This window comes from Pseudomonas sp. FW300-N1A1, assembly GCF_058789115.1.
The window spans coordinates 1-57671 of the sequence record NZ_JBYTBK010000033.1 but is presented as its reverse complement, the minus strand read 5'-3'; the positions used below and the strand labels follow the sequence as shown (position 1 = coordinate 57671).

Genomic DNA, 57671 nt, shown 5'->3' with positions numbered 1-57671 from the left:
ACGGGGCACTTCGGCCATCCGATTAAAAGCCTTTTGATATTATTAAAACTTAGACCCCCCTCCCAGAGTTCTTTACGCCTGTTCTTCTGTCCGTCATCTTCTGCCCACACTAAAACAGCCTTGGCAACTATCAGTTCTGATCGTAGCGGAAAAATTTTTAGCAACCCAAACTGAGGACTCCTACCAAAGTAAGGGAGTACAACATGACAATGAAAAAACTCGCGGCAATTACGGTGATACTTTCGGCCCTTGCGGGCAACGCCTTCGCGGATATCGCAATGTGCCCGCAAAAGTCCAGTATCAAACAGCAGAAAGAAGCTGAAGGGTGGAGCTACAGTGCAATCGGGCCGAATGGCCGTCTCTGGGTGGGCGAAAACCCCTATGCGGAAGAGGAGCATCTTGAAACGTTCAAGTTCACCGGAGCGCTGTACCGGGATGTCAGCTCTGAAGGTAATACAGACGTGGTCTCCTGTGATTATGAGGGCGATGACTGGTTCGCGTTTGCGCGGCTGACGTTGTACTCCTTTAAAGACTGGGCGTCCGTGCCGGGGACAAAGTGGAAGTCCCAGTCAAATAACGTAAAGGACGGTACCCACAAAAAAGCCAAGACCATTGAAACCTGCGAATCACTTTCCCAGGAAGAATGTGCATTCAACTACAGCTCACTGGTCAAGCCACAGGGCAAAGCAACCGCAGATAATTGACAGTTCCAACACTAAAAAAGGGCGACTGAAGTCGCCCTTTCCCCCGCCAGCTCCAGGCGTCAGGCCGCACTAAACAACTTATGCGGATCAATCACAAACTTCTTCGGCACACCCGCATCAAACTCGCCATAGCCACGTGGCGCATCATCCAGACTGATCACCTCAACACCCACAATGTCGGCAATCTTGATCCGATCTCACATGATCGCCTGCATCAACTGGCGGTTGTACTTCATGACCGGGGTCTGGCCGGTGTGGAAGCTGTGGGATTTGGCCCAGCCCAAGCCAAAGCGGATGCTCAGGCTGCCCATTTTCGCGGCGGCGTCGACGGCGCCCGGGTCTTCGGTAACGTACAGGCTCAGAATACCGATCTTGATCATTCCCCAGCCCCAGCCCCAGCGTGAGAATGCCGCCCGTGACGCTCTGCGTCACCTCCCACCATCAACCCTAGCAACTCTGCTAGTAGGCAACCCCGATCGATTGAGCCACAGTAAACCCTGAATTGCCGCGCCTTCCAGGGAGCCCCGACCATGCCAACCCACCGCGAGACCCTACTCTGCCGCTACCGCTACGACCCTCTGGACCGCCTGGCCGATTGCACCCCAACGGCACAGGCCAGCACCCAACGCTTCTACCTCAATGACCGCCTGACCACCGAGATTCAAGGCACGATACAGCGCTCGATCATCCAGCACGAAGATCAACTGCTGGCGCAGCAACAACGCCAGAACGGCACGCGGGAAACCCGCTTGCTCGCCACCGATCAGCAACGCTCGGTGCTGACCATCCTCGACGCCACACGCCCTCATCACCTCGCCTACACACCTTATGGTCATCGCATTCCAGAGAACGGCCTGCTCAGCCTGCTCGGCTTCAACGGCGAACGGCCAGACCCGATGACCGGGCACTATTTGTTGGGCAATGGTTATCGGGCGTTTAACCCGGTGTTGATGCGGTTCAACAGCCCGGACAGTTGGAGTCCGTTTGGAGAGGGGGGGGTGAATGCTTATTCATATGCGGTGGGGAATCCAAGCAAATACTCTGACCCAACAGGTCATGGCCCCTTTGACTTCATTTCAACATTTTTTTCTAGAACACCGAAGCCAACGAAGCCAGACTCATTCAATATTTTTCAATATGGAGGCTCTAACCGCCAGGCGACAACACGTTGGGGTGAAAGGCGGGTTCCGGAAACCGTTTCATATAAAAGGTCAAAAAAACGCCACTCTCTTCCGGAGCGTGAAATGACGTCAGCGGAACACGATTTAATCGGATACCACGGAACCGATGACACTTCAGCCAACCGCTTACTGAATGAAGGTGTTAACCAAACATTTTTCAAGAGCACAAGTTTTGGTTCTGGATTTTATGTCTCCCCGAATTTAGAGGTCGCACAGAAATATGCAGGACTGAGCAATAATAGTCGTGGCCAGGTTGTCGAGGTCTATATGAGCAATTTCTCAGGCATGAAGCCAGGCATAGACTATGACTTCAAACACCATGACGTAAACCCCACGCTGACAATGGAGATGGTTATTAAACCCCACCGAATAAAATCTATCTCGATCAGAACGCTCGATTCCAACTCTGGTAAGAAAAAAAGTACCCCCAGGGCGCTGGAGGCTCATTTTTGATGATTTATCGGTTGCATCAAACCAACGAACAGACGCGATCAAATTTTCATTGTAAAAAAACGGCGACCCATAGATCGCCGTTTCCTTGCTTTCAACACTTACGCCGCACTAAACAACTTATGCGGATCAATCACAAACTTCTTCGGCACACCCGCATCGAACTCGCCATAGCCACGTGGCGCGTCATCCAGGCTGATCACCTCAACACCCACGATGTCGGCAATCTTGATCCGGTCCCACATGATCGCCTGCATCAGCTGGCGGTTGTACTTCATGACTGGGGTCTGGCCGGTGTGGAAGCTGTGGGATTTGGCCCAGCCCAAGCCGAAGCGGATGCTCAGGCTGCCCATTTTCGCGGCGGCGTCGACGGCGCCCGGGTCTTCGGTCACGTAGAGGCCCGGGATACCGATCTTGCCGGCGACACGGACCACGCCCATCAGGGAGTTGAGCACGGTGGCCGGGGCTTCGTGTTTCACACCGGCATGGCCGTGGCCACGGGCTTCGAAGCCAACGGCGTCGACGGCGCAATCCACTTCGGGCTCGCCCAGCAAGGCAGCGATCTGTTCGTGCAGCGGGGTGTCCAGGGACAGGTCGGCGATTTCGAAACCCTGGGCCTTGGCATGGGCCAGGCGGATCGGGTTGACGTCACCGATGATCACCACTGCAGCGCCCAGCAAGCGCGCCGAAGCGGCAGCCGCCAGGCCCACCGGGCCGGCGCCGGCAACGTACACGGTGCTGCCCGGGCCAACGCCGGCGGTGACGGCGCCGTGGTAGCCGGTGGGCAGGATGTCCGAGAGGCAGGTCAGGTCACGGATTTTCTCCATGGCCCGGTCGCGATCCGGCAGTTTCAACAGGTTGAAGTCGGCATAGGGCACCATGGCGTATTCGGCCTGGCCACCGGTCCAGTCGCCCATGTCGACATAACCGTAGGCACCACCGGGACGGGCCGGGTTGACGCTCAGGCAGACACCGGTGTGCATTTCCTTGCAAGAACGGCAGCGCCCGCAAGCCACGTTGAACGGTACCGACACCAGGTCGCCGATTTTCAGGTTCTCGACGTCGCTGCCCTTCTCGATCACTTCACCGGTGATCTCGTGCCCCAGCACCAGGCCGGTTTGCGCGGTGGTACGACCGCGCACCATGTGCTGGTCGGAACCACAGATATTGGTGGAGACCACGCGCAGGATCACACCGTGTTCGATCTTCCTGCCACGCGGGTCCTGCATTTTCGGATAGTCGATTTTCTGCACTTCGACCTTGCCCGCGCCGAGATACACCACACCACGATTGCCAGACATGCTTTCACCTCGCTGTTGTTTTTATGTAGCGGTCGCGTCGCCAGAGATCGGCGGCGCGTTGATTGCTCGGGTTATTGCCTGTGTGTCTTGTGTTGTCTGTTATGGCCTCTTCGCGGGCAAGCCCGCTCCCACATTGGATTTGGGGTGTATCCGAGATCAACGTACCAACAATGACCTCTGTGAGAGCGGGCTTGCCCGCGATAGCGATCTAGAGAACGACCGTGCGATTGGCGTTCAAGAACACCCGTCGCTCGATGTGATAACCCACGGCCCGGGCCAGGGTCAGGCCTTCGATATCCCGGCCCTTGGCGATCAGGTCTTCGGGGTAGTGGCTGTGATCCACCGCCTCCACGCCCTGGGCAATGATCGGGCCTTCGTCGAGGTCGTTGTTGATGTAGTGCGCCGTGGCACCCACCAGTTTCACGCCCTTGTTGTAGGCCTGGTGATAAGGCTTGGCGCCCTTGAAGCCGGGCAGCAGGGAGTGATGAATGTTGATCGCCTTGCCGTCGAGCTTGCGACACAGCTCCGGCGACAGCACTTGCATGTAGCGGGCAAGGATCACCAGTTCGGCGCCGGACGCCTCGATCACCTGCCACACCTGACGCTCCTGGGACGGCTTGTCGTTGGGGTCGAGGGGGAAGTGGTAGTAGGGAATGTCGTGCCAGTCGGCCAGGGGCTTGAGGTCTGGGTGGTTGGAGACCACGGCGACGACGTCCATCGACAACTGGCCGATGCGCTGGCGATAGAGCAAGTCATTGAGGCAGTGATCGGCCTTGGAGACCATGATCACCACTTTGGGTCGATGATGCGGTGGTGTCAGTTCGAAGATCATGCCGAAGGCTTCAGCCCGTTCAGCCAGGCCTGCGCGGAATGACTGTTCGTCGAAACCGTCGGGTTGACGGAATTCCACGCGAATGAAGAATCGGCCCGAGAGCCGGTCGTCGAAGGAGTGGTGTTCGGTGACGTAGCAACCCTGTTCGAACAGAAAGCGGGTCACCGCGTCTACCGTGCCGAGCACGCTGGGGCAGTCGGCGGTCAGAATCCATGTGTCTGGGGCGCGGCTCATAGTGCGGTGACTCCTGTTCGAAAATACCTACGCGACTGCGCAGACCTGTGGCGAGGGAGCTTGCTCCCGCTGGGTTGCGAAGCGACCCCAAAATCAGCAACCGCATTCTTTCAAGAAGAATGCGGACTCAGGTTTTACGACTGCTTCGCCCGGGCGCGGATCGGCCGACGGGAGCAAGCTCCCTCGCCACAAAAGCAGTCATGGCACGACACTGAGTTACGCCTGAACGCTCAGGCCGTACTCGGCAGAAGCATCCTGCAACCACAGCCACCAGTAATCGGAGAAGCTGCGACGGATCAGCAGTTCCCAGGTGTCTTCAGCGGTATGGCGAATCATCAGCTGGGACTTGGCGAACACCGTGCCCACCGCCTTGCCCACCGGGAAGTTGTTGGGGTGCACGTCATAGCTGGTGGACTTCATCAGCACTTCACGCACATTCGGGCCGCTCAGCTCGAGTAGCTGCTGACCGCCGCTGACGTTGACGATGGCGATGTGCAGGTCACCCAGCGCGGCGCGCAGCTTTTGCTCGGCGGCGAACTCTTCGCCGGTCGGCACGATCAGCAGCCACTCGTCCGGTCCCATCCATTGCAGGCTGGTTTCACCTTTGCCGACCACGGTCAGGGCCACAGGCAGTTCCAGGCCCAGGGCCTTGTGCACACCGGCAGCGAATGCCGGGTCATGGCCATCGCCGCGAAGGGTCAGGTGGCCCAGCAGTTTTTTCTCGCGCACGGTGACACCGGCGCTCTTGCGGCCCTTGCCCACCAGGCTGGCGAGGTCGGCATGATGCAGCGACGACTCGGCCTTGGCCCCGGTGGTTGGGCGTTGTTGATACACATTGGCTGCGGTCATAAAACACCTTTCCTCAATTCTGTTGGTTCCGGCCCTGTGGTGGCTGTACTGCCGCCTTCGCGAGCAAGCCCGCTCCCACATCCGACCGCGTTCTCCTGTGGGAGCGGGCTTGCTCGCGAATCGATCAAACGACTCGGCGCAGCTGGCACCCCACAGGACCCGAAGCCCTTACACGTTCTGGCGATCGCCTTTCGGATCGAAGAACACCGAAGAAACGATTTCCGCTTCGATCACGCTGCCGTCGGCCAGCGGTGCGAACACTCGCTCACCGAGGCGCTTCAGACCGCCTTTGACCACACCCATGGCAAACGAGTAGCCCAGGGAGTTGTGGGCGTAGCTGGAGGTCACGTGACCGACCATGGTCATCGGGATCGCTTGCTTGGTGTTGAACACCAGCTGCGCACCCTCCGGCAGCCATTTGGTCGGATCGATCGGCTTGAGGCCGACCAGCTGTTTACGCTGATCACGCACGCAGTCTTCGCGATTCATGCCACGCCAGCCGATCCACGAGAACGGTTTGGTGCGACCCACGCACCAGCCCATGTTCAAGTCGTCCGGGGTCATCGAGCTGTCGGTGTCCTGGCCGACGATGATGAAGCCCTTCTCGGCCCGCAGTACGTGCATGGTTTCAGTGCCATACGGCGTCAGGTTGTATTTCTTGCCGGCCTCGACGATTTTCTCGAGCACGCCCATGGCGTAGTCGGCCTGCACGTTGACTTCGTACGACAGCTCACCGGTAAACGAAATCCGGAACACCCGCGCTGGCACACCACCGACCAGGCCTTCTTTCCAGGTCATGAACGGGAAGCCGTCCTTGTCCAGGTCGATGTCGGTGACTTCGCTGAGCAGCTTGCGGCTGTTCGGCCCGGACAGGGTCATGGTCGCCCAGTGGTCGGTGACCGAAGTGAAGTACACCTTCAGGTCCGGCCATTCGGTCTGGTGGTACAGCTCCAGCCATTGCAGCACACGCGCAGCGCCGCCCGTGGTGGTGGTCATCACGAAGTGGTTGTCGGCCAGGCAGGCGGTGACGCCGTCGTCGAAGACCATGCCGTCTTCTTTGCACATCAGGCCGTAGCGCGCCTTACCCACATCCAGCTTGGTCCAGGCGTTGGTGTAGACGCGGTTGAGGAACTCCCGCGCATCCGGCCCCTGGATGTCGATCTTGCCCAGTGTCGAGGCATCGAGCAGGCCGACGCTTTCACGCACCGCCAGGCATTCGCGCTTGACTGCGGCATGCAGGTCTTCGCCGTTGCGCGGGAAGTACCAAGGGCGCTTCCACTGCCCGACGTCTTCAAACTCGGCACCGTTCTTCACGTGCCAGTGATGCAGCGCGGTGTAGCGCACCGGCTCGAAGATATGCCCACAGTGACGACCGGCCACCGCGCCGAAGGTGACCGGCGTGTAGTTCGGGCGGAACATGGTGGTGCCCATCTGCGGGATGGTCACGTTCAGTGAACGGGCGGCGATGGCCAGGCCGTTGACGTTACCCAACTTGCCCTGGTCGGTACCGAAGCCCAATGCGGTGTAGCGCTTGACGTGCTCGACCGATTCGAAGCCTTCGCGGGTCGCCAGTTCGATGGCGGCGGCGGTGACGTCGTTTTGCAGGTCGACGAATTGCTTCGGCGCCCGTGCGGTGCTCTTTTCATGGGGGACCTGGAACAACGCCAGGGTCGATTCCTCATGACGGCTCAGGGCTTTGGGCAGCACGCCTTCGACCGTTTTGAAACCGGCTTCGGCGGCGGCGCGGGCGCCCCCCTCAAAACCATCGGCCAGCGAGTCACCGAGGCTATAGACGCCGTTGATGCCACCGACGCATACGCGTTTCTGCGGGGCTTCGCCCGGTACAAAACCGAGGATGTCTTCACGCCAGATCGGCTTGCCACCCAGGTGCGAGGCCAGGTGAACCACCGGGCTGTAACCGCCGGAGCTGGCGACAATGTCGCACTCCAGCCATTCACCCGGACTGGTCACGGTGTGGGCTTTGACATCGATGGCCGCCACGCGGGCAGCGGTCACGTGCTTGCTGCCACGGGCTTCGATCACCGCGCTGCCAGTCAGGATACGGATACCTTTGGCCCGCGCTTCCTCCACCAGCGCACCACGCGGGTTGCTGCGGGCATCGGCGATGGCAACCACTTGCAGGCTGGCGTCGAGCCAGTCCAGGGCCACGCGGTAGGCGTGATCGTTGTTGGTGGACAGCACCAGTTTTTTACCCGGCGCCACGCCGTAGCGACGCACGTAAGTCGAGACGGCACCGGCCAGCATGTTGCCCGGCACGTCGTTATTGCCGTAGACCAGTGGACGCTCATGGGTCCCGGTGGCCAGCACCACGCGCGTGGCGCGAACCCGGTGGATGCGCTGGCGCACCTGACCGATCGGCGCACGGTCGCCGAGGTGATCGGTGAGGCGCTCGTGAATGGTCAGGAAGTTGTGGTCGTGGTAGCCATTGACGGTCGCCCGTGGAAGCAACAGCACATCTGGAGTGGCCTTCAGCTCGGCGATCACGTTGGCGACCCACTCGGTGGCTGGCTTGCCATCCAGACTTTCGCGGGTATCGAGCAGGCTGCCGCCGAACTCTTCCTGCTCATCGGCCAGGATCACCCGGGCGCCGCTGCGCGCAGCGGCCAGGGCGGCTGCCAGGCCGGCGGGACCGGCGCCGACGATCAGCACGTCGCAATGCTGGTTCATGTAGTCGTAGGTGTCCGGATCATTCTCGGTCGGCGAGCGACCCAGGCCGGCAGCCTTGCGGATGTACTTCTCGTAAGTCATCCAGAACGATTGCGGGTACATGAAGGTTTTGTAGTAGAAGCCCGGCGGCATCAGCTTGCCGCCGACCTTGCCGAGAATCCCCATCATGTCGTTGTTCACGCTCGGCCAGCCGTTGGTGCTGGTGGCGACCAGGCCTTGGTACAACGCCTGTTGCGTGGCCCGGACGTTGGGGATCTGGGTGGCTTCGGTGGCGCCGATCTGCAGCACGGCGTTTGGCTCCTCGGAGCCTGCGGCGAAGATCCCGCGCGGACGGGAATACTTGAAGCTGCGACCGATGATGTCGACACCGTTAGCCAGCAGTGCAGCGGCCAGGGAGTCGCCTTCAAAGCCTTTGTAGACCTGGCCGTTGAAGGTGAAGGTCAGGACTTTGTTGCGGTCGATCCGTCCACCGTTGGACAGGCGATTGATCTGGCTCATACCTTCGCTCCCAGAGCCTGCGCGGCCGCTTTCGGACTTTCAGTCTTGTCGGTGAACTGCGGCTTGCTGCCGATCTTGTAGGTCTCGAGAATCTCGTAGGTCACGGTGTCGCGGGTGACGTTGAAGTACTGGCGGCAACCGGCGACGTGATCCCACAGCTCGTGGTGCAAACCGCGCGGGTTGTCACGGAAGAACAGGTAGTCGCCCCACTCCTCGTCGGTGCAGGTGTTCGGATCCAGTGGACGCGGGATGTGCGCCTGGCCGGATGCGTGGAATTCCTCTTCGGAGCGCAGTTCGCCGCAGTGAGGACAGAAGATATGCAACATAGGAAATTTCTCCTGTTAGTGGGCGACGGCAGCAGCGCCGTGTTCATCGATCAACGCACCGTTGTGGAAACGGTCGATGGAGAAAGGTGCGGCCAACGGGTGCATTTCACCCTTGGCCAGGCTCGCGGCAAACACGTTGCCCGAGCCGGGTGTGGCCTTGAAGCCGCCGGTGCCCCAACCGCAGTTGAAGAACATGTTCGGCACCGGGGTTTTCGAGATGATCGGGCAGGCATCCGGGGTGGTGTCGACGATGCCGCCCCACTGGCGGTTCATGCGCACGCGGGACAACACCGGGAACATCTCGACGATGGCCTGAATGGTGTGTTCGATCACCGGGTACGAGCCACGCTGGCCATAGCCGTTGTAGCCGTCGATACCGGCACCGATCACCAGGTCGCCCTTGTCGGACTGGCTGATGTAACCGTGTACGGCGTTGGACATGATCACGCTGTCGATAATCGGCTTGATCGGCTCGGACACCAGCGCTTGCAGCGGGTGGGATTCGATCGGCAGGCGGAAACCGGCCAGCTTGGCCATGTGCCCGGAGTTACCGGCAGTGACCACACCAACGCGCTTGGCACCGATGAAGCCTTTGTTGGTTTCCACGCCGATGCACACACCGTTTTCCTTGCGAAAACCGATCACTTCGGTCTGCTGGATCAGGTCCACGCCCAGGGCGTCGGCGGCACGGGCAAAGCCCCAGGCCACGGCATCGTGGCGAGCCACGCCGCCACGACGCTGGACGGTGGCGCCCATCACCGGGTAGCGGGTGTTCTTCAAGCAGTCGAGGTACGGAATCTCGTCGGCCACTTGCTGGGCGTTGAGCAGTTCGCCATCGACGCCGTTGAGGCGGTTGGCGCTGACCCGACGCTCGGAATCACGAATGTCCTGCAGGGTGTGGCACAGGTTGTAGACCCCACGCTGGGAGAACATCACGTTGTAGTTCAGGTCCTGGGACAGGCCTTCCCAGAGTTTCATGGCGTGTTCGTAGAGGTGCGCCGACTCATCCCACAGGTAGTTGGAACGCACGATGGTGGTGTTGCGCGCGGTGTTACCGCCGCCCAGCCAGCCTTTCTCGACCACGGCCACGTTGGTGATGCCGTGCTCCTTGGCCAGGTAGTAGGCAGTCGCCAGACCATGCCCGCCGCCGCCGACGATGACCACGTCGTAGACCTTTTTCGGGGTCGGCGTGCGCCACATCCGCTGCCAGTTTTCGTGGTGGCTGAGGGAGTGTTTGAAGAGGCCGAAGCCTGAGTAGCGTTGCATAGTCATTTACTCCAAAACCGCGCTCAGCGATAAACCGGGAAGTCCGCGCACAGGGCCGCGACGTTCTTCGCCACATCGGCTTCAACGTCGGCGTCGCCGAGGTTGTCGAGGATGTCGCAGATCCAGCCGGCCAGTTCCGTGCACTGGGTGACCTTGAAGCCACGCGAGGTCACGGCCGGGGTGCCGATGCGCAGGCCCGAGGTGACGAACGGCGACTGCGGGTCGTTCGGTACGGCGTTCTTGTTCACGGTGATGTGGGCGCGACCCAGGGCGGCGTCGGCTTCTTTACCGGTCAGGCCCTGGCGGATCAGGCTCACCAGGAACAGGTGGTTGTCGGTGCCACCGGACACTACATCGTAGCCACGTTTGATAAAGATGCCGGCCATGGCCTGGGCGTTGTCGATCACTTGCTGTTGATACACCTTGAAGCCGGGCTCCAGCGCTTCCTTGAAGCACACGGCCTTGGCGGCGATCACGTGCATCAGCGGGCCACCCTGGCCACCGGGGAATACGGCGGCGTTGAGTTTCTTTTCCAGCTCTTCGTTGGCGCGGGCCAGGATCAGGCCGCCCCGTGGACCGCGCAGGGTCTTGTGGGTGGTGGTGGTGACCACGTCGGCGAACGGAATCGGGTTCGGGTACAGGCCGGCAGCGACCAGACCGGCAACGTGGGCCATATCAACAAAAAGATAAGCACCGACTTTGTCAGCGATCTGACGGAAACGCGGGAAATCCAGAGTCTTGGAATAAGCCGAGAAGCCGGCGATGATCATTTTCGGCTGGTGTTCGACCGCCAGGCGCTCGACTTCGTCGTAGTCGATCAGGCCGGTGTCGGTGTCGATGCCGTATTGCACCGCATTGTAGAGCTTGCCGGAGAAGCTGACCTTGGCGCCGTGGGTCAGGTGCCCGCCATGAGCCAGGCTCATGCCCAGCACGGTGTCGCCGGCTTGCAGCAGGGCCAGATAGACCGCCGCGTTGGCCTGGCTGCCGGAGTGCGGCTGGACGTTGGCATAGTCGGCGCCGAACAGCTGCTTGGCGCGCTCGATGGCCAGCGCCTCGACCTTGTCGACGTGCTCACAACCGCCGTAGTAACGCTTGCCCGGATAACCTTCGGCGTATTTGTTGGTCAGGCCGCTGCCCTGGGCTTCCATGACGCGCTTGCTGGTGTAGTTCTCTGACGCGATCAGCTCGATGTGATCTTCCTGGCGCAGCTCCTCGGCATTCATCGCCGCCAGCAGTGCATCGTCGTAACCCTGGATCTGGTCTTGCTTGCTGAACATCGCGTCTCTCCCAGCGGCGGCGGTGCGCCATTCGTCTCGGTGAGGCACCTGCCTTTGCGCAGTGCCCTTTGGATGCGATGGTATGGCCGGCTTCGAGTGGTCAAATGCCTATGGACGCCACGCAAAGGTGCGTTTACGACATGGGTCGATATGGCACGAAAAATGTGGATGACTCTTGTGGCGAGGGAGCTTGCTCCCGCTGGGCTGCGTAGCGGCCCCAAAAACAGCGAACGGGATTTCCGCGAGGGCATTGACGAGATCAGCGCGGGCTTCGCCCACGAGCGGGAGCAAGCTCCCTCGCCACGGGGATGGGGTCAGGTGAAGATTTGGCGCACGGCCAACAGCACGAGGAAATGCACGGGATAGAGCGCGTACGCCCAGCGCCGCATCGGCGGTGGCGAGCACTGGCGCACACCGCGCAACAGCAACAGACCGCCCAGCGGTGCGATCAGGCAGACGCCAAAAGCGACCTCGGCGAGCGTGTTGCCGTGGCGACTGGCGGCAATCAGCGCCTCCCACTCATTGGCCGCCAGACAGACCAGCCCCGGCAACACGGCGAAGTACCACGGCTTGCGGATCACCAGCAGCGTCGCCAGGGGCAACAGGACACCGAACATACCGAACATCAGTCGCTCACTGAACAGGGCCCCCAGCAGCAGCGCCACCAGCCCCAGCCCGCGCGCCTGAAGCTCCGGTTGTTGCCAGCCACGTGCAACCAGCAACCCCAGCGCCAGTGTGGGCAACACGTTTAAAACGCCGGGATCAGGGATATACAACCGGTAGGGTATTTCGCTCAACAGACTGAACAGCAGCAACCAGCCCAGGTAACGCCACTGACGTCCGCGATCGTGGGGCAGCGCGGCCGGCCGCGCCAGGTTGGCCGCCATCGCCAGGCAAAACCACGGGAACGCCAGACGCCCCGGCACATACAGCAGGTCCAGGGGCAACCCGATGTAACGCAGGTGATCGAGCACCATGCTCAGCAGCGCCAGCCACTTGAGCAGATCGAGTGCCCCGTCACGTTGAGTCACGTGCATAATCGCCCATCGACTGTGTAGTTTTCTGACAGATACATCACGTGTGCTCCCCGGACGATCTTCGGTAAAGTGCGCACCCTCATTGACCAACGAACTCTTCACCCAAGAGTCTCGACCACGGAAGCGGGCCATGACCGATAAGAGCCAACAATTCGCCAGCGACAACTATTCCGGCATCTGCCCTGAAGCCTGGGCCGCCATGGAACAGGCCAACCAGGGCCACCAGCGCGCCTACGGCGACGATGAGTGGACTGCCCGCGCCTCGGACGACTTCCGCAAACTGTTTGAAACCGACTGCGAAGTGTTCTTCGCCTTCAACGGCACCGCCGCCAACTCACTGGCCCTGTCGTCGCTGTGCCAGAGTTACCACAGTGTGATCTGCTCGGAAACCGCCCACGTCGAAACCGACGAATGCGGCGCGCCGGAATTCTTCTCCAACGGCTCAAAATTGCTGATCGCCGGCACCGAGAATGGCAAGCTGACGCCGGCCTCGATCCGCGAAATCGCCCTCAAGCGCCAGGACATCCACTACCCGAAACCACGGGTCGTGACCCTGACCCAGGCCACCGAAGTCGGCAGCGTCTACACCCCGGACGAAATCCGCGCCATCAGCGCCACCTGCAAAGAACTGGGCCTGAACCTGCACATGGACGGTGCACGCTTCTCCAACGCCTGCGCCTTCCTCGGCTGCTCGCCCGCCGACCTGACCTGGAAGGCCGGCGTCGACGTGCTGTGCTTTGGCGGTACGAAAAACGGCATGGCGGTCGGCGAGGCGATTCTGTTCTTCAACCAGAAACTGGCCGAAGACTTCGACTACCGCTGCAAACAGGCCGGTCAACTGGCGTCGAAAATGCGCTTTCTCTCAGCCCCTTGGGTCGGCATTCTCGAAAACAACGCCTGGCTCAAATACGCCCGCCACGCCAACCACTGCGCGCAGCTGCTGGCCGAACTGGTCAGCGATATTCCCGGCGTTGAACTGATGTTCCCGGTACAGGCCAATGGTGTGTTCCTGCAGCTGTCGGAGTCGGCCGTCGCGGCACTGACCGAGAAAAACTGGCGTTTCTACACCTTCATCGGCAAAGGCGGCGCCCGCTTCATGTGCTCATGGGATACCGACGAAGAGCGCGTGCGGGAACTGGCGGCGGATATCCGCGAAGTCATGTCCCACTAAGTCCTTCGAGCAGCAACCCGATCCCCGGTGGCGAGGGAGCTTGCTCCCGCTGGGGCGCGAAGCGGCCCTGAAACCTGAGCACGCGGTCTGCCTGACAGACCGTGTTCTAAGGGTTTGGGTCTGCTTCGCAGCCCAGCGGGAGCAAGCTCCCTCGCCACAAAAGCTCATTCGCCACTCTATTCCTCCCACCACAGCGTCTTGGTCTACATTGTCCTGCGAGCCACTCGATCCGCATCGATAACAACAAGCAGGAGCGAACGTATGTCACTACAAGGCAAAACCCTGTTCATCACTGGCGCAAGCCGTGGCATCGGCCGTGAGATTGCGCTGCGCGCCGCGCGGGACGGGGCCAATATCGTGATCGCCGCCAAAAGTTCGGAGCCTCACCCCAAGCTGCCCGGGACTATCCATAGCGTGGCCCTGGAAGTTGAGGCGGCAGGAGGCAAGGCGCTGGCCCTGCAGGTCGATGTTCGCGACGAAGTCGCGGTGCAGGCGGCACTGGCCCAGGCCAGCGAACATTTCGGCGGTATTGACGCGCTGGTCAACAATGCCGGGGCAATCAAGCTGACCGGGGTTGCGCACATCGAACTCAAGCGCTTCGACCTGATGCACCAGATCAACACCCGCGCCGTGCTGCTGTGCAGCCAGGCCGCCCTGCCCTATCTGAAAAAAACCGGCGGACACATCCTCAACCTGTCGCCACCGCTGAACCTGGCCAGCAAATGGTTCGCCCAGTACAGCCCCTACACCGTGACCAAATACGGCATGAGCATGCTGACCCTGGGCATGAGCGAGGAATTTGCAGCCTATGGCATCAGCGTCAACTCGCTGTGGCCGCAGACCATGATCGCCACGGCTGCCATCGAGTTTCAGCTGGGCTCGCGGGAGTCGTTCAAGCACGCCCGCACACCCGCCATCATGGCCGATGCCGCCCACGCCATTCTCTGCAGCGCCAATCGCAGCCTGACCGGACGATTGTTGATCGATGAGGAAATACTTCGGGAACAGGGGGTCACCGAGTTCGATCACTATCGCTTCGCGCCGGGTACCACCGACAAGCTGATGACCGACCTGTTTATCGATTGAGGCGCCGCCGATCCCGCCCTGGCGGGCGGGATCGTTTCGACTAGAACTCGATGCGCACGTCGCCTTTCGGCACGCTGCAGCACGACAGGATGAACCCATCGGCTTCGTCCTCCTCGGTGATCCCGCCGTTGTGCTCCATCTCCACTTCGCCCCCTAGCTTCAACACCTTGCAGGTGCCGCAAATGCCCATGCCGCAGGCTTTCGGGATCATCAGGCCGACCTTGGCCGCCGCCGCATGCACGGTCTCGCCCGGGGCCACGCGGATGCTCTTGCCGGAGGCGGTGAACTCCACTTGATGCAGGTCCGCCGCGTCGACTTCCGGCGCGTCGGCTGCCTGCTCGGCTTGCTCCACCGCATCGGCGCGGGCTTCCGGTGGCGTGGCGCCGAAGGATTCCTCGTGATAACGCTTCATGTCGAAGCCGGCGTTTTCCAGCAGGCGCTTGACCGCGTTCATGTACGGCGTCGGGCCGCAGCAGAACACTTCGCGCTCTAGGAAGTCCGGCACCATCAAGTCCAGCATCTTGTGGTTCAGGTAGCCGCGATAACCGGCCCAAGGCTCGCCCAGGCCATGTTTCTCGCAAATCAGGTGCAGGCTGAAGTTGTCGATCCGCGACGCCATATGCTCCAGCTCGCGGTGATAGATGATGTCTTTGGGCGAGCGGGCACTGTGGATAAACGTCATGTCGACGTTGCCGTTGGTGTCGTAGAACCAGCGCGCCATGGACATGCACGGGGTGATCCCCACCCCGCCGCTGAGGTACAACACTTTCGGGCTGGGGAAATCGATGGCGTTGAACAACCCCACCGGCCCGTGCACCGCCAGCTCCTGACCCTCGTGCAGGGTGTCGTGCAGCCAGTTGGAGACCTTGCCGCCCGGCACGCGCTTGATGGTCACCGAGAAACTGTAGGGCACCGACGGCGAGCTGGAAATGGTGTAAGACCGCATGATCGGCTGGCCTTCGATCTCCAACTCCAGGGTGACGAACTGCCCCGGCTTGAAGAAGAACATGATCGGCTGATCGGCCATGAAGCAGAAGGTGCGCACGTCCCAGGTTTCCTGGATGACTTTGACGCAACGGACAATGTGTCGGCCATTGGCCCAGGTCTGGGTGGTTACCGGGTTCAGGAAGCTGTTGGACATGCTGATCTCCACGGCCGACTGTCGGCCTCATATTGGCGATTCTGCTCAAGGCGCGAGGCGACCACTTACCTATCTACGACATTCACGTACTTATCGCGACCAGCCCCTGTATACCGGGGGTTGCGCGTCGGGAACAGATTGCATCATGTCGCCCATGGATAAGGTTCTGACCAGCGCCGGCCCCACACTCGCCTCAACAGATAAACGCTGTTTTTGTCTTGCGTAGCAACCGTATCAGCCACTATTCGCCGGCCACACCGAATGGCCATGAGGACTAAATCGATGGACGTCACCACTACCCTGAGCCTGGGCGATCCACTGGAACCCGCACGCAAGGCCACCGCACAGATGCTGCAAGAACGCGAACGCACGTTCTCGCTGCCACAACCGTTCTACTCCGATGACCGCCTGTTCGATATCGACATGCAGGAAATCTTTCAGAAAGAGTGGTTGATCGCCGGCATGACCTGCGAGATCCCGACCAAGGGCAACTACCTGACCCTGCAGATCGGCAAGAACCCGATCATCGTGATCCGCGGCGCCGAAGGCGTGGTGCATGCCTTCCACAACGTCTGCCGCCACCGTGGCTCGCGCCTGTGCACCAGCGACAAGGGCAAGGTCGCCAAGCTGGTCTGCCACTACCACCAGTGGACCTACGAGCTCGACGGTCGCCTGCTGTTCGCCGGCACCGAGATGGGCGACGACTTCGACATGAAACAGTACGGCCTCAAGCCGGTGAACGTGAAAACCGCCGGCGGCTACATTTTCATCAGCCTGGCGGAAAACCCGCCAGCCATCGATGACTTCCTGTCGACGCTGAACCATTACATGGAACCGTACGACATGGAGAACACCAAGGTGGCGATCACCACCACCTTGATGGAAAAGGCCAACTGGAAGCTGGTGCTGGAAAACAACCGCGAGTGCTACCACTGCAACGCGTCGCACCCGGAACTGCTGAAAACCCTGCTCGAGTGGGACGACGTCACCGACCCGCGCGCCGACCAGGCGTTCAAGGACCACGTGGCCAATTCCGCCGCTGCCTGGGAAGCCGAGAAGATCCCTTACGCCCACGCCAGCTTCGGCCTGCGTAACCGCATCGTGCGCATGCCCCTGCTCAAGGGCACCGTGTCCATGACCCTGGACGGCAAGCAAGGCTGCAAGAAGCTCATGGGCCGCATCCAGAACCCAGACCTGGGCTCGATGCGCATCCTGCACCTGCCGCACTCCTGGAACCACTGCATGGGCGACCACATCATCGTCTTCACTGTGTGGCCAATCAGCGCCCAGGAAACCATGGTCACCACCAAGTGGCTGGTGCACAAGGACGCCGTCGAAGGCGTGGACTACGACGTGGAGCGCATGCGCCAGGTCTGGGACGCCACCAACGACCAGGACCGCCGCCTGGCCGAAGAGAACCAGCGCGGGATCAACTCCACCGCGTACCAACCTGGGCCGTACTCCAAGACTTACGAGTTTGGCGTGGTGAACTTTGTGGACTGGTACAGCGAGCGCCTGCTGAACAACCTGGGTGCAGAGCCTGCGCCATACCTCAAAGGGGTTCCGGTTCAAGGCTAAAGCAAGCCCCTGTAGGAGCGTAATGCTGTTCAGTTAAGAAGCGCTTGAAGCGAGTGAGAGACCCGTGGCGAGCGAGCTTGCTCGCGCTGGGGCGTGAAGCGCCCCCAACAAAGTGACTGCGGTCTTTCTGAGCGAACTCGGCGATAGTTTTTGGGGCTGCTGTGCAGCCCAGCGCGAGCAAGCTCGCTCGCCACGGGGGATGTATTGAGCAACCCTATCGTTAACTGAACAGCATTACTGTGGAGTCTTGTTCGCATTAGGTTTTCTCCCGGCTATATCCTTCTCTTCCTTTAGAACTGTACGAAATATGATCTATTTCGTTCAGAGCTATACCCCCCGTGGCTCCCAGCCTTCAGCAAACAAGTTATCCACATCTTCACCCACAGCAAATGGGGACAACTGTGGATACGTGGAAAACTTTCTCCACAGAAACCGAAGAAAATCCGTGACTTATTCAATTAGCGGTTTTTCACCGGCCATTGAACATTTTTTAACCAAAACCCTGTAGGCCACGGTATACGTGGCCTGTATCGGATCGCAAACACCTTATCCACAGAAGCGCCAACAGACTTTGGGGGCAACTTGTGCACCGTCGCCATGTTTTGTGGAAAACATGGTCCAGACAGCAGATTTCAAGGCTTTGAGTGGCCATAGAGGGGTAAAAACACGCATTTGGTTATTTATTGATCAAAACCTTGAAGAGCCCGATTCATAAGGCTCACAGCCGAGAGCGAACATCTTATCCACAGAAGCGCCAACAGAGATTGGGGGCAAGTCTTGAACAAGGGATCTCCTCATCCACTGAAAAAAGCTCGAAAAAACAACCAGTAGTACTGGTTGTTTTTCGTACAAAGGCTTGCAGGGCTTGCTGTGCAGGGGGTCTAGCGAGGGGTGAACATGTTATCCACAGAAGCGCTAACAGGGATTGTGGGTAATTATGCCTGCGCCTGTAACATTCATCAGGACTGGCGTATAGAGTCGGCAGTGCCGCCCAGGCCAGCTGCTTGCGGGTTTTCGCCTCGGGGCACCACCACGACACTTTTCAAAGGATCAGGAACCCTCCCCGGCACCTGACCAGGCGCTTGCCTGCGGAGCAAGTTCCACCCACTGGCCTCCTTGGTCGCCTCCCACAACACACGCCATCTTGACTGCCCGTTGCTGGTAGCGGTTGCCATCCATGTCCGAGCAATAACGTAATTCTGTTTGACTGCACCTACCCCCGTGAGAACCTGACTGCCAATGATCCCCACGTTAGATCCAAGCGACATGCCGGTGGCAGGCATCTGCGCCACTATCGCCGCAGGGACGCCCACTGCACGGGCCGGCACACCCGTAGCGCCCCCCCAAAAGCTCATCGCGTTGCCAATGCGCGTCAGCATGCTTTGAGGTTTTCCAGCTACGATTGCCGCTGCCGACCTGTTGATCGCCGCCCCGGCAAAGATGGTATTCAAAGCAGTCCCCACAGCATTCCCCAGCAGAGACAACCATGACCTACCGGATGGATCAACCCGGTTCATGGGTGAGCCCGAACAATACGCATACGGATTCAATCCCCCCTCACCAAACGGACTCAACCGATCCGGGCTATGAAACCGCATCAACACCGGGTTATAGACCCGATGGCCATTACCCAGGTGATACCAGCCGGTAGGACGCTCCGTGAGCTGCCCATTGAAGCCCAGGCCCGCACTCGTCGGGCACAGGCTACCGGGCGAGCCATAGGCGGTGTAAGTGCGAAGGTTCGGACCGGTGCGGTCCAGCTCGGCGAGGATCGATTGTTGCAGATCGGTCGCCAGCAACAGGGTGCGTGGCAGCGCTACCGTGGTTGCTGGTGGGCGGGCAGGACGTGGGGCGTTACCGGCGGTGGGCATCAGGTGGCCTCGCATCAATCCAGACGCCCCGCAGTGCTGCTGCGGGGGGCTCAATCCATGCTCATCAACCTAACAAAAGCGGGTTGAATGCAACACTAGCAGTTCTGCCAGGGCGTCCTCGGAACTAGCGAACAACACCCTCTTCAATCAGCAGCTTGAGGATCGCCTCGGCGCCTTCCTGGGCACTCACGCCCTTGAGTACCTGGCCACCGCCGCCACTGGCCTTGGCCGTGGCCGCCTTCATGCGGTCAGCGCCGCTCTTGGCCTTGATCACTTTCAGACGTTTAGGTCGGGGCTTGGCCGGTTGCAGCGTGGCGACGGCGAGCAGTTCGTCGTCGAGCACTTCAACGTCCTCGGCCTGCAAAACCCCGCGCCGCGCCGGGCCGAACGCGCTTTGCCGAGGCTTGGGCGCGGCGTTATCCACCGTCGCCAGAAACGGCAAGCGGACTTTCAAGCGCCGCCGCTGGCCACGGGGCAAGGCTTGCAACACCAGGGCCGAAGCGCCGTCGATGGACTCGACCTGCGCCAGCCCCACCACCAGCGGCCAGCCGAGGCTTTCGGCCAGCAGGAACGGCAACATGCCCGAGCCTTCACCGGTTTCCGCCTGGCTACCGGTCAGCACCACCTGGGCACCTGCACCGCGCAAATAGTCGGTCAAGGCCGGCAACGCATCGGCGCCCGCCGGTTGCTCCAGGACATGCAACTGTTCAAGGCCCATGCCCAGATAGGCGCGCAACGCAGGCTCGGCGACATCGCCGGCATGCAGCACTTGCAGATTGTCCCCAGCCAGTTGCAGACCGAGTTCCACCGCCCGCGCATCCTGTTCCGCGCGACGTGGCCGACCGGAAGTCGGGTGGGCGCCGATGGACACCAGGCTGATGATTTTCGTGCTCATAACCCTTTCCTTCCCTTAAGCCGCATCGCGCTTGGCACCGTTGCGGTAAGCCTCTACCGCCGCGATCAAGGCGTGAAGAATCTCGGCGCTCTCACCGATCACCGACAGGTCGGCCCGCTTGATCATGTCGCACCCGGGGTCCAGGTTGATCGCCACCACCTTGTCGCAGGCGCCAATGCCCTGCAGGTGCTGGATCGCCCCGGAAATCCCCACCGCCACGTAGACCCGCGCGGTGACCCAGGTGCCGGACGCGCCGACCTGACGATCACGGGCCATGAAGCCGTCGTCCACCGCCACCCGGGATGCGCCTTCGGTCGCGCCGAGGGCTTCGGCGGTCCTGTGGAAAAGTCCCCAGTCCTTGACCCCGTTGCCGCCGGAGAAGATGAACTCGGCTTCGGCCATGGGAATCGCCGCCGGGTCCACCGCCACCGCGCCCAGATCTTCGATTCGCGACAGGCTGCGCGCCACGGTAGTGGATAACTCCACGGGCAGTGCTTCGTGACGGGTGTCGCTGACCGGTTCGGCACATTCCACGGCCGCCAGAATCAAGCGCGCGACAGGTCGCGCCAAGTCCTGCAGACCGGCACCGGCACGACCGATGCAGTGCTCATCCTTGACCTGCCAGACCCGTGTGGCCGGGCGTTCGCCCAGGGCGGCGGCAAAGCGTCGACCCAATTCGCCACCGCCGGTGCGGCTGTCCGGCAGCAACCAATGACGTGGGCTGAACTGGTTATCCACAGCCCGCAGGCCCTGGACCCGTTGTTCCGGTGCATAACCTGAGAATTCGTCACCCTCGAGTACCAGCAGGCGGTCGACACCGGCCGTACTGAAGGCGTTTTCCTTGTGTTCGCCAAAGACAATCGCCAGTACCGCCCCGTCCTTACCCGCCAACTGATGGGCCAAGCCCAGCAGGTCGCGGTCGTGGCTGCTCAAGCGACCACCGACCATGTCCGGCACCACGCCGATGTAGAACGCAGGGGCCGCCACCTGATGCAACGGCAGTTGCACTTCAACCGCTGCCGTACGCTTGGCCGCACCGCCCTGCTGGGCACCGCTGCGGTCGATCCGCTTGATGCCGTTGGGGCCGATGAAGCCGATGCCATGGGGATTCTTGCGGATGACCCCGTTGGGGCCCATCCAGCTGTGTTGCACCGGCTGCATGGCCGCGTGCAGCGGATGCAGGCGGTTACGGGCGATCCATTCGGCCCGTGGGTCGCGGCGGATAATGTCGCTCATCAGTGGGCCTCCGCAGGTTCACGTTTGACCGGTGAGTTCGGCCGGGGCGCCGCGTCTTCGAGCAGCGCGTCGGCCACCAGTTCGGCGATATCCTTGATCAGCGGACGAGGTTCGACCACGCCTTCGAGCATCGCGGTGCACTGTGGGCACCCCACGGCCACCAGCTCGGCACCGGTCTCGCGGATATCTTCCATGCGCATGTCGGGAATCCGCTGCTTGCCGGGGATGTCGGTGATCGGCGCACCGCCACCGCCGCCGCAGCAGCGCGAACGGAAACCGGAGCGTTGCATTTCCTTGACCTCGATCCCCAGCGCACGCAAGACCTGGCGCGGGGCCTCGTATTCGCCGTTGTAACGCCCCAGGTAGCACGGGTCGTGGTAGGTCACGCTGTTGCCTTTATGCTGGCCGAGATTGAGCGCACCGGCCTCGATGATTTCTGCCATGTAAGTGCTGTGGTGCTGCACCAGGTAGTTGCCATCGAAGGCACCGTATTCGTTTTTCAGCACGTGGAAACTGTGCGGATCGCAGGTAACGATGCGGTTGAAGCTGTACTTGGCCAGGGTCTGGATGTTGCGTTTGGCCAACAGCTGGAAGGTCGCTTCATCGCCCAGGCGCCGGGCTACATCGCCGCTGTCACGCTCTTCAAGGCCCAGCACGGCGAAGTCGACGTTCGCCGCTTTCAGGACTTTGACGAACGCACGCAAGGTGCGCTGGTTACGCATGTCGAAGGCGCCGTCGCCGACCCAGAACAGCACGTCGGTGGATTTCTTTTCGCTGAGCAGGGTCAGGTTCAGATCCGCCGCCCAGTTCATCCGTCCGCCCGGGGCAAAACCGCCCGGGTTGTCGGTGGCGATCAGGTTTTCCAGGACCTCGGCGCCCTTGTTCGGCGTCGCGCCTTTTTCCAGGGTCAGGTGCCGGCGCATGTCGACGATGGCATCGACGTGCTCGATCATCATCGGGCACTCTTCGACGCAGGCACGGCAGGTGGTGCAAGACCACAGGGTTTCCGCGTCCACCAGGCCGTTGACGATCGGTTGATGCGGGTTCCCTGAGTGCTCACCGATTGGCTTGCCCCTGCCGTCAAGGGATGGGTAGGGGCTGCCGGCAAACTTCGCATCCGTTCCACCGGCCAGGCCGACCACCATGTCCTGAATCAGTTTTTTCGGGTTAAGCGGCTGGCCGGCAGCGAATGCCGGGCAGGCCGCTTCGCATTTGCCGCACTGCACGCAGGCGTCGAAGCCCAGCAACTGGTTCCAGGTAAAATCCTTGGGCTTTTCCACGCCCAAGGGGGCTTGCGGGTCGTTCAGGTCAAGCGGTTTGAGACCCGTAGAACGACCACCACCAAAACGTTCGGCGCGACGGTGCCAGGCCAGGTGCAGCGCACCGGCGAAGGCGTGCTTCATCGGCCCGCCCCAGGTCATGCCGAAGAACAATTCCGAGACGCCCCACAACACGCCGACGCCAAGGATCACCGCCAGTACCCAGCCGCCAAAGTTTTCCGGGAGGATGCCCGCCACCGGCAGAGTCACCAGGAAGAACGACGCCGAGAATGCCAACAGGCTTTTCGGCAGGCGCATCCACGGACCTTTGGACAACCGGGCCGGTGGGTTGCGCCGACGCAGGTACACAAAGATCGCGCCGACGAACATCACCGCCGACATCAACAGCAGCGCATAGCCGAGGATGCGGTTATGCAGGCCGAAACCGTGAACCAGAATCGCCAGCACCATGGACGCCACCGCACCGCCGGCCGTGGCGACGTGGGTGTTGGCGATGTATTTGTCCCGCGCCACCACGTGGTGCAGGTCGACCATGTAGCGCTTGGGCATGGCCAGCAGGCCGCCAATCAGGTCGACTTTCGAAGGCCGGCCCCGACGCCACATATTCACCCGCCGCAACGCACCCAGAACCGCGAGGCCCAGGGCAGCGAACAGCAGGATTGGAAGAAGGGTGTTCAACATGGTGAAGCTCCCAAAGACCGCAGGGTCATGTGCGCACCGGTAACGGCAACGCACCTACTTGTGGCGAGGGAGCTTGCTCCCGCTGGAGTGCGAAGCGCTCCCAAAACAGCCGAAGGTGCATATCTGATGCACCGCGACTGCTGGTTTTTGGGCTGCTTCGCAGCCCAGCGGGAGCAAGCTCCCTCGCCACAGGTGATGGTGGTGATACCGTTAGAAATCCTTGCACAGCCGCAACGCATCGTAGATCGCCGCGTGAACGTTACGCTGGGCCACGCAGTCGCCGATGCGGAACAACAAGTAGCCGTCGCCCGGTTGGCTCAACGACGGTTGCGGCTTGATCGCGAACAGGGCCTCGACATCCACCTGGCCCTTGTTGCACGAGCCTTCCTTGAGCGCGTAGTAGATCTCTTCATCCGGCCGCACGCCGTTTTCCACCACCACCTGGTCCACCACCCGTTCCTCTTTGGCACCGGTGTATTCGTTTTCCAGCACCGCAATCAGCTTGTCGCCTTCGCGGTAGACCTTTTCCAGCATCATGTCGCCGGTCATGATCACTTCTTTGGGGTACATGCTGCGGTAGTAGGTCGGGAACGATGTACCGCCAATGGCCACACCCGGCTTGATGTCGTCGGTGACGATCTCGACCTGGCTGCCCTTGTCGGCGAGGAAGTCGGCCACCGACATCCCGGTGAACTCGCAAATGGTGTCGTAGACCAGCACGTTCTTGCCTGGCGCCACCTTGCCGTCGAGCACATCCCAGCTGCTGACCACCAGGCCTTCGGCCGCGCCCCAGTGCTCGTTCTGCTCCAGGAACGGGTGGCCGCCAACGGCCAGTACCACCACGTCTGGACGCAGGTCGAGAATGGTCGCCGCGTCGGCAGCCACGCCCAGGCGCAGGTCGACTTTCAGGCGTGCCAGCTCCAGCTGGAACCAGCGGGTGATCCCGGCGATCTGGTCCCGCTGCGGGGCTTTCGAGGCAGTTGTGATCTGCCCGCCGATGAATTCTTTTTTCTCGAACAGGGTCACGTCGTGGCCACGCTCGGCGGCCACACGCGCCGCTTCCATCCCGGCAGGGCCGGCACCGACCACTACCACCTTGCGTTTCGGCCCGGTGGACTTCTCGATGATGTGCGGCACCCCCATGTATTCACGGGAAGTCGCGGCGTTCTGGATGCACAGCACGTCCAGGCCCTGGTACTGACGATCGATGCAGTAGTTGGCGCCGACGCATTGCTTGATCTGGTCGATCTGGCCCATCTTGATCTTGGCGATCAGGTGCGGGTCGGCGATGTGGGCGCGGGTCATGCCGACCATGTCGACGTAGCCGCCCTCCAGAATCCGCGTGGCCTGGTTCGGGTCCTTGATGTTCTGTGCATGCAGCACCGGGACCTTGACCACTTCCTTGATCCCGGCCGCCAGATGCAGGAACGGCTCCGGTGGATAACTCATGTTGGGGATCACGTTGGCCAGGGTGTTGTGGGTGTCGCACCCCGACCCCACCACGCCAAGGAAATCGAGCATGCCGGTGTCGTCGTAATACTTGGCGATCTGCTTCATGTCCTCGTGGGACAGGCCGTCCGGGTGGAACTCGTCGCCGCAGATACGCATGCCGACGCAGAAATCGTCACCGACCTCCGCGCGCACGGCTTTCAACACTTCCAGGCCGAACTTCATCCGCCCTTCGAAGGTGCCGCCCCATTCGTCGGTACGCTTGTTGACCCGTGGGCTCCAGAACTGGTCGATCATGTGCTGGTGCACCGCCGACAGCTCGACGCCGTCCAGGCCGCCAGCCTTGGCCCGGCGCGCAGCCTGGGCGTAATTGCCGATCACCCGCCAGATTTCTTCCGGCTCGATGGTCTTGCAGGTGGCGCGGTGCACCGGTTCACGGATGCCCGACGGCGACATCAGGGTCGGCCAGTTGAAGCCGTCCCAGCGTGAGCGACGGCCCATGTGGGTAATCTGGATCATGATCTTGGCGCCGTGCTTGTGCATGGCGTCGGCCAGATTCTGGAAGTGCGGGATGATGCGGTCGGTGGACAGGTTCACCGAACTCCACCATTCCTGTGGGCTGTCGATGGCCACCACCGACGAGCCGCCGCAAATCGCCAGGCCGATCCCGCCCTTGGCCTTCTCTTCGTAATACTTGACGTACCGGTCGGTGGTCATGCCGCCGTCGGTCGCATAGACCTCGGCGTGCGCGGTGCTGAGCACGCGGTTGCGGATGGTCAGTTTGCCGATCTGGATCGGCTGGAACATTGCTTCGAAAGCCATGGCGGGTTCCTCGACTTACAACGGCTTGACGGTGAACAAACCGTCGTCGTGGCCTTCTTCGGAGCCACCGTAGACTTGTTCGGCGACGGTGCGGATCTTGCTGCCACGCGCTTGCAGAATCTGATCCATGGCACCGGCAAACCAGCCGGTGAACATGTAGTCGACCTTGCGTCCGACCTTGCCGTAGACGTAGACGAACGCAGAGTGCTCGAGCTTGACGCTGGCAGTGCCTTTATCCAGGTCAATGTCCTGGATCTTGAACAGACCCCAGCCACGTTGCGACAGGCGCTTCATGTAGTGTTCGAATACCGCGACGCCTTCCAGGCCGTGGCATTCGGCTTCTTTTTCACACCAGTGCCAGGCGGATTTGTAGCCGGCCTTGTAGAGAATCTCGGCGTAGGCGTCGGCGCCCAGCACTTCCTCGATGCCCATGTGGTTGTTGACGAAGAAATGACGCGGTACGTACAGCATCGGCAGGGCGTCGGAGGTCCAGACACCGGTCTCGCTGTCGACGTCGATAGGCAATTGCGGGGCGATCTTGGCCATGGAAACTTAACTCCAGAAAATTCGTGGTCAGTGCTTAGCAAAGCTTTTGCTTTGCTCTTATAAAAAGCTGCGTGAATGGCTTTGGAGCCGTAGCGAGCACGTCGAGAGCAAGGAAGGACCGGAGCGACAAGCGAGACAGTACGGGACGTACGGCGAGCTTGGCGCGAGGACCTGACGCAGCTATCGGCGAGCGGAGTAGGCTCCAGAGGTCTTCACTCGCCCCAGACGTCCTTGAGGATACTTACCCAGTTCTCGCCCATGATCTTTCTCACCACACGCTCGGGATGGCCGCGCTTGAGCAGCGTCTCGGTCAGGTTCGGGAACTCGCCTACGGTGCGGATGCCCAGCGGGTTGATGATCTTGCCGAAGCTGGTCAGGCGGCGGGCGTAACCCTTGTCATGGGTCAGGTATTCGAAGAAGTCCTGGCCATGGCCCTGGGTGAAGTCGGTGCCGATGCCGATGGCGTCTTCGCCGACGATGTTCATGGTGTATTCGATGGCTTCGGCGTAGTCGTCGATGGTCGAGTCGATGCCCTTGGCCAGGAACGGTGCGAACATGGTCACGCCGACGAAGCCACCATGGTCGGCAATGAACTTGAGCTCTTCGTCAGACTTGTTGCGCGGGTGCTCCTTGAGCCCCGACGGCAGGCAGTGGGAGTAGCAGACCGGCTTCTTCGATTCGAGGATGACTTCTTCGGAGGTCTTGGAGCCCACATGGGACAGGTCGCACATGACGCCGACGCGGTTCATCTCGGCCACGATTTCGCGACCGAAACCCGACAGGCCGCCGTCACGCTCGTAGCAACCGGTGCCCACCAGGTTCTGGGTGTTGTAGCACATCTGTACGATACCGACGCCCAGCTGCTTGAAGACCTCGACATAGCCGATCTGGTCTTCGAAGGCGTGGGCATTCTGGAAGCCGAAGAGGATGCCGGTCTTGCCCAGCTCCTTGGCCTTGCGGATATCAGCCGTGGTGCGCACCGGCATCACCAGGTCGCCGTTCTCGCGAATCAGTTTCTGGCTGGCGGCAATGTTGTTGACGGTCGCCTGGAACCCCTCCCACACCGACACGGTGCAGTTGGCCGCGGTCAAGCCGCCTTTGCGCATGTCTTCAAACAGCTCACGGTTCCACTTGGCAATGATCAGCCCGTCGATAACGATGCTGTCGGCGTGCAATTCGGCTGGGCTCATCAGGCTGTCCCCTTATTAGCGATTCATGCGCCGAATCGTCTGCCGGCGCTTTGGGGTCAGCATATGCCTCGGTGCCTGTGCAGCCGGGTGCAAAAACGACAGGGGAATTGCCGAAAGCGTCAAGACACGACAAAGGGGCCTGGCCAGTGCTGATTGCCTGCCTGTTCTTTAGCCGGCGCTTGAGCCAGAATTCGCCGCATCAATGGATGGTTCACTGGAATATGGGGCGGCGGCGCAATGAAATCGATCTTCCTGGCTTTGGCACTGATGACCACCGGCGTACATGCCGCCGAAGAGGCTGACAACAGCCCGTGCGATGCGGTCGAAAACGACATCCAGACCCTGGAATGCTCGGCCTACAACAAAACCACCGCGGAACAGTTGCTCAAGGAGAATTTCCAGGGGTTGCTGGAGCGGGTCAAAGCCCAATATGCGGACAACAAGACACAAGTGGTCGACATCACCGGCAAACTCCAGACCGCCGAACAGCTGTGGCTGAAGTCCCGGGATGCCGATTGCGCCATTGCGCCGCTCCCCGCCGCCGTGGGCAGCAAGGCCTATGCCATCGACCAGAACGACTGCCTGGCGAACAAGAGCGACGAACGATCGGAGTTTCTCGAGTCGATTGCACAGGAATGAGGCCTACGGCGACCGTTCGGTAACCCCGGCTCCATTGGGCGCGATCTGGCTGAGCTGCGTTTGTCCGCAAGCGCCAGGACAAACAACGCACCTCCCAACACAATCCAAAGGACTTACATGAAACTCTGCGGTATCGAAATCAAAGGCAGCGAAGCCATCATCGCTGTAGCTTCCCTTGACGGTCAGGCGCTGAGCCACGTCGCCCTGAACACCAAGAAAATCGCCCTGGACGATGACGACGAAGCCGCCAACGTAAAAACCTTCGCCGCGCAAGTCGCCTCGTTTGTCCGCGAGCACGCCATCGACCGGATCGCGATCAAGAAACGCAGCAAGAAAGGCGAGTTCGCTGGCGGGCCGACCACGTTCAAGATCGAAGGGGTTTTCCAGCTGCTGGACAATTGCGAGGTGACGCTACTGTCGCCGCAGACCATCAATGCGCAAAACAAAAAACACGACTTCGCCCTGCCGGCCACGCTGAACAAGTATCAGCATGAAGCCTACAAGGCCGCATGTTCGCAGCTGATGAAGAAGTGACCTGCTCGCCCAGACGCAGCTGATCAAATGTGGGAGCAACTGTCCTGACACCGGGGGGGAGCGCCGAACACATCCTGTGGCGAGCGAGCTTGCTCGCGCTGGGCTGCGCAGTAGCCCCAAAACCGGTCACCGGGATTTATCTGAACGACTGCAATAGTCTTGTTGGGGTCGCTGCGCAGCCCAGCGCGAGCAAGCACGCCACGGGGCAGCATTCACACTTGATTGAGCGACACGAGTGCATACGCCCCCACAGGGTTCTGCGGTGATGCCGAAGTCCCAGCCTAAACCAACTCCCGTCCGTCTCCCAGCCGGCGCCGATCCTCCCGTGGGCACCGCGAAAATTTCGCCCGATAACTACGAGTGAAATACGAGGGTGATTCAAACCCGCAAGCAATACTCACTTCCAGCACGCTCATGTCGGTCTGGCGCAGCAGTTGCCGGGCTTTTTCCAGGCGCAGGCCCAGGTAGAAATTGCTCGGTGTGTCGTTGAGGTGCAGGCGGAACAGGCGCTCCAGCTGCCGTCGCGTGACCTTGATCGACTCCGCCAGTTCCAGGGTGCTCAGGGGCGGCTCACTGTGCTGCTCCATCTCACCAATCACCTGCACCAGTTTCTTGTTGCTGATGCCATAGCGCGTGGCGATTTGCATGCGCTGGTGGTCCTTGCGCGGGCGGATGCGCCCGAGCACGAATTGCTCGCTGACCTGGACCGCCAGCTCTGGACCGTGGGCCTGGGCGATCAGGTCCAGCATCAAATCGATAGACGCGGTGCCGCCGGCCGAGGTGATGCGTCGGCGGTCGATTTCGAACAGTTCCTGGGTGACGCTCAGCTGTGGATAGGACTCCTTGAAGGCCTCGATGGCTTCCCAGTGCAGGGTCACCCGATGGCCGTCCAGCAGGCCGGCTTCGGCGAGGACAACACTGCCAGTATCGATCCCGCCGAGAGTCACGCCCTCGTGGTCCAGACGGCGCAGCCAGTGCTCCAGTGCCGGGTCGACGAACTTCAGCGGTTCGAAGCCGGCGACCACCAGTAACGTCGCGCCCTTCTTCAGCGGCTCCAGCGCCGCGTCGGCGTTGAGCGACATGCCATTGCTGGCCAATACCGGCCCGCCGTCGGCGCTCAGCACGTGCCAGCGGTACAGTTCGCCGCGAAAGCGATTAGCCACCCGCAGCGGCTCGATCGCCGAAATGAAACCAATCGCCGAGAAGCCCGGCATCAGTAGAAAGTAGAAATCCTGGGACATGGAACGCACTCGGATGGCGGGTAGCGTGTGGACGTTGATACGCCACTTGCCAGCGACAGACAAGGGCACAGGTCGCTGCAGTGCAAGAGCTGGTCGCCGCTGTGCGTTTTCTGCGATGTTGAGCTGCGTAACGTGACATCACCGGCACAGGGGTATCCGGTCATGAAAATAGCTGCTCAATTTTGGCGGCGTCTGTTGCCCTCACGCTGCGTTGCCACTCCTCGTCATAGCAGGCTATGACTCGTCGCGGCGCCTTGCCTGAGGACAACAGTCACTCGCCAAAATGTGAGCGTATTTCCAAGACCGGATACAGATGCCGGATCCGACAATAACGACCTGCCGAGGATCCCACCATGAAACGACTGATCAGCAGCTGTGTGCTTGCACTCAGTGGTACCGCTTTCTTGAGTTCCGGCGCCATGGCTGCCGACCCTGCCGCGTGCCAGAACGTGCGCATGGGCGTGGTGAACTGGACCGACGTGATCGCCACCAGCGCCATGACGCAAGTGCTGCTCGATGGCCTCGGCTACAAGACCAAACAAACCAGCGCCTCCCAGCAAATCATCTTCGCCGGCATCCGCGACCAACGCCTGGACCTGTTCCTGGGCTACTGGAACCCGCTGATGACCCAGACCATTACCCCGTTCGTCGACGCCAACCAGGTCAAAGTCCTTGAAGCCCCGAGCCTCAAGGACGCCCGCGCCACCCTGGCCGTGCCGACCTACCTGGCCGACAAGGGCCTGAAGACCTTCGCCGACATTGCCAAGTTCGAAAAGGAACTGGGCGGCAAGATCTACGGCATCGAGCCCGGCTCCGGGGCCAACACCCAGATCAAGGCGATGATCGCCAAGAACCAGTTCGGCCTGGGCAAATTCCAGCTGGTCGAATCCAGTGAAGCCGGCATGCTCGCGGCGGTGGATCGCGCCGTACGGCGCAAGGAAGCCGTGGTGTTCTTCGGCTGGGCGCCGCACCCGATGAACGTCAACGTACAGATGACCTACCTCACCGGCAGCCAGGACGCCCTCGGCCCGAACGAAGGCATGGCCACGGTCTGGACCGTCACCGCACCAAAATACGCCGAGCAGTGCCCGAACGTCGGCCGCCTGCTGAGCAACCTGACCTTCACCGCCGAAGACGAGAGCCGGATGATGCAACCGCTGCTCGACCACAAGGACGCCTTCGAGTCAGCCCGCCAGTGGCTCAAGGATCACCCGCAGGACCAGCAACGCTGGCTCGAAGGCGTGACCACCTTCGACGGCAAACCGGCTGCCGCGAACCTGCAACTGACTCACCAGTAACACCGACACGAACCAGCGCTTCGCAGCCGCCGACGGCTGCGAACGGGATCACTACGCCCCCATTACGCCCGGAAAAACCGGCCTGAAGGAAATCCCACCATGAACCATGACGTCATCATCACCTGCGCACTCACCGGTGCTGGCGACACGACCGCCAAGAGCCCGCACGTGCCGATCACTCCAAAACAGATCGCTGCTGCCGCAGTAGAGGCCGCTAAAGCCGGGGCCACCGTGGTCCATTGCCATGTACGTGACCCGCAAACCGGTAAATTCAGCCGTGACGTGGCGCTGTACCGCGAGTTGATGGAGCGGATTCGCGAAGCGGACGTCGACATCATCGTCAACCTCACCGCCGGCATGGGCGGTGACCTGGAGATCGGGGCCGGCGAGAATCCGATGGAGTTCGGCCCGAACACCGATCTGGTCGGCCCGCTGACCCGCCTGGCCCACGTCGAGGCATTGCTGCCGGAAATCTGCACTCTGGACTGCGGCACCCTGAACTTCGGCGACGGCGACACCATTTACGTCTCCACCCCGGCCCAGTTGCGTGCCGGCGCCAAACGCATACAAGAACTGGGGGTGAAGGCCGAGCTGGAAATCTTCGACACCGGTCACCTGTGGTTCGCCAAGCAAATGATCAAGGAAGGCCTGCTCGACGACCCGCTGTTCCAGCTGTGCCTGGGCATCCCGTGGGGCGCGCCGGCCGACACCACCACCATGAAGGCCATGGTCGACAACCTGCCCGCCAATGCGGTGTGGGCCGGCTTCGGCATCGGTCGCATGCAAATGCCGATGGCCGCCCAAGCGGTACTGCTGGGCGGCAACGTCCGGGTCGGGCTGGAAGACAACCTCTGGCTGGACAAGGGCGTACTGGCGACCAACGGCCAACTGGTCGAACGCGCCAGCGAAATCCTCAGCCGCCTCGGCGCCCGTGTGCTGACCCCGGCCGAAGGCCGCAAGAAAATGGGCCTGGTCCAGCGCGGTTAAGCCCACCTACTTCTAACACCTGTGGGAGCGGGCTTGCCCGCGAAGAGGCCGGTGCATCCAAAGCCTCTTCAGTGGTGATCCACCGCTTTCGCGGGCAAGCCCGCTCCCACAGGGATCACCGGTATCTTTCAGGAAATCGCCATGAGCTTTATCACCGAAATCAAAACCTTCGCTGCACTGGGCAGTGGTGTTATCGGCAGCGGCTGGGTGTCCCGCGCCCTCGCCCATGGCCTGGATGTGGTGGCCTGGGACCCGGCGCCCGGTGCCGAGGCCGCGTTGCGCAAACGCGTCGCCAATGCCTGGGGCGCCCTTGAGAAACAGGGCCTGGCACCCGGCGCATCACAGGATCGGCTGCGCTTTGTGGCGACCATCGAAGAGTGTGTGCGGGACGCCGATTTCATCCAGGAAAGCGCCCCGGAACGCCTTGAGCTGAAACTCGAACTGCACGCCAAGATCAGCGCGGCGGCCAAGCCCGATGCCCTGATTGGCTCCAGCACCTCGGGCCTGCTGCCCAGCGAGTTCTACGAGAGCTCGACCCACCCTGAGCGCTGCGTGGTCGGCCACCCGTTCAACCCGGTGTACCTGCTGCCCCTGGTGGAAGTGGTCGGTGGCAAGAACACTGCACCTGAAGCCATCCAGGCCGCAATAAAGGTCTACGAGTCCTTGGGCATGCGCCCGCTGCATGTGCGCAAGGAAGTACCGGGATTCATTGCCGACCGCCTGCTTGAGGCGCTGTGGCGCGAAGCGTTGCACCTGGTCAACGACGGCGTGGCAACCACCGGTGAAATCGACGATGCCATTCGTTTTGGCGCCGGGCTGCGCTGGTCGTTCATGGGCACCTTCCTGACCTACACCCTGGCCGGAGGCGATGCCGGCATGCGTCACTTCATGGCTCAGTTCGGCCCGGCCTTGCAACTGCCGTGGACCTACCTGCCGGCACCGGAACTGACCGATAAGCTGATCGATGATGTGGTCGATGGCACCGGCGATCAGTTGGGCAAACACAGCATTTCGGCGCTGGAGCGCTATCGTGATGACTGCCTGTTGGCAGTACTGGACGCGGTGAAGACCACCAAGGCCAAACACGGGATGGCGTTCAGCGAATAAACCCCGAAACCTGTGGCGAGGGAGCTTGCTCCCGCTGGACTGCGCAGCAGTCCCAAACTCTGTGTCTGCGTACTCACAGAAAAACCGCATTCACTGGTTTAACGACCGCTTCGCGGCCGAGCGGGAGCAAGCTCCCTCGCCACACCTGTGTACACCCGCGAAAACCTGTGGAGTTCCACCATGCCCACCCTCACCACCTACCAAACCACCATCATCCCCGACTGGGTCGATTACAACGGCCATCTGCGCGATGCCTTTTACCTGCTGATTTTCAGCTACGCCACCGACGCGCTGATGGATCAGCTGGGCATGGACAGCAACCACCGCGAAGCCACGGGCAACTCGTTGTTCACCCTGGAACTGCACCTCAACTACCTGCACGAAGTGAAGCTCGGCACCGAGGTTGAAGTGCACACCCGGATCATCGGCCACGACCGCAAGCGCCTGCACCTCTACCACAGCCTGCACCGGATGGACGACCCACTGGAGCTGGCGGGCAACGAGCAGATGCTGTTGCACGTCGACCTTGCCGGCCCCCGTTCAGCACCGTTCAGCGAGCAGGTCGCCAACAAGCTGACGGCCCTGACCGCCCTGCAATCGGACCTGCCCACACCGACTTACATCGGCCGGGTCATTGCACTGCCACCGGAAAAATAACACCGCACAAGGAGCGTCCATGAACACCCGCGCCGCCGTAGCCGACTTTCGCCGTTACCCGATGATCAGCCCGTTGACCGCCGTCCACCCCTTGGCGGATCGCATATTGGTGAAGTGGGCCGATGGCCGGACCAGCCCCTTTCATCACCCCTGGTTACGCGATAACTGCCCCTGCGCCGAGTGCGTCTACAGCGTGACTCGCGAGCAAGTGCTGGAAATCATCGACGTCCCTGAAGACCTGGTTCCCGTCATCACCCGGGTGGACTCCGAGGGCTGCCTGCGGATCGACTGGCAGGACGGCCACGTCAGTCACTTCGACCCCGGCTGGTTGCGGGCCCACGCCTATGACGACGACTCCCGTGCCGAGCGCCGCGCCGGCCAACCCAAACGCCAATTGTGGAACAGCCAGTTGCAGTTGCCGGTGTTCGAGTACCAGGCCGTGATGGATGATCCGCAAGCCCTGTTGCAATGGTTGTTGGCGTTGCGCGATACCGGCCTGACCCAGGTACGTGGCATGCCCACCGAACCCGGCTCACTGACCCGGATCGCCAAGCGGATTTCGTTTATCCGCGAGAGCAATTTCGGCGTGCTGTTCAACGTGCAATCCAGGGCCGATGCCGACAGCAATGCCTACACCGCCTTCAACCTGCCGCTGCACAGCGACCTGCCGACACGGGAGTTGCAGCCGGGGCTGCAGTTCCTGCATTGCCTGGTCAACGACGCCGACGGCGGCGAGAGCATTTTTGTCGACGGTTTTGCCATCTCCGCCGCCTTGCGCCAGGAAGACCCCCGAAGCCTTCCAGGCGCTGTGCGAGATCCCCGTGGAGTTTCGCAACAAGGACCGCCACAGCGACTACCGCTGCCTGGCACCGATCATTGCCCTGGACGCAATGGGCCAGGTGTCGGAAATCCGTATGGCGAACTTTCTGCGCGGCCCGTTCGATGCCTCGGCCGAGCAGATGCCCAGCCTCTATCGCGCTTATCGCCGCTTTATTGCGATGACCCGCGAAGCCAGGTTCCGCCTTGTCCAGCGCCTGGATCCCGGCCAGATGTGGTGCTTCGACAACCGTCGCACCCTGCATGCCCGCAATGCCTTCGACCCCACCAGCGGCGCTCGACATTTCCAGGGTTGCTACGTCGATCGCGATGAATTGTTGTCGCGGATTCTGGTGTTGCAACGCTAAACCGCAATGGCGCCGGTTCAGGCACCTCACCCCCTCCTGATTTCCAGGTAAAAAAAGCCCCGATCAAGCCGTGACAGGATCGGGGCAGAGGGTACTGTTGAGGAGCCGATGCGCGAGGGTGACCAAACCTTCGTGTAGCGAGCTGAGTCCAGTGTGCCCAGTCGCCGAGCGGTGGAGTTAGCCGAAAACGACCTGTTCATAGGTATTGCGGCCATCGCGACAAATCGCCCTTGCCCGCGCCCGATACCCCCACCAGAATCGAGGCAGACACCGTTCCCTTAAAGAAGGATTGCGTCATGATGCACGCCGATTTGATCGACCAGGAAGACCTGTTGGGCCAACTCAAGTCGCTGGGTTTTGAAGTGCCCAGTGGCGCTACAGCCGATCAGGCCTGCGAGTGCGCGGTACGCGGCCTGGACGATGTGCGGGCCAACACCCTGCGGACCATGGTCAAGCAGATGTACACCAGCAGCGCGATGATCTTGCCCGTGGTACGCCAGGCCATCGACAAGCAACTGCTACCGGCATTGGCGCAGTACCAGCAAAGCCAAAGCCGCCGGGCCTGACTTCCAGGACGGACGGCTTTCCTGTGGCGAGGGAGCTTGCTCCCGCTGGGTTGCGTAGCAGCCCCAAAAAGACAAACGCGTCAGGTCTGTAGAAACGCGTTTGTCCAATGTGCGACCGCTTCGCGGTCGAGCGGGAGCAAGCTCCCTCGCCACAAAAGCCCGCTCGAAGGTGACTACAGCCTTACGCTGGCAAAGGTCGATTCGTTGCGCGCCTGGCTCAAGGCCGACATCGGCCCGGACAACGGTGCCAATACCATCGCCTGCGGGATCGGCATCATCGCCACCTGTTGGGTGGTGTTGGAGCCCACGCGCTCGTCACGCGGTGGAATGCCGAAGTATTCGCGGTAGCACTTGGAGAAGTGCGGCGTGGAAACAAAACCGCACACCGAGGCCACTTCGATGATCGACATCGGCGTTTGCTTGAGCAATTGCCGGGCACGAATCAGGCGCAGCTTGAGGTAGTAACGCGACGGCGAGCAATGCAGGTACTTCTGGAACAGCCGCTCCAGCTGACGACGCGACACGGCGACGTACACCGCCAACTCATCGAGGTCGATCGGCTCTTCAAGGTTGGCTTCCATCAGCGCGACGATTTCCTGCAACTTCGGCTGATTGGTCCCCAGCATGTGCTTGAGCGGTACACGCTGGTGATCCTGCTCGTTACGAATGCGCTCGTAGACAAACATTTCCGAGATCGCCGCCGACAGCTCACGGCCGTGATCACGGCTGATCAGGTGCAGCATCATGTCCAGTGGCGCGGTGCCGCCGGAGCTGGTGAAACGGTTACGGTCGAGGGTGAACAGGCGAGTGCTCATGGCCACACGCGGGAAGGCTTCCTGCATCGCGGCCAGGCATTCCCAGTGCACACTGCAATCGAAGCCGTCCAGCAGCCCCGCGCAAGCCAGCGCCCAACTGCCGGTGCAGACTGCCCCGAGGCGGCGCGACTGGCGGGCCTGGCTTTGCAGCCACGACACGTGTTCACGGGTCACGGTACGTTGAATGCCGATGCCACCGCACACAATGATGGTGTCCAGGGCCGGGGCTTTGTGCATGGAGGCGTCGGGGGTGATCTGCAGTCCGTCACTGGCCCAGACCTGGCCGCCATCAACGGTGAGGGTCGTCCAGCGATACAGCTCGCGTCCGGACAATTGGTTGGCCATGCGCAGGGGTTCTACGGCAGAGGCCAGGGAAATCAGCGTGAAATTGTCCAGCAGCAAAAAGCCGATGGATTGAGGCGCACGGTTCTGGGGTTGAGCCCCGGAGTTGAACGACGTCATCGCGGTATCTCCTCACACAAAGCAGATGATGGCCTCAGGCGGAGGCTCTTTTTATTGCCATCGTTCTCGTGCCGTGAGACGGGGCTTTGTCATGACAGAGCAATTGCCATGCCCAAAGTTGAATGAGCATTCAATAACTCCTGAAAACGACGTCGCGGTGTGTCTATATGTGTCAATTGAGACACAAGACGAGTCAGGGTTATCAGGCTGGCGAGTGCCCAGCCCAGCAGGCTGTGAGCAGATCGGTAGCACTTGTGGGAACAGGGCTGTGGCCCGTCGAGAAAGAGTGTCACCGCAGGCACGAGTGACGGACGGTCAGGCTCGGTTTGGATCCCTGACCTTGCGGGAATGGCTTGTCTGTTTGCGACGCGCCAAAAGGTGGCGCGTCGCTGTATGAGTGCGCACTTAGCGCGCAGTTCTGCTCTCTCCGTGGCAGGGGTTCATCCGCCCCTCAGCACTCCACCGCACTGACCGCCAACCCGCCGCGCGAGGTCTCTTTATACTTGTCGTGCATATCGGCACCCGTATCACGCATGGTGCGGATCACCCGGTCCAGTGAAATGAAATGCTGACCGTCACCGCGCAAGGCCATTTGTGCCGCATTGATCGCCTTCACCGCCGCAATCGCATTGCGCTCGATGCACGGCACCTGTACCAGCCCGCCGACCGGATCGCAGGTCAGGCCAAGGTTGTGCTCCAGGCCGATTTCCGCCGCGTTGCACAACTGCTCGGGCGTGGCGCCGAGAATCTCCGCCAACCCGGCCGCCGCCATCGCGCAGGCCGAACCGACCTCGCCCTGGCAGCCGACTTCGGCACCGGAAATCGACGCGTTCTTTTTACACAGAATGCCCACCGCCGCCGCCCCGAGGAAGTAGTCGACGACATTGGCGTCGGTCACCGCCTCGCTGAACTTCATGAAGTAATGCAGCACCGCCGGGATAATCCCCGCCGCGCCGTTGGTGGGTGCCGTGACCATGCGCCCGCCCGCCGCGTTTTCTTCGTTGACGGCCAACGCGAACAGGTTGACCCACTCCATCGCGCTCAAGGTCGAGCCGATCACGTTGGGCTTGTTCAGCTCCTGCAGGCTGCGGTGCAGTTTTGCCGCGCGCCGACGCACATTCAGCCCGCCCGGCAGGATGCCTTCGTGCTTGAGACCTTGCTCGACGCAATCCTGCATCGCACGCCAGAGCTTCATCAGGCCGCTGCGGATTTCCTCTTCAGAACGCCAGACCCGCTCGTTCGCCATCATCAGCTCGGCAACCCGCAGGTTGTGCGTGCGGCACAGCGCCAGCAACTCCGCCGCACTGGAGAAATCGTACGGCAGCACCGTGCTGTCCAGGTCCACCACACCACTTGAGGCCTGAGCCTCATCGACGACGAAACCGCCACCGACGGAATAATAGGTATCACGGTGCAACTCGCCGCTGTCGCCTTCGGCCACCAGGGTCATGGCATTGGGGTGAAAGGGCAGGTTTTCATCGATCAGGCGCATGTCCCGCGCCCAAATGAACGGTACCGGCAAACGGCCGTCCAGCAGCAAGGTGTCGGTTTCGCGCAGGGTGTCGATGCGAATGCCGATTTGCGACGGGTCGATTGCGTCCGGCCACTCGCCCATCAACCCCATGATCACCGCGTTGTCGCTGCCGTGGCCGATACCGGTGGCCGACAAGGAGCCGAACAGCTGCACTTCGACGCGCCGAACCTGTTCCAGCCGCTGTTGTTCACGCAGTGATTCGACGAACAACGCCGCTGCGCGCATGGGCCCCACGGTGTGCGAGCTGGAAGGGCCGATGCCGATTTTGAACAGGTCGAAAACGCTGATAGCCATGACGTACGAGACTCCTCGGTGAGCAGATTCCAGGTGCCGAGGCACCCGGTGACGGAGCTGCTACGCTCAAGCAGCAATCCGTTGACAGGCCCGCATCATCAAGCTTTTGTCAGGTCACGCGACGTCTCACACCGACGCACTCATGCCCACTAACGCCGCAGGCCGCAGACGACACATTTCGGCCGTTTTTTTGCGGCTCAGAGGACTAAAAAGGTCCGAATAAAGCTGTAAACGACCTCACTGACACTGGATGCGACCCTCCCTGTACTGGATACGACGCGCCCTGTAGGCGTCAGATTTTCACTGGTACATGATCAGTTACGACTCGATTGCGAAGCGCCGTGGCAGAGCTGTCTTCAGCGCCACCAACCGCAACACTTATAAGTGCGGCTGTCCTGTCGGAACACCGCCAAAAAAACACCAAGGAGTCCACCCATGAAAGGTTCCCCGTCGTTGTTGTTGGCCGCCATGCTGAGTCTGCCGGTTCTGGCTCAAGCCGCAGAACCGGCGCAATGCAGCACCGTAAACTTCTCCGATGTTGGCTGGACCGACATCACCGTGACGACCGCCACCACCAGCGTCATCCTCGAGGCCCTGGGCTACAAGGCCAAAACCACCATGATCTCCGTGCCGGTGACCTACAAGTCGCTGGCTGACGGCAAGAACATGGACGTGTTTCTCGGCAACTGGATGCCGACCATGGAAAACGACATCAAGCCATACCGTGATGCCGGCACCGTGGAAACCGTGCGCGCCAACCTGGAAAACGCCAAGTACACCCTGGCGGTCCCTGAAGCGCTGTACGAAAAAGGTCTGAAGGACTTCTCCGACATCGCCAAGTTCAAGAAAGAACTCGACGGCAAGATCTACGGTATCGAGCCTGGCAACGACGGCAACCGCATGATCCAGAGCATGATCGACAAGAACGCCTTTGGCCTCAAGGACGCCGGCTTCAAGGTCGTTGAGTCCAGCGAGGCCGGCATGCTGTCCCAGGTTGAACGTGCCTCACGCCGTAGCACCGACGTGGTGTTCCTGGGCTGGGAACCGCACCCGATGAACACCCGTTTCAAGATGAAGTACCTGACCGGGGGCGATGAGTTCTTCGGCCCCAACTATGGCCAGGCCACCATCTACACCAACACTCGCAAAGGCTACAGCCAGGAGTGCAGCAACGTCGGGCAGTTGCTGAAAAACCTGTCGTTCACCCTGGACATGGAAAGCACCCTCATGGGCAATGTTCTGGACGACAAGATGAAAGCAGACGCGGCTGCCAAAGCGTGGCTGAAGCAGAACCCACAAGTGCTCGATACCTGGCTCGCTGGCGTGACCACCATTGACGGTAAACCAGGCCTGGAGGCCGTGAAAGCCAAGCTCGCACAGTAATCGTTGATGCCGGGCGAGCGTGCTCGCCCGGGCTGTTTATTTCCTTGCATGCGGACGTTCACTACCATGCTGATTGATCAGAAAATCCCTTTAGGCCAGTACATCGCGGGCTTCGTTGAATGGTTGACGCAACACGGCGCCAACACCTTCGACGCAATCGCCGTGACACTGGAAACGATGATTCACGGCGTGACGTTTGCGCTGACCTGGTTCAACCCGCTGGCATTGATCGGGCTCATCGCACTGCTGGCGCACTTCATTCAACGCAAATGGGGCCTGACCGGCTTCGTCGTCCTGTCCTTCCTGCTGATTCTCAATCTGGGTTACTGGCAGGAAACCATGGAAACCCTCGCCCAGGTGCTGTTCGCCACCCTGGTCTGCGTGCTCATTGGCGTGCCGTTGGGCATCGTCGCTGCGCACAAACCGATGTTCTACACGATGATGCGTCCCGTACTCGATCTGATGCAGACCGTACCGACGTTCGTGTACCTCATTCCTACCCTGACCCTGTTTGGTCTGGGTGTCGTCCCGGGCCTGATCTCCACGGTGGTGTTCGCGATTGCCGCGCCCATCCGCCTGACCTACCTGGGCATTCGCGATGTACCGCAGGAACTGATGGATGCCGGCAAGGCCTTTGGCTGCTCGCGCCGTCAGCTGCTCTCGCGCATTGAACTGCCCCACGCCATGCCTAGCATCGCGGCCGGTATTACCCAGTGCATCATGCTGTCATTGTCGATGGTGGTGATCGCGGCACTGGTGGGTGCCGATGGCCTGGGCAAACCCGTGGTCAACGCACTGAATACCGCTGATATCGCCCTGGGCTTCGAAGCAGGCCTGGCGATCGTACTGCTGGCGATCATGCTCGACCGTATCTGCAAACAACCCGACGCCAAAGTAGGGGGTGACGCATGAGCATAATCCGCTTCGAAAACGTAGACGTTATCTTCTCCAAGGATCCACGCGAGGCACTCAAGCTGCTGGATCAGGGCATGACCCGCAACGAGATCCTGAAAAAGACCGGGCTGATCGTCGGCGTTGAAAAGGCCAGCCTGGATATCGAGAAAGGTGAAATCTGCGTGCTGATGGGCCTCTCCGGCTCAGGCAAATCCAGCCTGCTGCGCTGCATCAACGGCCTCAACACCGTCAGCCGTGGCAAGCTGTTCGTCGAGCATGAAGGCCGGCAGATCGATATCGCTTCCTGCACCCCGGCAGAGCTGAAAATGATGCGCACCAAGCGCATCGCCATGGTGTTCCAGAAATTCGCCCTGATGCCCTGGCTGACCGTGCGCGAGAACATCAGCTTTGGCCTGGAGATGCAGGGCCGCCCCGAGAAGGAGCGGCGCAAACTGGTGGACGAGAAGCTGGAGCTGGTGGGCCTGACCCAATGGCGCAACAAGAAACCCGACGAACTCTCCGGCGGCATGCAGCAACGCGTGGGCCTGGCCCGGGCGCTGGCGATGGACGCCGATATCCTGCTGATGGACGAACCCTTCTCGGCCCTCGACCCGTTGATCCGCCAGGGTCTGCAGGACGAGTTGCTGGAGCTGCAACGCAAGCTGAGCAAGACCATCGTGTTCGTGAGTCACGACCTGGATGAAGCCCTGAAACTCGGCAGCCGCATCGCGATCATGAAAGACGGCCGGATCATCCAGTACAGCAAGCCGGAAGAGATTGTCCTCAACCCGGCCGATGACTACGTACGGACCTTCGTCGCCCACACCAACCCGCTGAACGTCTTGTGCGGACGCAGCCTGATGCGCACCCTGGACAACTGCAAGCGCATCAACGGTTCCGTGTGCCTGGATCCGGGCGGTGACTCGTGGCTGGACCTGGCCGAAGGCAACACCATCAAGGGCGCGCGCCAGAACGGCTCGGCCCTGGACCTGCAGAACTGGGCACCGGGGCAAGCCGTTGAAGGCCTGGGCCGTCGCCCAACCCTGGTGGACTCCAACATCGGCATGCGCGACGCGCTGCAGATTCGTTATCAGACCGGCAACAAGCTGGTGCTGCATGACAACAATCATGTGGTAGGGATTCTGGGCGACAGCGAGCTGTACCACGCGCTGCTCGGCAAGAACCTGGGGTAAAGGCAGCAGACACAAAAACGCCGCGAGAAGATCGCGGCGTTTTTGTTAGTGCACATGCATGACTTGTAACACGGACGACTGTGGCGAGGGAGCTTGCTCCCGCTCGGTTGCGTAGCAACCGCAAATCCATACAGCGCGGGTTATCTGCAAGAACCGGGTCGCGGGTTTTGGGGCCGCTTCGCAGCCCAGCGGGAGCAAACTCCCTCGCCACAATGGTGCTGCGGTGCAGCTGATGCACCGCATCACCTCAAGTCTTAGCTGTAAACCCGGCCAAGGAGCTGCCGATGGCTTTCAAACTGATCGAGCACGTCACGGGTGATCTGATCCTGAGTGAAGCCCATCAAGTCGTATTCCTGGCTGCCGTTGTGCAGGTACACCTCAGCGCGGTAGTAACGCGTACGCGTTTCATCCGGACTCGGCGATTCGCTTGGCGCGGCCAGGTAGCCGTCCAGGCTCACTTCGTAGACAAACGGGTTGCCCTCTTCCATCTCGATCCGCACGCCCATGCAACGCTTGGCTTTGCCCAGCAGCGTCTGCACATCCAGACCCTGAGTACGCAGTTGCACCGCCGCATCTTCCAGCGCCGGGCTCACGTGCTTGTCCATGAAGCGCTGCACGATCGCCTGGGTCGGTTGCAGTTCCAGCGCGGTCAGACGCTCACTGAAGCCGCGACGACCACGCGCCGCCAGTTCGGCTTGTTCCTGTTCGATCTGCACGTCCTGGCGCATCGCCTTGTGCAAACCGAACATAAAGAACACCAGCACCACCGAGAACGGCAGGCCGGCCAGCACCACCATGGTCTGCATGGCTTCGAAGTTACCGGCAAACAACAGGCCGATGGTCACCAGCGTGATCACCACGGACCAGAAGATCCGCAACCAGTGCGGGGCGTCTTCGTCGACGTTACCGCCCTTGCAGGACAGGTTCGCCATCATCACCGCGCCCGAGTCGGCCGGGGTCAGGAACAGTACGAAACCGACAAAGATCGACACACCGATCACGACTTTCGACGCTGGGTAATGCTCGAGCAACTGGTAGATCGCCATGGACGGCTGCTCGAGCGCCGTCTTGCCAAGCTCCACCGCCCCCTGGTTCATCACCAGGTCCAGGGCCGAGTTACCGAAGATCGACAGCCACGCCAGGGTGAAGCCCAACGGAATCAGCAGCACGCCGGCGACCAGTTCACGCACGGTACGACCACGGGAAATACGCGCGATGAACATGCCCACGAATGGGGCCCAGGAAATCCACCAGGCCCAGTAGAACAGGGTCCACAGGCCCAGCCAGCGCTCGGACTTGGCATTGTCGGCCTCGTACACATACAGGTCGAAGGTCTTCAGCACCACGCCGTTGAGGTAGTCACCGATGTTCTGCACGAAGCCGTTGAGCAGGTGCAGGGTCGGGCCGAACAGCAGCACGAAAATCAGCAAGCCGCTGAACAGCACAATGTTCAGGTTGGACAGGCGGCGGATACCGTTTTCCACGCCCGACACGGCCGCGATGGTCGCCACGGTGCTCATGACGATAATCACGATCAGCAGGTTGGTGTTGCTGTGCTCCATGCCGAACAGGTTCTCAAGCCCCGACGACACTTGCAGCGAGCCAATCCCCAGGTTGGTCACCAGGCCCAGCAGGGTCACGAACATGCCGAAGCCGTCCACCGCATGACCGGCCGCGCCCTTGACCCAGCGCTCGCCCACCAGCGGATACAACGCCGAACGCAACGCCAGCGGCTGGTTATGACGATAGGCAAAGTACGCCACCGCCAGGCCGACCAGCGCATAGATCGCCCAACCATGCAGGCCCCAGTGCAGGAAGGTCAGCTGTACCGCCTGACGCGCCGCCAGGTTGCTGCCGGCCACGCCTTCTGGCGGGTTGAAGTAGTGGTCCAGAGGCTCGGAAGCACCGAAGTACAGCAGCGAGATGCCGATACCGGACGAGAACAGCATCCCGGCCCAGGCGCCATAGCTGAAGTCCGGGGTGTCGTCCTTGCTGCCCAGCTTGAGCTTGCCGTAGGACGAAAACGCCAGGCCCACGACGAATACCAGGTAGGCGGCGATCACCACCATGTAGTACCAGCCGAAGCTTCGCGACAACCAGGCCTGGGCAACCCCCAGCACTCTCCCGGCTTCTTGCGGCGCGGCAATGAGAATGGCGGTCAGCAGCAGAATCAATGCGGTGGAGGTGTAGAACACCCAACCGTTGACCGTCACCTTCTCGGGTGGGGTCTTTATAAGAGAGGCAGAACTCATTGCACAGATGCTCCAGGCAGTGCGAGAGAAGGACACAAGGCAAAGCAGTACCCGACCAATCGGTTAGTTGGCAGCCGACCGACGGGTGATATAAAGACACCCCGAAAAAAGCCCGAAACCGCGGCACATGTATGGAAAACCGACCTCGAAGGTCTCGCGCGCGTACAAGACGTCGCGCATGACCCTAAGCGTCATGCCCATTCAATTCGTCCGTCGCTATCGGTTCGCAGCATGCCCCGCGTGGGTTTCGAGCTTTTTGGGATGTCGTTTTTCCGCCAACTACACGTAGGAAAAACCTGTAGGTAGCGACGATTTGTCGCAGATCTTATTCTTTGTTGATTGAACGTTCAATCAAAACAAAATAGACTGGCCCTCAATCCAGCGGCTGCTTGTCGACCGCCGGAAGGCCTAAGGAGATGTGCAAGATGCCCAAGGTCGGTATGCAACCCATCCGCCGCCAGCAATTGATCGAAGCCACGTTGCAGGCCGTCGATCAGGTCGGCATGGGGGACGCCAGCATTGCGCTGATCGCCCGTTTGGCCGGTGTCTCGAATGGCATCATCAGTCACTATTTTCAGGACAAGAATGGCCTGATCGCCGCCACGATGCGGTATCTGATGAGCGTCCTCAGCGAGAACGTCACCGCGCGCCGCCAGGCGCTGGGAGATGACAGCCCCCGGGCTCATCTGCAGGTGATTATCGAAGGCAACTTCGACGCCAGCCAGGTCAATGGCCCGGCAATGAAAACCTGGCTGGCCTTCTGGGCCACCAGCATGCACCAGCCGTCTTTGCACAGGTTGCAGCGGATCAACGATCACCGCCTGTATTCCAACCTGTGCTGCCAGTTCCGCCGGGTGTTGCCGCTTGATCAAGCGCGTAGCGCCGCCCGTGGCCTGGCAGCGCTCATCGATGGCTTGTGGTTGCGCGGCGCGCTGTCGGGAGACGCTTTCGACACCGGGCAGGCGCAACGAATCGCTTACGAATACATGGATATCCAACTGGCCAAGCAGGAGTGCAAAAGCACGAGTGCATAGACCAGAACACTAAATAAATACGCGGTTGAAAAACGTAGCGAGCGAAGGCAAGACAAGGCGAAAACCGACGAGTAAGCGGAGTTGACTTCAGTCAATGAGCATTACGAGGAGGTTTTCAACCCAGGATTGTCGAGCGCAGTCGTTTTTAGCCCACCACTTATGCACTTGCGAGGACTCTCATGGCCCGTTTCGAACTGCAAAAACTCTACATCGATGGCGGCTACACCGACGCTGGCAGCGATGCCACCTTCGAAGCCATCAACCCGGCTAACGGTGAAGTTCTCGCCAAAGTGCAACGTGCGACCTTCGACGACGTTGAACGCGCTGTCGTCAGCGCCGAAAAAGGCCAGAAAATCTGGGCCGCGATGACCGCCATGGAGCGTTCGCGCATCCTGCGCCGTGCCGTTGACATCCTGCGCGAGCGCAACGATGAACTGGCCGCCCTGGAAACCCTGGACACCGGCAAGTCGTACTCCGAAACCCGCTACGTCGACATCGTCACCGGCGCAGACGTGCTGGAGTACTACGCAGGCCTGGTGCCCGCCATCGAAGGCGAGCAGATCCCGCTGCGCACCACCTCGTTTGTCTACACCCGTCGCGAGCCGCTGGGTGTCGTGGCCGGTATCGGCGCGTGGAACTACCCGATCCAGATCGCCCTGTGGAAATCCGCGCCAGCCCTGGCGGCCGGTAACGCGATGATCTTCAAGCCAAGCGAAGTCACCTCCCTGACCACCTTGAAACTGGCCGAGATCTACACCGAGGCAGGCCTGCCAGACGGCGTGTTCAACGTCCTGACCGGCAGCGGCCGTGAAGTCGGCACCTGGCTGACCGAGCACCCGCGCATCGAAAAAATCTCCTTCACCGGCGGTACCGACACCGGCAAGAAAGTCATGGCCAGCGCCTCCGCGTCCTCGCTCAAAGACGTGACCATGGAACTGGGTGGCAAGTCCCCGCTGATCATTTTCGACGACGCCGACCTGGATCGCGCGGCCGACACCGCCATGATGGCCAACTTCTACAGCTCCGGTCAGGTCTGCACCAACGGCACTCGCGTGTTCGTACCGAGCCACCTGAAAGCCGCTTTCGAAGCCAAGATCGTTGAGCGCGTTGCCCGTATCCGCGTTGGCAATCCGCAAGACGAGAACACCAACTTCGGCCCACTGGTCAGCTTCGCCCACATGGAAAGCGTGCTGGGCTACATCGCCAAGGGCAAGGAAGAAGGCGCTCGCGTACTGTGCGGCGGCGGTCGCCTGACCGACGGCGAATTCGCCAAGGGCGCGTTCGTGGCACCGACCGTGTTCACCGACTGCACCGACGACATGACCATCGTTCGTGAAGAGATCTTCGGCCCGGTGATGAGCATCCTCACTTATGAAACCGAAGAAGAAGTGATCCGCCGCGCCAACGACACCGACTTCGGCCTGGCCGCTGGCGTCGTGACCAAGGACCTGAACCGCGCTCACCGCGTGATTCATCAGCTCGAAGCCGGTATCTGCTGGATCAACGCCTGGGGCGAGTCCGACGCCAAGATGCCGGTCGGTGGCTACAAGCAGTCGGGTGTGGGCCGTGAGAACGGCATCAGCTCGCTGAACAACTTCACTCGCATCAAATCGGTACAGGTCGAGCTGGGCGATTACGTCTCGGTGTTCTGATCCGCTGCGAGCCTGTGGGGCCTTTTGTGGCGAGGGAGCTTGCTCCCGCTGGGCTGCGAAGCGGCCCCACTTCCAGGCCTCGCGCTTATTCAGACAGAACAGGTCGCTGATTCTGCGACTGCTGCGCCCGAGCGCGGACCGGCCGACGGGAGCAAGCTCCCTCGCCACAAAAGCGGGACCTCGGCGGCCTGACCTGACCAACTTCAAAGAGGGTGCATTCAATGTCCCAAGAATACGATTACATCATTGTGGGTGCCGGCTCGGCCGGTAATACCCTGGCGACCCGTCTGACCGAAGACGAAGGCGTCACCGTCCTGCTGCTCGAAGCCGGCGGCCCGGACTACCGTTTCGACTTCCGCACGCAAATGCCTGCGGCCCTGGCGTTCCCGCTGCAAGGCCGTCGCTACAACTGGGCCTACGAAACCGATCCAGAGCCACACATGGACGGTCGCCGGATGGAATGCGGTCGTGGCAAGGGCCTCGGCGGCTCGTCCCTGATCAACGGCATGTGCTACATCCGCGGCAACGCCATGGACTACGACGGCTGGGCGAAAAACCCTGGCCTGGAAGACTGGACGTACCTGGACTGCCTGCCGTATTTCCGCAAAGCGGAAACCCGTGACATCGGCCCGAACGACTACCACGGTGGCGAAGGCCCGGTCAGCGTGACCACCCCTAAAGCCGGCAACAACCCGCTGTTCCACGCGATGGTTGAAGCAGGCGTACAGGCCGGTTACCCACGTACCGAAGACCTGAACGGCTACCAACAGGAAGGTTTCGGTCCGATGGACCGTACCGTGACGCCCAAAGGCCGTCGCTCCAGCACCGCGCGTGGCTACCTGGATACCGCCAAGAAGCGTTCGACCCTGAACATCGTCACCCACGCCCTGACCGACAAGATTCTGTTCGAAGGCAAGCGTGCCGTTGGCGTGCGCTACCTGGTTGGCAGCGCCGAAGAACGCGTTGAAGCCCGTGCCCGCAAGGAAGTGCTGGTGTGCAGCGGCGCAATCGCTTCGCCACAGCTCCTGCAACGTTCCGGCGTTGGCCCGGCCAAGCTTCTGGAAAGCCTGGACATCCCGGTGGTTCACGACCTGCCAGGCGTGGGCGAGAACCTGCAGGACCACCTGGAACTGTACCTGCAATACGCGTGCACCCAGCCGGTTTCGCTGTACCCGTCGCTGCTCTGGTACAACCAGCCGGCCATCGGTGCCGAGTGGCTGTTCAAAGGCACCGGTATCGGCGCCAGCAACCAGTTCGAAGCCGGCGGTTTCATCCGTACTCGTCCGGATTTCGAATGGCCGAACATTCAGTACCACTTCCTGCCAGTCGCGATTAACTACAACGGCAGCAACGGTGTGAAAGAGCACGGCTTCCAGGCACACATGGGCTCCATGCGCTCGCCAAGCCGCGGACGTATCCAGGTCAAATCCAAGGATCCGCGCCAGCACCCGAGCATCCTGTTCAACTACATGGCCACCGAGCAGGACTGGCAGGAGTTCCGCGACGGTATCCGCCTGACCCGTGAAATCATGCAGCAGCCGGCCCTGGACGCCTTCCGTGGTCGCGAGCTGAGCCCGGGCATCGAGGTACAGACCGACGAGCAACTGGATAAATTCATCCGTGAGCACGCCGAAACCGCGTTCCACCCGTCCTGCTCGTGCAAGATGGGCACCGACGAGATGGCCGTGGTCGATGGTCAGGGCCGCGTGCACGGGATGCAGGGCCTGCGTGTGGTCGATGCCTCGATCATGCCGCTGATCACCACCGGCAACCTGAACGCGCCAACGATCATGATGGCCGAGAAAATCGCCGACAAGATCCGTGGTCGTCAGCCACTGCCACGCAGCCAGGCCAAGTACTACGTCGCAGGCGACGCCCCGGTACGTGGCAAGCCACTGCGTGAAGTGGGCCCAACCGCGCAGTAACCCGTCACCTCTGTGGCGAGGGAGCTTGCTCCCGCTGGAGCGCGAAGCGTTCCCAAATCAGTCGCATCGATGTACCTGATATCTCGATCGCCAGATTTGGGGCTGCTGTGCAGCCCAGCGGGAGCAAGCTCCCTCGCCACGAACCATCCGCCCTCCACCTCCCCCACTCTTGCCCCTCCCCCCGCGCCGGCCTACTCTAGGCATCGCGCAAACGTTTCACCCCCCGCCCCCACCGACAAGCCATCACTTGGCTGACCACGAGGCTTTCTCATGTTTGATGTCGTGTCTTCGAGCAAATGGCCCACCGGCTACCTGATCAATCCCAACGTAGAACCCCTCGATCCAAAATGGCTGACCGAGTTCAGCAAGATCCCCGCGGCGGCCGTTAGCGACTGCCTGGGCCGCAACGTCGGCGGCCTGGGTTTGAAAGCGTTCCACGGCAACGCGCCGATGCTCGGCAGTGCGCTGACGGTACGCGTGCGCCCGGGCGACAACCTGATGATCCTCAAGGCCATGCAGATGGCTCGCCCGGGTGACGTGCTGGTGATCGACGGCAGCGCCGACCTGACCCGCGCCGTGTTCGGCGGCATCATGCGGGCCATGGCGCTCAAGGCCGGGATCGTCGGCGTGGTGATAAACGGCGCCCTGCGGGACCTCGACGAATGGCAAACCGGCGAGCTGCCGGCCTATGCCATCGGCGGCGTACACCGCGGCCCGAGCACCGACGGTGGCGGGGAGATCAACGTACCGATCTCTTGCGCCGGCATGCTGGTCGCCCCAGGTGACCTGATGATCGGCGACGGCGATGGCGTGGTTGCCGCCGCCCGGGCCGAACTGCCCGAATTGCTGGTGCGCTGCCACGACTTGTTGGCACGGGAACAGGCTACGCTTGCGGCTATCGAAGCCGGCACCCTGGACCCGGATCGCTTCGACGCCATCCTGCGCGCCAAGGGTTGCCCGGTTTAAGCGGCAAAAGCTTCGCGGGCAAGTCGGATCGCCGCCCGGCCCGCGAAGAGGCCCTCAAGGCCACCGCGTATTCACAAGGAGGTTCTCCGAATGTTCGATTTCCACCCCCAACTCAAGCAGCGCTTTGCTGCACTGCGCACGGGCGCCGAGTTTTTTTCGCTGCGTTATGTACGCGAGTCTGGCCAGTACCTGTCGGTGCGCAAGAACGTTGCCGAGCCGCCACGCCTGAGCCGCGATGAAGGCGCGATGCTGACCGCACGGGTCAACGGCGTCGAAGCCTATGCCGCGACCAACGACCTGTCGCCCGCCGGCCTGCAGGCCGCCCTCGAGCGCGCCGAACAACAGGCCCGTTCGATCGCCGCCCACGCCCTGCTCGACTTGCGCCAACAACCGGTGTCCAGCGAGCGCGCCGACTACCTGTCACCGAATGTGCAACAGGCCTTCCCGTCCCTCAGCGAGTGCTACCAACTGCTCGGCACCGAGTCCGCCGCCGTGCCCAAAGACGAGCGCCTGGTGAACTGGGAAGTCAGCATCGGCATCACCCATGTCGAGCAGATCTACCTCAATAGCGCCGGCGCCGAACTGCGTCAGGCGCAACGTTTCGTGTATCCGGGGCTGGACGTCACCGCCTACGACGGCAATGACAGCCAGACCCGCAGCCTGGGCCGCGAGAACTTCGGCCAGCAAGGCGGTGCCGATGTGATCAGTCGCTGCGGGTTGATCGGCGCCGGACCGACCGTGGCCGATCAGGCCCTGCAATTGCTGCTGGCACCCAACACCCCGCAAGACACGTGCGATCTGTTGCTGATGCCCGACCAGATGATGCTGCAGATCCACGAGTCCATCGGCCACCCGCTGGAGCTGGACCGGATCCTCGGCGATGAGCGCAACTACGCCGGTACCAGCTTCGTCAAGACCAGTGATTTCGGCAGCCTGCAGTACGGCTCCCGACTGCTCAACGTGACCTTCGACCCGGATATTCCCGAGGAGCTGGCCAGCTACGGCCATGACGACGACGGCACCGCGGCAAGCAAACAATTCCTGATCCGCGAAGGCCTGCTGGAGCGCCCGCTCGGTGGTGCACTGTCGCAGTTCCGGGCCGGCATGAACGGCGTCGCCAACAGCCGCGCCTGTGGCTGGAACCGTCCGCCCATCGACCGCATGGCCAATCTCAACATCGAGCCTGGCGACCGGTCGCTTGAGCAACTGATCGGCGGCATCGAGCGCGGCGTGCTGATGTCGACCAACCGTTCATGGTCCATCGACGATGCGCGCAACAAATTCCAGTTTGGCTGCGAGTGGGGCCAACTGATCGAAAACGGCGAACTCAAGGGCGTGGTGAAGAACCCCAACTACCGGGGCATCTCCGCGCAGTTCTGGCGCAACCTCAGCGCGGTGGGCAATGCCAGTACGCTTCAGGTGCTGGGCACGCCGAACTGCGGCAAAGGCGAACCGAACCAGGTAATCCGCGTCGGCCATGCGTCGCCGGCCTGTGTGTTCAGCAACATTGATGTGTTTGGGGGAGACGCCTGATGGCGACAGTCATGAGCCAGGTCGAACAATTCAAAGCACTGGTGGCCTGCCTGCGCACCGCCCTGCGCGAGCCAGAGCAGTTCACCCTGGGCTACGCCGCCGAATCGTCCGCCTTCGTGCGCTTCAACCACGCCAAGGTACGCCAGGCCGGACAGGTCCAGCAGGCCTGCCTGGACTTGAAACTGATCAACAACGGGCGCCATGCCGACTTGCGCATCACCCTGGCAGGCGATCCCGAGGTCGACGCCCAGCGCCTGACCGAAGGCCTGCAGCAACTGCGCGACACCCTGCCGCTGCTGCCCCAGGACCCGTACCTGCTGCTCAACCACAACGGCTGGCAGAGTAAAAATGTACAGGCCCATCCCCTGCCGGAGACCGAGCATGTCGTCGCCGCGATCGCCCGCGCCGCCGAAGGCCTGGACCTGGTCGGCTTCTACGCCGCAGGGCCCATCAGCCGGGGCTTTGCCAGTTCCGCCGGGGCCTTCGGGTGGCATCAGGCCAACAGCTTCAACTTTGACTTCAGCCTGTTCCACGCCAACGGCCAGGCCGTGAAAGCCAGCTACGCCGGCCATGCGTGGAGTGACGAGGGATTCGCCCAGCGCTTCCAGCAGGCGCGTGAGCAACTGGCGTTCCTGGGGCGACCGCTGCGCACCCTCGCTCCGGGCCAGTACCGCGCCTACCTGGCGCCCGCGGCGCTGGACGAAATCCTCGGCATGCTCTGCTGGGGCGGGTTCTCGGCGCAGTCGATTGCCAGTAAAAACAGCCCGCTGCAACGGCTCTACGCCGGTGATAACCGCTTCAGCCCGCTGCTGTCGCTGGATGAAAAGGTCAGCGGCTCCCTGAGCCCGGCGTTCTCCGATGAAGGCTACCCACGCAGCGACCTGGCCCTGATCGTTGCCGGCAACGCCGGCGAGCGCCTGGTGAGTTCGCGCAGTGCCGCCGAGTACGGCCTGAGCGCCAACGGGGCCGCTAACGGCGAATCGCCCAACGCCCTGAACATGGCCGCGGGCACATTGCCCGATGCCGAAATTCTCAAGCAGCTCGGCACCGGCCTGTACATCAGCAACCTGTGGTACCTGAACTACTCGGACCAACCGGCCGCCCGACTGACCGGCATGACCCGTTTCGCGACCTTCTGGGTCGAGAACGGCGAGATCCAGGCACCGGTGAGCACCATGCGGTTCGATGACAGCGCCTACAGTTTGCTGGGGTCGCAACTGGAAGCACTGACCCGCGAGCGGGAGCTGATCCTGTCAGCCAGCACCTACGACCAACGCGCCACCGCGTCGGCGTTGTTGCCGGGGGCGCTGGTCAGCCGCCTGACCTTGACCCTGTAAACACGATAAGTCTGTGGCGAGGGAGCTTGCTCCCGCTGGGCTGCGAAGCGGCCCCAAAACCGACATACGCGGCGATGTCAGAAAAATCGTGCGTTCAGGATTTACGACTGCTGCGCCCGAGCGCGGACCGGCCGACGGGAGCAAGCTCCCTCGCCACAGGGAACGAGCACTATTCAACTTAGAGGTCCCATGCCCAATCGCCCGGCTCTCGACGCCACCACCGCCCGCTGGATCCCGTGGGTGGTGGCGATTGCGTTTTTCATGCAGTCCCTGGACGGGACCATCCTCAACACCGCCCTGCCCGCCATGGCCCGCGACCTGGCTGAAGACCCGCTGCGCATGCAGGGTGTGATCATTGCCTACATGCTCACAGTGGCCTTGCTGATTCCCGCATCGGGCTGGATCGCCGACCGCTTCGGCACCCGGAAAATCTTCTTCGGTGCCATTGTGCTGTTCAGCTTCGGCTCGGTGCTGTGTGCGCTGTCGGAGTCGTTGAGCATGCTGATCGGCGCCCGGGTGATCCAGGGGCTGGGTGGCGCACTGATGCTGCCGGTCGGACGCCTGGTGGTGCTGCGCGCGTACCCACGTTCGGAGCTGGTGCGGATCATGGGCTTTATCACCATTCCCGGCCTGCTCGGTCCGCTGATCGGCCCGACCATGGGGGGCTGGATGGTGCAGTACCTGACCTGGCACTGGATCTTCCTGATCAACCTGCCGGTGGGGCTGGTCGGTTGCTATGCCGTGTGGAAGTTCATCCCTGACCTGCGTGGCGCTGAGCGCACCCGCTTCGACAGCCTCGGGTTCGTACTGTTTGGTGCGGCCATGGTGCTGATCACCATTGCCATGGAAGGCCTGGGAGAACTGCACCTGCCGCACCTGCGGGTGATGTTGCTGCTGTTCGCCGGCATGGCCTGCCTGGCCGCGTATTGGCTGCGGGCCGGGCATATCGACAACCCCATGTTCGCCCCCTCGCTGTTCAAAACCCGGACCTTTGCCGTGGGCATTCTCGGCAACCTGTTCGCCCGCCTGGGCAGCGGCGCCCTGCCCTTTCTCGTGCCCTTGCTGCTGCAAGTGGCGATGGGGTATTCGCCGTCCCAGGCGGGGATGAGCATGTTGCCGCTGGCCGCGGCGGCCATGATTGCCAAGTGGGTGGCACGCCCGTTGATCGAGCGCCTGGGCTACCGCATCGTCCTGACCGGCAACACCCTGGCACTGGGGATCATGCTGGCGAGCATGGGCCTGGTCAGCGAACAGACGCCGTATTGGCTGCTGCTGGTGCTACTGGCGATTCTGGGGGCAATCAACTCCTTGCAGTTCACCGCGATGAACACCGTGACACTGATCGACCTCGACGACGCCAGCGCCAGCAGCGGCAACAGTCTGCTGTCGGTGGTCGCGCAACTGGCCCTGAGCCTGGGCGTGGCCTGTGCCGGCGCGTTGCTCGGCGGCTTTACCGCAGAGACCGGAAACGATGGCGTGAGCAATGTGCTTGAGGCCTTCCAACTGACCTTTGTGACCGTCGGAATCATGGCCATGCTGGCGGCGGCGATCTTTTTGCAGCTGTCGCCAAATGACGGGCGGCGGGTCAAAGGCCCGGAAGAACACATAGAGCCTTAGTTTCCAGGCGATAAGTGCCTGCGCTCGGCGACTTCTCGTCTGGAAACTACGGGCGTTTGGCCACCGGGCTGGTACACTGCGCGACATTTTGTTTTGCAGGCCCGTCCCGTGACCACCATCGCCACCGCTTTTAATACTTTGCCGCTGTCCGCCGCCATGCTGGCTAACCTCGACTCCCTCGGTTATGCCCAGATGACGCCGATCCAGGCGCAAAGCTTGCCGGTGATCCTCAAGGGGATGGACCTGATCGCCCAAGCCAAGACCGGCAGCGGCAAGACCGCGGCCTTCGGTATCGGCTTGCTGAACCCGATCAATCCACGCTACTTCGGTTGCCAGGCACTGGTGATCTGCCCGACGCGCGAGCTGGCCGACCAGGTGGCCAAGGAAATCCGTCGCCTGGCCCGTGCCGAAGACAACATCAAGGTGCTGACCCTGTGTGGCGGTGTGTCCTTCGGCCCACAGATCGGCTCGCTGGAACATGGCGCGCACATCATCGTTGGCACCCCGGGGCGTATCCAGCAACACCTGCGCAAGGGTTCGCTGGTACTGCACGGCCTGAATACCCTGATCCTCGACGAAGCCGACCGCATGCTCGACATGGGTTTCTACGATTCCATCGAAGAAATCATCATGCAGGCCCCGGAGCGTCGCCAGACCCTGCTGTTTTCCGCCACCTACCCGGTGGGCATCAAGCAGTTGGCCTCGAAGTTCATGCGCAACCCGCAGCAAGTGAAGGCCGAGGCGTTCCACGACGACACGCAGATCGAACAGCGCTTCTACGAGATCTCCCCGGAAGAGCGCATGAGCGCGGTGACCAAGGTGCTCGGCCACTTCCGCCCGGCCTCTTGCGTGGCTTTCTGCTTCACCAAGCAGCAGGTACAGGAAACCGTCGACCACCTGACCGCCAAAGGCATCTCGGCCGTTGGCCTGCACGGTGACCTGGAACAGCGTGACCGCGACCAGGTCCTCGCGATGTTCGCCAACCGCAGCACTTCGGTGCTGGTGGCCACCGACGTCGCTGCTCGCGGCCTGGACATCGACGCGCTGGACATGGTGATCAACGTCGAACTGGCCCGTGACTCGGAAATCCACATTCACCGCGTAGGCCGTACCGGTCGTGCCGGTGAGAAAGGCATCGCCGTCAGCCTGGTCGCACCGTCCGAAGCCCATCGTGCCCAGGCCATCGAGCAACTGCAGAAGACGCCATTGACCTGGGATCAGGTGGACAACCTGACGTCCCAGGGCGGTGGCCCGCTGCTGCCGGCCATGAGCACCCTGTGCATCGGCGCCGGCCGTAAAGACAAGGTCCGCCCGGGCGACATCCTTGGCGCACTGACCGGCGACGCCGGTGTTCCAGGCGCCCAGGTCGGCAAGATCGCGATCTTCGACTTCCAGGCCTACGTCGCGGTCGACCGCAGCATCGCCAAGCAGGCCCTGCAGCGCCTGAACGACGGCAAGATCAAAGGCCGCTCGTTGCGCGTGCGGATCCTCTGATTGCTGTTGACTCACCCTGTGGCAAGGGAGCTTGCTCCCCCTGGCCGGTCCGCGTTCGAGCAACGCGGCCCAAAACTGCAAGCGCAGTTCTTCCAATGAGAACGCGTCAGCAGGATTTGCGAGTGCTATGCACTCGAGCGGGAGCAAGCTCCCTCGCCACAAAAGCCTTCACCCGCCTGCTTACCGAAACTTGAGGACACCGTTTTGCGCTCTACCGAAGTCGTGATCATTGGCGCTGGCGCCGCAGGGTTGATGTGTGCACTGACCGCCGCCGGGCGCGGGCGCAAGGTGATGTTGCTGGACCACGCCAACAAGGCGGGCAAGAAAATCCTCATGTCCGGCGGTGGACGCTGCAATTTCACCAACATGTACACAGAACCGAGCAATTTCCTCTCGCAGAACGCGCATTTCTGCAAATCCGCACTGGCGCGCTACACCCAGTGGGATTTCATCGGGATGGTCGCCAAGCACGGCGTGCCCTACCACGAGAAAAAACTCGGCCAACTGTTCTGCGATAACAAGTCCAGCGACATCCTCGGCATGCTGCTCGACGAATGCGATCAGGTGGGCGTCAACCTGCACCTGGACACTTCGATCCACCAGATCGAGAAAACCGAGAGCGGCTACCTGCTGGAGACCACCCTGGGCCAGGTCACTTGCGAGTCGTTGGTGATCGCCACCGGCGGCCTGTCGATCCCGACCCTGGGCGCCACCGGCTTTGGTTATCAAGTGGCCAAACAGTTCGGCCACACGCTGCTGCCGACCCGTGCCGGCCTGGTGCCGTTCACCATCACCGACCAGCTCAAGGAGCTGTGCGGCGAGTTGTCCGGCACTTCGGTGGATTGCCTGGTGAGCTGCAACGACCAGAGCTTCCGCGAAAACATCCTGTTCACCCACCGCGGCCTCAGCGGCCCGGCGATCCTGCAGATTTCCTCGTTCTGGCAATCCGGCGACACGGTTGAAATCAACCTGATGCCGGACCATGACGTGCCGACCTGGCTGCAACAGCAACAGGCCGAACGACCGAACAGCGAGCTGAAAACCCTGCTGGGCGAGATCTTCACCAAGAAGATGGCCAACCTGCTGGCCGACAGCTGGTTCGCCTCCAAACCGATGAAGCAGTACACCCACGCCGAGATTGCCGAGATCGCCGAGAAACTCGCGAGCTGGAAGCTGGTCCCGGCCGGCACCGAAGGCTATCGCACCGCCGAAGTCACCCTGGGGGGCGTCGACACCCACGAAGTCTCCTCCAAAACCATGGAATCGCTGAAAAGCCCTGGCTTGTACTTCATCGGCGAAGTGCTCGATGTGACCGGGCACCTGGGCGGCTTCAACTTCCAGTGGGCCTGGGCCTCGGGGTATGCGGCGGCGCAGTACGCCTGATTCAACGTCGCACACTTATCAGATTGTGGGAGATTCTATGTTTGAGGGGAAGCTCCAATAACTGAGTTTGGGTGGTATTCGCTCTGGTTTTTCATCAGGGC

The 57671-nt window shown here is 61.5% G+C and carries 44 protein-coding genes and 2 pseudogenes; 25 read left to right on the top strand and 21 right to left on the bottom strand.

From position 1 onward, the window contains the following. Window positions 1-203 precede the first annotated feature (203 nt). Window positions 204-704, top strand: a complete 501-nt coding sequence (locus AC3WQN_RS19955) for a DUF3757 domain-containing protein (RefSeq protein WP_103401098.1) — start codon at window positions 204-206, stop codon at window positions 702-704. A gap of 59 nt (window positions 705-763) precedes the next feature. Here AC3WQN_RS19955 and AC3WQN_RS19950 read toward each other — a convergent pair. Further along, window positions 764-1078: pseudogene (locus AC3WQN_RS19950) on the bottom strand (formaldehyde dehydrogenase, glutathione-independent); the annotation flags it as partial. A gap of 156 nt (window positions 1079-1234) precedes the next feature. Between AC3WQN_RS19950 and AC3WQN_RS19945 the strand changes: the two are divergent. Beyond that, window positions 1235-2338, top strand: a complete 1104-nt coding sequence (locus tag AC3WQN_RS19945) for an RHS repeat-associated core domain-containing protein (RefSeq protein ID WP_256587318.1) — start codon at window positions 1235-1237, stop codon at window positions 2336-2338. Between the two features lie 98 nt (window positions 2339-2436). On the opposite strand, the gene fdhA is transcribed toward AC3WQN_RS19945, so the two are convergent. From fdhA to AC3WQN_RS19905, 8 genes are all read right to left on the bottom strand, one after another. Beyond that, window positions 2437-3636, bottom strand: a complete 1200-nt coding sequence (gene fdhA, locus AC3WQN_RS19940) for a formaldehyde dehydrogenase, glutathione-independent (RefSeq protein ID WP_103401097.1) — start codon at window positions 3634-3636, stop codon at window positions 2437-2439. Between the two features lie 208 nt (window positions 3637-3844). After that, on the bottom strand, window positions 3845-4702 hold the full coding sequence (purU, locus tag AC3WQN_RS19935) for a formyltetrahydrofolate deformylase (RefSeq protein ID WP_103401096.1): 858 nt from the start codon (window positions 4700-4702) through the stop codon (window positions 3845-3847). A 216-nt stretch (window positions 4703-4918) separates the two neighbouring features. After that, on the bottom strand, window positions 4919-5551 hold the full coding sequence (locus AC3WQN_RS19930; RefSeq protein WP_095081387.1) for a sarcosine oxidase subunit gamma: 633 nt from the start codon (window positions 5549-5551) through the stop codon (window positions 4919-4921). A gap of 168 nt (window positions 5552-5719) precedes the next feature. Beyond that, on the bottom strand, window positions 5720-8737 hold the full coding sequence (locus AC3WQN_RS19925; protein ID WP_103401095.1) for a sarcosine oxidase subunit alpha: 3018 nt from the start codon (window positions 8735-8737) through the stop codon (window positions 5720-5722). Then, window positions 8734-9063, bottom strand: coding sequence for a sarcosine oxidase subunit delta (locus AC3WQN_RS19920; protein ID WP_095081389.1), 330 nt, complete (start codon window positions 9061-9063; stop codon window positions 8734-8736). Before AC3WQN_RS19920 ends, AC3WQN_RS19925 begins: the two co-directional genes overlap by 4 nt. A 15-nt stretch (window positions 9064-9078) precedes the next feature. Beyond that, window positions 9079-10329 carry a sarcosine oxidase subunit beta gene (locus AC3WQN_RS19915; protein WP_103401094.1) on the bottom strand — a complete coding sequence of 417 codons (1251 nt, stop codon included), beginning with the start codon at window positions 10327-10329 and terminating at the stop codon, window positions 9079-9081. 23 nt (window positions 10330-10352) lie between these two features. Then, entirely contained in the window at window positions 10353-11606 is a 1254-nt protein-coding gene (gene glyA, locus AC3WQN_RS19910; RefSeq protein WP_095081391.1) for a serine hydroxymethyltransferase, read from the bottom strand. 314 nt (window positions 11607-11920) lie between these two features. Next, a complete protein-coding gene (locus AC3WQN_RS19905; RefSeq protein WP_103401093.1) occupies window positions 11921-12643 on the bottom strand; it encodes a TraX family protein in 723 nt (240 codons plus the stop codon). A gap of 130 nt (window positions 12644-12773) precedes the next feature. Between AC3WQN_RS19905 and AC3WQN_RS19900 the strand changes: the two genes are divergently transcribed. Together AC3WQN_RS19900 and AC3WQN_RS19895 are read left to right on the top strand one after the other, a co-directional pair. Next, complete coding sequence (locus AC3WQN_RS19900; protein WP_103401092.1) at window positions 12774-13814, top strand: threonine aldolase family protein; 1041 nt, start codon at window positions 12774-12776, stop codon at window positions 13812-13814. A 261-nt stretch (window positions 13815-14075) separates the two neighbouring features. Further along, window positions 14076-14900: an SDR family oxidoreductase gene (locus tag AC3WQN_RS19895; RefSeq protein WP_103401091.1), complete on the top strand. Its 825-nt coding sequence runs from the start codon at window positions 14076-14078 to the stop codon at window positions 14898-14900. A 40-nt stretch (window positions 14901-14940) separates the two neighbouring features. Here AC3WQN_RS19895 and gbcB read toward each other — a convergent pair whose 3' ends face one another. Next, window positions 14941-16041: a glycine betaine monooxygenase reductase subunit gene (gene gbcB, locus AC3WQN_RS19890; protein WP_095081397.1), complete on the bottom strand. Its 1101-nt coding sequence runs from the start codon at window positions 16039-16041 to the stop codon at window positions 14941-14943. A 282-nt stretch (window positions 16042-16323) separates the two neighbouring features. On the opposite strand from gbcB, the gene gbca reads away from it, so the two are divergent. Next, on the top strand, window positions 16324-17619 hold the full coding sequence (gene gbca, locus AC3WQN_RS19885; RefSeq protein ID WP_095081398.1) for a glycine betaine monooxygenase oxygenase subunit: 1296 nt from the start codon (window positions 16324-16326) through the stop codon (window positions 17617-17619). Between the two features lie 959 nt (window positions 17620-18578). Here gbca and AC3WQN_RS19880 read toward each other — a convergent pair. The 7 genes from AC3WQN_RS19880 to AC3WQN_RS19850 form a co-directional block, all read right to left on the bottom strand. Beyond that, the gene (locus tag AC3WQN_RS19880) at window positions 18579-19490 is read right to left on the bottom strand and encodes an RHS repeat-associated core domain-containing protein (RefSeq protein ID WP_103401099.1); all 912 of its coding nucleotides are present in this window, start codon (window positions 19488-19490) and stop codon (window positions 18579-18581) included. Window positions 19491-19614: 124 nt separating this feature from the next. After that, a complete protein-coding gene (gene etfB / locus AC3WQN_RS19875; protein ID WP_103401089.1) occupies window positions 19615-20385 on the bottom strand; it encodes an electron transfer flavoprotein subunit beta in 771 nt (256 codons plus the stop codon). 15 nt (window positions 20386-20400) lie between these two features. Further along, entirely contained in the window at window positions 20401-21621 is a 1221-nt protein-coding gene (etfA, locus tag AC3WQN_RS19870) for an electron transfer flavoprotein subunit alpha (RefSeq protein ID WP_103401088.1), read from the bottom strand. After that, a complete protein-coding gene (gene dgcB / locus AC3WQN_RS19865; protein WP_103401087.1) occupies window positions 21621-23582 on the bottom strand; it encodes a dimethylglycine demethylation protein DgcB in 1962 nt (653 codons plus the stop codon). The genes etfA and dgcB overlap by 1 nt, the downstream gene beginning before the upstream one ends. Window positions 23583-23792: 210 nt before the next feature. Then, complete coding sequence (gene dgcA / locus AC3WQN_RS19860) at window positions 23793-25853, bottom strand: dimethylglycine demethylation protein DgcA (protein WP_103401086.1); 2061 nt, start codon at window positions 25851-25853, stop codon at window positions 23793-23795. Between the two features lie 15 nt (window positions 25854-25868). After that, window positions 25869-26399 (bottom strand): DUF5943 domain-containing protein, encoded by a 531-nt coding sequence (locus AC3WQN_RS19855; protein WP_103401085.1) that lies wholly within the window; start codon window positions 26397-26399, stop codon window positions 25869-25871. Between the two features lie 212 nt (window positions 26400-26611). After that, window positions 26612-27589, bottom strand: coding sequence for a dipeptidase (locus tag AC3WQN_RS19850; protein ID WP_103401084.1), 978 nt, complete (start codon window positions 27587-27589; stop codon window positions 26612-26614). A gap of 237 nt (window positions 27590-27826) precedes the next feature. Between AC3WQN_RS19850 and AC3WQN_RS19845 the strand changes: the two genes are divergently transcribed. Next, window positions 27827-28228, top strand: a complete 402-nt coding sequence (locus tag AC3WQN_RS19845; protein ID WP_103401083.1) for a lysozyme inhibitor LprI family protein — start codon at window positions 27827-27829, stop codon at window positions 28226-28228. Window positions 28229-28345: 117 nt separating this feature from the next. Next, the gene (locus tag AC3WQN_RS19840) at window positions 28346-28762 is read left to right on the top strand and encodes a DUF3010 family protein (RefSeq protein WP_103401082.1); all 417 of its coding nucleotides are present in this window, start codon (window positions 28346-28348) and stop codon (window positions 28760-28762) included. 281 nt (window positions 28763-29043) lie between these two features. Here AC3WQN_RS19840 and AC3WQN_RS19835 read toward each other — a convergent pair whose 3' ends face one another. Beyond that, window positions 29044-30003, bottom strand: a complete 960-nt coding sequence (locus AC3WQN_RS19835; RefSeq protein WP_103401081.1) for a GlxA family transcriptional regulator — start codon at window positions 30001-30003, stop codon at window positions 29044-29046. 353 nt (window positions 30004-30356) lie between these two features. Here AC3WQN_RS19835 and AC3WQN_RS19830 point away from each other — a divergent pair, with 353 nt between their 5' ends. The 6 genes and pseudogenes from AC3WQN_RS19830 to AC3WQN_RS19805 all read left to right on the top strand — a co-directional run bounded on the left by AC3WQN_RS19830 (window position 30357) and on the right by AC3WQN_RS19805 (window position 35802). Further along, entirely contained in the window at window positions 30357-31301 is a 945-nt protein-coding gene (locus AC3WQN_RS19830) for a choline ABC transporter substrate-binding protein (RefSeq protein ID WP_103401080.1), read from the top strand. Between the two features lie 99 nt (window positions 31302-31400). After that, window positions 31401-32288 (top strand): 3-dehydrocarnitine:acetyl-CoA trimethylamine transferase CdhC, encoded by an 888-nt coding sequence (gene cdhC, locus AC3WQN_RS19825; protein ID WP_103401079.1) that lies wholly within the window; start codon window positions 31401-31403, stop codon window positions 32286-32288. 141 nt (window positions 32289-32429) lie between these two features. Continuing rightward, a complete protein-coding gene (locus AC3WQN_RS19820; RefSeq protein WP_103401078.1) occupies window positions 32430-33395 on the top strand; it encodes an L-carnitine dehydrogenase in 966 nt (321 codons plus the stop codon). A 180-nt stretch (window positions 33396-33575) separates the two neighbouring features. Continuing rightward, window positions 33576-34052: a thioesterase family protein gene (locus AC3WQN_RS19815; RefSeq protein ID WP_103401077.1), complete on the top strand. Its 477-nt coding sequence runs from the start codon at window positions 33576-33578 to the stop codon at window positions 34050-34052. A 19-nt stretch (window positions 34053-34071) separates the two neighbouring features. After that, window positions 34072-35236 (top strand): annotated as a pseudogene (locus AC3WQN_RS19810) (gamma-butyrobetaine dioxygenase). Between the two features lie 296 nt (window positions 35237-35532). Then, window positions 35533-35802: a hypothetical protein gene (locus AC3WQN_RS19805; protein WP_095147487.1), complete on the top strand. Its 270-nt coding sequence runs from the start codon at window positions 35533-35535 to the stop codon at window positions 35800-35802. A 173-nt stretch (window positions 35803-35975) separates the two neighbouring features. Here AC3WQN_RS19805 and gbdR read toward each other — a convergent pair whose 3' ends face one another. Continuing rightward, window positions 35976-37079: a choline metabolism transcriptional regulator GbdR gene (gbdR, locus tag AC3WQN_RS19800; RefSeq protein ID WP_095081422.1), complete on the bottom strand. Its 1104-nt coding sequence runs from the start codon at window positions 37077-37079 to the stop codon at window positions 35976-35978. 451 nt (window positions 37080-37530) lie between these two features. Beyond that, window positions 37531-38907, bottom strand: coding sequence for an L-serine ammonia-lyase (locus AC3WQN_RS19795; RefSeq protein ID WP_095147486.1), 1377 nt, complete (start codon window positions 38905-38907; stop codon window positions 37531-37533). A gap of 435 nt (window positions 38908-39342) precedes the next feature. Between AC3WQN_RS19795 and AC3WQN_RS19790 the strand changes: the two genes are divergently transcribed. The 3 genes from AC3WQN_RS19790 to choV all read left to right on the top strand — a co-directional run bounded on the left by AC3WQN_RS19790 (window position 39343) and on the right by choV (window position 42377). Then, a complete protein-coding gene (locus tag AC3WQN_RS19790) occupies window positions 39343-40290 on the top strand; it encodes a choline ABC transporter substrate-binding protein (protein ID WP_103401076.1) in 948 nt (315 codons plus the stop codon). A gap of 66 nt (window positions 40291-40356) precedes the next feature. Further along, window positions 40357-41202 (top strand): choline ABC transporter permease subunit, encoded by an 846-nt coding sequence (gene choW / locus AC3WQN_RS19785; RefSeq protein WP_095147484.1) that lies wholly within the window; start codon window positions 40357-40359, stop codon window positions 41200-41202. After that, entirely contained in the window at window positions 41199-42377 is a 1179-nt protein-coding gene (gene choV, locus AC3WQN_RS19780) for a choline ABC transporter ATP-binding protein (RefSeq protein WP_095147483.1), read from the top strand. Before choW ends, choV begins: the two co-directional genes overlap by 4 nt. A 254-nt stretch (window positions 42378-42631) precedes the next feature. Here the strand turns inward: choV and AC3WQN_RS19775 are convergent, their stop codons facing one another. After that, complete coding sequence (locus AC3WQN_RS19775) at window positions 42632-44572, bottom strand: BCCT family transporter (RefSeq protein ID WP_256587319.1); 1941 nt, start codon at window positions 44570-44572, stop codon at window positions 42632-42634. A 482-nt stretch (window positions 44573-45054) separates the two neighbouring features. Here AC3WQN_RS19775 and betI point away from each other — a divergent pair, with 482 nt between their 5' ends. The 9 genes from betI to AC3WQN_RS19730 all read left to right on the top strand — a co-directional run bounded on the left by betI (window position 45055) and on the right by AC3WQN_RS19730 (window position 57570). Next, the gene (betI, locus tag AC3WQN_RS19770; RefSeq protein ID WP_103401074.1) at window positions 45055-45663 is read left to right on the top strand and encodes a transcriptional regulator BetI; all 609 of its coding nucleotides are present in this window, start codon (window positions 45055-45057) and stop codon (window positions 45661-45663) included. 179 nt (window positions 45664-45842) lie between these two features. Further along, window positions 45843-47315, top strand: coding sequence for a betaine-aldehyde dehydrogenase (gene betB, locus AC3WQN_RS19765; protein ID WP_103401073.1), 1473 nt, complete (start codon window positions 45843-45845; stop codon window positions 47313-47315). Between the two features lie 221 nt (window positions 47316-47536). After that, the gene (gene betA, locus AC3WQN_RS19760) at window positions 47537-49240 is read left to right on the top strand and encodes a choline dehydrogenase (RefSeq protein WP_103401072.1); all 1704 of its coding nucleotides are present in this window, start codon (window positions 47537-47539) and stop codon (window positions 49238-49240) included. A 270-nt stretch (window positions 49241-49510) separates the two neighbouring features. Further along, window positions 49511-50206 carry an RraA family protein gene (locus tag AC3WQN_RS19755; protein WP_095147478.1) on the top strand — a complete coding sequence of 232 codons (696 nt, stop codon included), beginning with the start codon at window positions 49511-49513 and terminating at the stop codon, window positions 50204-50206. 90 nt (window positions 50207-50296) lie between these two features. Beyond that, entirely contained in the window at window positions 50297-51739 is a 1443-nt protein-coding gene (locus tag AC3WQN_RS19750; protein ID WP_103402345.1) for a TldD/PmbA family protein, read from the top strand. Beyond that, on the top strand, window positions 51739-53076 hold the full coding sequence (locus tag AC3WQN_RS19745; protein WP_103402344.1) for a TldD/PmbA family protein: 1338 nt from the start codon (window positions 51739-51741) through the stop codon (window positions 53074-53076). Before AC3WQN_RS19750 ends, AC3WQN_RS19745 begins: the two co-directional genes overlap by 1 nt. A gap of 189 nt (window positions 53077-53265) precedes the next feature. After that, window positions 53266-54693, top strand: a complete 1428-nt coding sequence (gene mdtD, locus AC3WQN_RS19740; RefSeq protein ID WP_103402343.1) for a multidrug transporter subunit MdtD — start codon at window positions 53266-53268, stop codon at window positions 54691-54693. Window positions 54694-54801: 108 nt separating this feature from the next. Further along, on the top strand, window positions 54802-56187 hold the full coding sequence (gene dbpA, locus AC3WQN_RS19735) for an ATP-dependent RNA helicase DbpA (protein ID WP_095148948.1): 1386 nt from the start codon (window positions 54802-54804) through the stop codon (window positions 56185-56187). 204 nt (window positions 56188-56391) lie between these two features. Further along, window positions 56392-57570, top strand: a complete 1179-nt coding sequence (locus tag AC3WQN_RS19730; protein ID WP_103402341.1) for a BaiN/RdsA family NAD(P)/FAD-dependent oxidoreductase — start codon at window positions 56392-56394, stop codon at window positions 57568-57570. The last annotated feature ends 101 nt before the right edge of the window (window positions 57571-57671 follow it).

Coding starts and splice junctions, on each gene's coding strand:
- AC3WQN_RS19905 (WP_103401093.1), bottom strand. CDS start 12,643: ATGCACGTGACTCAACGTGACGGGGCACTCGATCTGCTCAAGTGGCTG.
- AC3WQN_RS19805 (WP_095147487.1), top strand. CDS start 35,533: ATGATGCACGCCGATTTGATCGACCAGGAAGACCTGTTGGGCCAACTC.
- AC3WQN_RS19915 (WP_103401094.1), bottom strand. CDS start 10,329: ATGCAACGCTACTCAGGCTTCGGCCTCTTCAAACACTCCCTCAGCCAC.
- betA (WP_103401072.1), top strand. CDS start 47,537: ATGTCCCAAGAATACGATTACATCATTGTGGGTGCCGGCTCGGCCGGT.
- gbdR (WP_095081422.1), bottom strand. CDS start 37,079: ATGACGTCGTTCAACTCCGGGGCTCAACCCCAGAACCGTGCGCCTCAA.
- gbca (WP_095081398.1), top strand. CDS start 16,324: ATGGACGTCACCACTACCCTGAGCCTGGGCGATCCACTGGAACCCGCA.
- AC3WQN_RS19815 (WP_103401077.1), top strand. CDS start 33,576: ATGCCCACCCTCACCACCTACCAAACCACCATCATCCCCGACTGGGTC.
- fdhA (WP_103401097.1), bottom strand. CDS start 3,636: ATGTCTGGCAATCGTGGTGTGGTGTATCTCGGCGCGGGCAAGGTCGAA.
- AC3WQN_RS19945 (WP_256587318.1), top strand. CDS start 1,235: ATGCCAACCCACCGCGAGACCCTACTCTGCCGCTACCGCTACGACCCT.
- AC3WQN_RS19845 (WP_103401083.1), top strand. CDS start 27,827: ATGAAATCGATCTTCCTGGCTTTGGCACTGATGACCACCGGCGTACAT.
- dgcB (WP_103401087.1), bottom strand. CDS start 23,582: ATGTTGAACACCCTTCTTCCAATCCTGCTGTTCGCTGCCCTGGGCCTC.
- AC3WQN_RS19755 (WP_095147478.1), top strand. CDS start 49,511: ATGTTTGATGTCGTGTCTTCGAGCAAATGGCCCACCGGCTACCTGATC.
- AC3WQN_RS19830 (WP_103401080.1), top strand. CDS start 30,357: ATGAAACGACTGATCAGCAGCTGTGTGCTTGCACTCAGTGGTACCGCT.
- dgcA (WP_103401086.1), bottom strand. CDS start 25,853: ATGGCTTTCGAAGCAATGTTCCAGCCGATCCAGATCGGCAAACTGACC.
- choV (WP_095147483.1), top strand. CDS start 41,199: ATGAGCATAATCCGCTTCGAAAACGTAGACGTTATCTTCTCCAAGGAT.
- etfA (WP_103401088.1), bottom strand. CDS start 21,621: ATGAGCGACATTATCCGCCGCGACCCACGGGCCGAATGGATCGCCCGT.
- cdhC (WP_103401079.1), top strand. CDS start 31,401: ATGAACCATGACGTCATCATCACCTGCGCACTCACCGGTGCTGGCGAC.
- purU (WP_103401096.1), bottom strand. CDS start 4,702: ATGAGCCGCGCCCCAGACACATGGATTCTGACCGCCGACTGCCCCAGC.
- AC3WQN_RS19955 (WP_103401098.1), top strand. CDS start 204: ATGACAATGAAAAAACTCGCGGCAATTACGGTGATACTTTCGGCCCTT.
- AC3WQN_RS19750 (WP_103402345.1), top strand. CDS start 50,297: ATGTTCGATTTCCACCCCCAACTCAAGCAGCGCTTTGCTGCACTGCGC.
- betI (WP_103401074.1), top strand. CDS start 45,055: ATGCCCAAGGTCGGTATGCAACCCATCCGCCGCCAGCAATTGATCGAA.
- AC3WQN_RS19795 (WP_095147486.1), bottom strand. CDS start 38,907: ATGGCTATCAGCGTTTTCGACCTGTTCAAAATCGGCATCGGCCCTTCC.
- AC3WQN_RS19840 (WP_103401082.1), top strand. CDS start 28,346: ATGAAACTCTGCGGTATCGAAATCAAAGGCAGCGAAGCCATCATCGCT.
- gbcB (WP_095081397.1), bottom strand. CDS start 16,041: ATGTCCAACAGCTTCCTGAACCCGGTAACCACCCAGACCTGGGCCAAT.
- AC3WQN_RS19790 (WP_103401076.1), top strand. CDS start 39,343: ATGAAAGGTTCCCCGTCGTTGTTGTTGGCCGCCATGCTGAGTCTGCCG.
- AC3WQN_RS19850 (WP_103401084.1), bottom strand. CDS start 27,589: ATGAGCCCAGCCGAATTGCACGCCGACAGCATCGTTATCGACGGGCTG.
- glyA (WP_095081391.1), bottom strand. CDS start 11,606: ATGTTCAGCAAGCAAGACCAGATCCAGGGTTACGACGATGCACTGCTG.
- AC3WQN_RS19880 (WP_103401099.1), bottom strand. CDS start 19,490: ATGCCCACCGCCGGTAACGCCCCACGTCCTGCCCGCCCACCAGCAACC.
- etfB (WP_103401089.1), bottom strand. CDS start 20,385: ATGAGCACGAAAATCATCAGCCTGGTGTCCATCGGCGCCCACCCGACT.
- AC3WQN_RS19820 (WP_103401078.1), top strand. CDS start 32,430: ATGAGCTTTATCACCGAAATCAAAACCTTCGCTGCACTGGGCAGTGGT.
- AC3WQN_RS19855 (WP_103401085.1), bottom strand. CDS start 26,399: ATGGCCAAGATCGCCCCGCAATTGCCTATCGACGTCGACAGCGAGACC.
- AC3WQN_RS19895 (WP_103401091.1), top strand. CDS start 14,076: ATGTCACTACAAGGCAAAACCCTGTTCATCACTGGCGCAAGCCGTGGC.
- AC3WQN_RS19745 (WP_103402344.1), top strand. CDS start 51,739: ATGGCGACAGTCATGAGCCAGGTCGAACAATTCAAAGCACTGGTGGCC.
- AC3WQN_RS19925 (WP_103401095.1), bottom strand. CDS start 8,737: ATGAGCCAGATCAATCGCCTGTCCAACGGTGGACGGATCGACCGCAAC.
- AC3WQN_RS19835 (WP_103401081.1), bottom strand. CDS start 30,003: ATGTCCCAGGATTTCTACTTTCTACTGATGCCGGGCTTCTCGGCGATT.
- AC3WQN_RS19900 (WP_103401092.1), top strand. CDS start 12,774: ATGACCGATAAGAGCCAACAATTCGCCAGCGACAACTATTCCGGCATC.
- mdtD (WP_103402343.1), top strand. CDS start 53,266: ATGCCCAATCGCCCGGCTCTCGACGCCACCACCGCCCGCTGGATCCCG.
- choW (WP_095147484.1), top strand. CDS start 40,357: ATGCTGATTGATCAGAAAATCCCTTTAGGCCAGTACATCGCGGGCTTC.
- AC3WQN_RS19920 (WP_095081389.1), bottom strand. CDS start 9,063: ATGTTGCATATCTTCTGTCCTCACTGCGGCGAACTGCGCTCCGAAGAG.
- betB (WP_103401073.1), top strand. CDS start 45,843: ATGGCCCGTTTCGAACTGCAAAAACTCTACATCGATGGCGGCTACACC.
- AC3WQN_RS19930 (WP_095081387.1), bottom strand. CDS start 5,551: ATGACCGCAGCCAATGTGTATCAACAACGCCCAACCACCGGGGCCAAG.